Origin of the sequence: Streptomyces sp. NPDC051286 (assembly GCF_044455345.1) — a bacterium.
Lineage (GTDB): Bacteria > Actinomycetota > Actinomycetes > Streptomycetales > Streptomycetaceae > Streptomyces.
This window is the reverse complement of record NZ_JBITER010000030.1, coordinates 1-54474: the sequence shown is the minus strand read 5'-3', so window position 1 is coordinate 54474 and position 54474 is coordinate 1. Positions and strand designations below refer to the sequence as shown.

Annotated in this window: 35 protein-coding genes and 3 pseudogenes; 17 read left to right on the top strand and 21 right to left on the bottom strand. The window is 70.1% G+C overall.

Annotated elements, in window-relative coordinates:
• The 4 genes and pseudogenes from ACIBB8_RS26330 to ACIBB8_RS26315 form a co-directional block, all read right to left on the bottom strand.
• A pseudogene (locus tag ACIBB8_RS26330) lies at positions 1–471 on the bottom strand (hypothetical protein); the annotation flags it as partial.
• A gap of 402 nt (positions 472–873) precedes the next feature.
• The gene (gene prfB, locus ACIBB8_RS26325) at positions 874–1980 is read right to left on the bottom strand and encodes a peptide chain release factor 2 (RefSeq protein ID WP_366692748.1); all 1107 of its coding nucleotides are present in this window, start codon (positions 1978–1980) and stop codon (positions 874–876) included.
• Between the two features lie 78 nt (positions 1981–2058).
• The gene (locus tag ACIBB8_RS26320; protein ID WP_398956107.1) at positions 2059–3297 is read right to left on the bottom strand and encodes a serine/threonine-protein kinase; all 1239 of its coding nucleotides are present in this window, start codon (positions 3295–3297) and stop codon (positions 2059–2061) included.
• A gap of 156 nt (positions 3298–3453) precedes the next feature.
• Positions 3454–5121, bottom strand: a complete 1668-nt coding sequence (locus tag ACIBB8_RS26315; RefSeq protein ID WP_398956105.1) for a serine/threonine-protein kinase — start codon at positions 5119–5121, stop codon at positions 3454–3456.
• 479 nt (positions 5122–5600) lie between these two features.
• Between ACIBB8_RS26315 and ACIBB8_RS26310 the strand changes: the two genes are divergently transcribed.
• The 6 genes and pseudogenes from ACIBB8_RS26310 (at position 5601) to ACIBB8_RS26285 (ending at position 16434) form a co-directional block, all read left to right on the top strand.
• Positions 5601–9419, top strand: a complete 3819-nt coding sequence (locus ACIBB8_RS26310) for an FtsK/SpoIIIE domain-containing protein (RefSeq protein WP_398956103.1) — start codon at positions 5601–5603, stop codon at positions 9417–9419.
• 303 nt (positions 9420–9722) lie between these two features.
• Entirely contained in the window at positions 9723–11090 is a 1368-nt protein-coding gene (locus ACIBB8_RS26305) for an ABC transporter substrate-binding protein (RefSeq protein WP_398956101.1), read from the top strand.
• Positions 11091–11094: 4 nt separating this feature from the next.
• Positions 11095–12480 (top strand): carbohydrate ABC transporter permease, encoded by a 1386-nt coding sequence (locus ACIBB8_RS26300; protein WP_398956099.1) that lies wholly within the window; start codon positions 11095–11097, stop codon positions 12478–12480.
• 97 nt (positions 12481–12577) lie between these two features.
• Complete coding sequence (locus ACIBB8_RS26295; RefSeq protein WP_398956097.1) at positions 12578–13453, top strand: carbohydrate ABC transporter permease; 876 nt, start codon at positions 12578–12580, stop codon at positions 13451–13453.
• A 269-nt stretch (positions 13454–13722) separates the two neighbouring features.
• Positions 13723–14175, top strand: a pseudogene (locus ACIBB8_RS26290) (CDP-glycerol glycerophosphotransferase family protein); the annotation flags it as partial.
• Positions 14176–14232: 57 nt separating this feature from the next.
• Positions 14233–16434: a CDP-glycerol glycerophosphotransferase family protein gene (locus ACIBB8_RS26285; RefSeq protein WP_398956094.1), complete on the top strand. Its 2202-nt coding sequence runs from the start codon at positions 14233–14235 to the stop codon at positions 16432–16434.
• Positions 16435–16573: 139 nt separating this feature from the next.
• Here ACIBB8_RS26285 and ACIBB8_RS26280 read toward each other — a convergent pair whose 3' ends face one another.
• The 6 genes and pseudogenes from ACIBB8_RS26280 to ACIBB8_RS26255 all read right to left on the bottom strand — a co-directional run bounded on the left by ACIBB8_RS26280 (position 16574) and on the right by ACIBB8_RS26255 (position 24857).
• Entirely contained in the window at positions 16574–16948 is a 375-nt protein-coding gene (locus ACIBB8_RS26280) for a hypothetical protein (protein WP_398956092.1), read from the bottom strand.
• A gap of 82 nt (positions 16949–17030) precedes the next feature.
• The gene (locus tag ACIBB8_RS26275) at positions 17031–18548 is read right to left on the bottom strand and encodes a methyltransferase domain-containing protein (protein ID WP_398956090.1); all 1518 of its coding nucleotides are present in this window, start codon (positions 18546–18548) and stop codon (positions 17031–17033) included.
• Between the two features lie 30 nt (positions 18549–18578).
• A complete protein-coding gene (locus ACIBB8_RS26270) occupies positions 18579–19820 on the bottom strand; it encodes a hypothetical protein (protein ID WP_398956088.1) in 1242 nt (413 codons plus the stop codon).
• A gap of 227 nt (positions 19821–20047) precedes the next feature.
• Positions 20048–23590 (bottom strand): CDP-glycerol glycerophosphotransferase family protein, encoded by a 3543-nt coding sequence (locus ACIBB8_RS26265; RefSeq protein ID WP_398956086.1) that lies wholly within the window; start codon positions 23588–23590, stop codon positions 20048–20050.
• Positions 23591–23685: 95 nt separating this feature from the next.
• A pseudogene (locus ACIBB8_RS26260) lies at positions 23686–24068 on the bottom strand (CDP-glycerol glycerophosphotransferase family protein); the annotation flags it as partial.
• Between the two features lie 180 nt (positions 24069–24248).
• Positions 24249–24857, bottom strand: coding sequence for a TetR/AcrR family transcriptional regulator (locus ACIBB8_RS26255; protein ID WP_398956084.1), 609 nt, complete (start codon positions 24855–24857; stop codon positions 24249–24251).
• A 184-nt stretch (positions 24858–25041) separates the two neighbouring features.
• Here ACIBB8_RS26255 and ACIBB8_RS26250 point away from each other — a divergent pair, with 184 nt between their 5' ends.
• Together ACIBB8_RS26250 and ACIBB8_RS26245 are read left to right on the top strand one after the other, a co-directional pair.
• Entirely contained in the window at positions 25042–25956 is a 915-nt protein-coding gene (locus tag ACIBB8_RS26250; protein WP_398956083.1) for an ABC transporter permease, read from the top strand.
• A 4-nt stretch (positions 25957–25960) separates the two neighbouring features.
• Positions 25961–26740: an ABC transporter ATP-binding protein gene (locus ACIBB8_RS26245; RefSeq protein ID WP_398956149.1), complete on the top strand. Its 780-nt coding sequence runs from the start codon at positions 25961–25963 to the stop codon at positions 26738–26740.
• 237 nt (positions 26741–26977) lie between these two features.
• Here ACIBB8_RS26245 and ACIBB8_RS26240 read toward each other — a convergent pair whose 3' ends face one another.
• Positions 26978–31993, bottom strand: a complete 5016-nt coding sequence (locus ACIBB8_RS26240) for an NAD-glutamate dehydrogenase (protein WP_398956081.1) — start codon at positions 31991–31993, stop codon at positions 26978–26980.
• A gap of 381 nt (positions 31994–32374) precedes the next feature.
• Here ACIBB8_RS26240 and ACIBB8_RS26235 point away from each other — a divergent pair, with 381 nt between their 5' ends.
• A complete protein-coding gene (locus ACIBB8_RS26235; protein ID WP_366138180.1) occupies positions 32375–32941 on the top strand; it encodes a DJ-1/PfpI family protein in 567 nt (188 codons plus the stop codon).
• Positions 32942–33026: 85 nt separating this feature from the next.
• Here the strand turns inward: ACIBB8_RS26235 and ACIBB8_RS26230 are convergent, their stop codons facing one another.
• Together ACIBB8_RS26230 and ACIBB8_RS26225 are read right to left on the bottom strand one after the other, a co-directional pair.
• Positions 33027–33698 carry an HAD family hydrolase gene (locus ACIBB8_RS26230; RefSeq protein WP_398956079.1) on the bottom strand — a complete coding sequence of 224 codons (672 nt, stop codon included), beginning with the start codon at positions 33696–33698 and terminating at the stop codon, positions 33027–33029.
• A gap of 33 nt (positions 33699–33731) precedes the next feature.
• Complete coding sequence (locus tag ACIBB8_RS26225; protein WP_358859343.1) at positions 33732–34238, bottom strand: DUF6912 family protein; 507 nt, start codon at positions 34236–34238, stop codon at positions 33732–33734.
• A 290-nt stretch (positions 34239–34528) separates the two neighbouring features.
• On the opposite strand from ACIBB8_RS26225, the gene ACIBB8_RS26220 reads away from it, so the two are divergent.
• Positions 34529–34945 carry an Rv3235 family protein gene (locus ACIBB8_RS26220; RefSeq protein WP_266985013.1) on the top strand — a complete coding sequence of 139 codons (417 nt, stop codon included), beginning with the start codon at positions 34529–34531 and terminating at the stop codon, positions 34943–34945.
• A gap of 284 nt (positions 34946–35229) precedes the next feature.
• Here ACIBB8_RS26220 and secA read toward each other — a convergent pair whose 3' ends face one another.
• Complete coding sequence (gene secA, locus ACIBB8_RS26215; protein WP_398956076.1) at positions 35230–38055, bottom strand: preprotein translocase subunit SecA; 2826 nt, start codon at positions 38053–38055, stop codon at positions 35230–35232.
• 241 nt (positions 38056–38296) lie between these two features.
• On the opposite strand from secA, the gene ACIBB8_RS26210 reads away from it, so the two are divergent.
• A complete protein-coding gene (locus ACIBB8_RS26210; protein WP_398956074.1) occupies positions 38297–38920 on the top strand; it encodes a GNAT family N-acetyltransferase in 624 nt (207 codons plus the stop codon).
• A 34-nt stretch (positions 38921–38954) separates the two neighbouring features.
• Positions 38955–40130: a winged helix-turn-helix domain-containing protein gene (locus ACIBB8_RS26205; RefSeq protein ID WP_398956072.1), complete on the top strand. Its 1176-nt coding sequence runs from the start codon at positions 38955–38957 to the stop codon at positions 40128–40130.
• Positions 40131–40154: 24 nt separating this feature from the next.
• On the opposite strand, the gene ACIBB8_RS26200 is transcribed toward ACIBB8_RS26205, so the two are convergent.
• From ACIBB8_RS26200 to mtnA, 7 genes are all read right to left on the bottom strand, one after another.
• Positions 40155–40907 (bottom strand): response regulator, encoded by a 753-nt coding sequence (locus ACIBB8_RS26200; RefSeq protein ID WP_398956070.1) that lies wholly within the window; start codon positions 40905–40907, stop codon positions 40155–40157.
• Between the two features lie 186 nt (positions 40908–41093).
• On the bottom strand, positions 41094–41783 hold the full coding sequence (hpf, locus tag ACIBB8_RS26195) for a ribosome hibernation-promoting factor, HPF/YfiA family (protein WP_398956068.1): 690 nt from the start codon (positions 41781–41783) through the stop codon (positions 41094–41096).
• Positions 41784–42105: 322 nt separating this feature from the next.
• A complete protein-coding gene (locus ACIBB8_RS26190) occupies positions 42106–42837 on the bottom strand; it encodes a ComF family protein (RefSeq protein ID WP_398956066.1) in 732 nt (243 codons plus the stop codon).
• A 153-nt stretch (positions 42838–42990) separates the two neighbouring features.
• Entirely contained in the window at positions 42991–44808 is a 1818-nt protein-coding gene (locus tag ACIBB8_RS26185; RefSeq protein ID WP_398956147.1) for an LpqB family beta-propeller domain-containing protein, read from the bottom strand.
• A 34-nt stretch (positions 44809–44842) separates the two neighbouring features.
• Complete coding sequence (mtrB, locus tag ACIBB8_RS26180) at positions 44843–46867, bottom strand: MtrAB system histidine kinase MtrB (RefSeq protein WP_398956064.1); 2025 nt, start codon at positions 46865–46867, stop codon at positions 44843–44845.
• Between the two features lies 1 nt (position 46868).
• The gene (gene mtrA / locus ACIBB8_RS26175) at positions 46869–47558 is read right to left on the bottom strand and encodes a two-component system response regulator MtrA (RefSeq protein WP_398956062.1); all 690 of its coding nucleotides are present in this window, start codon (positions 47556–47558) and stop codon (positions 46869–46871) included.
• Positions 47559–47562: 4 nt separating this feature from the next.
• Positions 47563–48705 (bottom strand): S-methyl-5-thioribose-1-phosphate isomerase, encoded by a 1143-nt coding sequence (gene mtnA, locus ACIBB8_RS26170; RefSeq protein ID WP_398956058.1) that lies wholly within the window; start codon positions 48703–48705, stop codon positions 47563–47565.
• Positions 48706–48845: 140 nt separating this feature from the next.
• On the opposite strand from mtnA, the gene ACIBB8_RS26165 reads away from it, so the two are divergent.
• From ACIBB8_RS26165 to ACIBB8_RS26145, 5 genes are read left to right on the top strand one after another with little or no spacing between them, the layout of a single operon-like run.
• The gene (locus ACIBB8_RS26165) at positions 48846–50042 is read left to right on the top strand and encodes a glycerophosphoryl diester phosphodiesterase membrane domain-containing protein (protein WP_398956056.1); all 1197 of its coding nucleotides are present in this window, start codon (positions 48846–48848) and stop codon (positions 50040–50042) included.
• Between the two features lie 4 nt (positions 50043–50046).
• On the top strand, positions 50047–50736 hold the full coding sequence (locus ACIBB8_RS26160; RefSeq protein WP_398956054.1) for a DUF4129 domain-containing protein: 690 nt from the start codon (positions 50047–50049) through the stop codon (positions 50734–50736).
• Positions 50733–51971 (top strand): DUF4350 domain-containing protein, encoded by a 1239-nt coding sequence (locus tag ACIBB8_RS26155; protein ID WP_398956052.1) that lies wholly within the window; start codon positions 50733–50735, stop codon positions 51969–51971. The genes ACIBB8_RS26160 and ACIBB8_RS26155 overlap by 4 nt, the downstream gene beginning before the upstream one ends.
• A complete protein-coding gene (locus ACIBB8_RS26150) occupies positions 51968–52969 on the top strand; it encodes an AAA family ATPase (protein ID WP_398956050.1) in 1002 nt (333 codons plus the stop codon). Before ACIBB8_RS26155 ends, ACIBB8_RS26150 begins: the two co-directional genes overlap by 4 nt.
• Before the next feature lie 10 nt (positions 52970–52979).
• Positions 52980–54290 (top strand): DUF58 domain-containing protein, encoded by a 1311-nt coding sequence (locus ACIBB8_RS26145; RefSeq protein WP_398956145.1) that lies wholly within the window; start codon positions 52980–52982, stop codon positions 54288–54290.
• Positions 54291–54474: the final 184 nt, after the last annotated feature.

Here is a 54474-nt window from a genome sequence, read left to right as displayed (position 1 = left end):
ACCCTGGTTGCCCGCACCACCCTGGTTGCCCGCACCACCCTGGTTGCCCGCACCACCCTGGTTGCCCGCACCACCCTGGTTGCCCGCACCACCCTGGTTGCCCGCACCACCCTGATTGGTGGTGCCCTCGTTGGTGGTGCCGCCCTCGTTGGTGGTGCCCTCGTTGGTGGTGCCGCCCTCGTTGGTGGTGCCCTCGTTGGTGGTGCCGCCCTCGTTGGTGGTGCCCTCGTTGGTGGTGCCCTCGTTGGTGGTGCCGCCCTCGTCGACGCCACCAGGTTCCCCGCCGTTACCACCGTCGGCATCGCCGGCGATGCCGGCCTGGGCGTTGAGGGAGGCGTCACCGGCGTCCACGCCGATCCCGATACCGATACCGACGGCCGAAGCCGCACCGGCAGCGGTGAGCGAGGCACCCGCGGCGATTACCGCACCTGCGGCTATCCGCGCGACGCGGACCCGCGTCTTCTTGGTCATCTGCTGCTACCCCCAGTAGCTGTTCTCGTCAGTGGAGCAGCCATATGCGGGCTCACGGCTCTGCCGGGGGTTACTCACTCGGCCGGGGCCACGTCGTGCCGTAGCCAAGCCGCCCTCCCCGTTCACACCCGTCCCAGACATACGCATGCTGCAGTAGCACCCTGTCCACAGATAAGGACTACGTCAAGCCCGTTCCGTGCAATGTGCACCGCTTTGCGGCGAGTTGACCCTCATTCAGAATCACGACTGTGACGCAGTCACCATGGCACCCACGCAACTCGCAGCCCCAACTCCCCTTCCTGGGGCGGAATTCCGTGATCCGGCGCGGCCGGGCCGGCTACCGAGAACGGCGGCGCCGGAACCCCTGAGGGGCCCGGCACCGCCGTTCGTACGCTTCGGTGGTTACTTCTCGCGCTGCTTCCGCCAGCGGATGCCCGCCTCCAGGAAGCCGTCGATCTCGCCGTTGAAGACCGATTCGGGGTTGCCGATCTCGAACTCCGTGCGCAGGTCCTTGACCATCTGGTACGGGTGCAGGACATACGAACGCATCTGGTTGCCCCAGGAGTTGCCGCCGTCGCCCTTGAGCGCGTCCATCTTGGCCTGCTCCTCCTGGCGGCGGCGCTCAAGGAGCTTCGCCTGGAGGACGTTCATCGCGGACGCCTTGTTCTGGATCTGCGAGCGCTCGTTCTGGCAGGAGACGACGATGCCGGTCGGCAGGTGGGTCAGGCGCACCGCGGAGTCGGTCGTGTTGACGCCCTGGCCACCAGGACCGGAGGAGCGGTACACGTCGACGCGGAGCTCGGACTCGTCGATCTCGATGTGGTCGGTCTGCTCGACGACCGGCAGCACCTCGACGCCCGCGAAGGACGTCTGGCGACGGCCCTGGTTGTCGAAGGGCGAGATCCGGACGAGCCGGTGGGTGCCCTGCTCGACGGAGAGCGTGCCGTAGGCGTACGGAACCTGGACGGCGAAGGTGGTCGACTTGATGCCGGCCTCTTCCGCGTAGGACGTCTCGTAGACCTCGGTCTTGTACCCGTGCCGCTCGGCCCAGCGGATGTACATGCGCTGGAGCTTCTCGGCGAAGTCGGCGGCGTCGACGCCACCGGCCTCGGCACGGATGTTGACCAGCGCCTCACGGGCGTCGTACTCGCCGGAGAGGAGGGTACGGACCTCCATCTCGTCGAGCGCCTTCTTGACGGACTCCAGCTCCCTCTCGGCCTCGGCGAGAGCGTCGGCGTCGCCCTCGTCCTCGGCGAGCTCGAAGAGAACCTCAAGATCGTCGATACGGCCGCGGAGGGCCTCGGTCTTGCGGACCTCGGCCTGGAGGTGCGAAAGCTTGCTGGTGATTTTCTGCGCCGCCTCCGGGTCGTCCCAGAGGGACGGCGCCGCCGCCTGCTCCTCGAGCGCGGCGATGTCCGCCCTCAGCGCTTCGAGGTCCAGGACGGCCTCGATCGACCCCATGGTCGAGGAGAGGGACTTCAGCTCTTCGGAAATATCGACGACTGCCACGGGTCCAGCGTAACGGCTGTCGGCTCGGACCATCCCCGGGCCGTCCATTCCGCGGGGATCCGTGCGGTCACGGCGCGGTTACGGAGCCGCCGGCGCCGAGTTCTTCGTGTCCTGCGGGGTCGCGTCCGCGTCATTGCCGCCGAAGGCCAGCCAGCCGCCCACACCCAGGGCCGCGCACAGCACCAGCGCCACCGCGCCCAGCGTGATGCGGCGCTTGCGGATGGCCGCCGCCTTGTTCCGCGCCGAGCCCGGACGGGGCTGGCCCGGGGCGCGGGGGGCCCGGGCGGTGCCCCGGGGGCCGCCGGAGAGCTCGTCGGGGCCTGGGACGCGCATGCTGGTGTGAGTGTCCCGGTTGGAGTCCGGGGAGGCGCCGGGGACCAGCGGGACCGCGCCACGACGGCGGGGTTCGTCGGGGGCCGGGGTGTACTGCTGCTCGTCGTAGGGCTGCGGTTCCGGTTCGGCACCCGGCTCGTCGACGTCCAGGGGCGGGATGCCGGCCAGGTGCGGGAGCTGCTCACGCAGACGCGCCGCGAGCTCGGAGGCGCGCAGCCGGGAGGCCGGGGCCTTGGCCAGGCACTGCACCAGAAGCTGCCAGAGCTCTTCGGGGATGCCGGGAAGCGGGACCACTGTCTCCGTGACGTGGCGGCGCAGCACCGCGCCGGGGTGGCCGCCGCCGAAGGGCGTGAAGCCCGCGAGGAGCTCGTACAGCACCGTCGCGAGGGCGTAGATGTCCACGGCGGCGCGCGGCGGGAGGCCCTCGACGATCTCGGGGGCCAGATAGTCCGGCGTACCGATGATCTTCGTGGCCTTGGTGCGGCGCGGGGTGTCGATCAGCTTGGCCACGCCGAAGTCGGTGAGCAGCGCGGGGTGCGAGCCGCCGGGGCCGAGCGGTCCCTCCATGTCGAGCAGGATGTTCTCCGGCTTGACGTCGCGGTGGACCACTCCGGCGGCGTGCGCGGCCGCGAGGCCGTCCGCGACGTCCGCGACGATCGCGACCGCTGCCTCGGGGGCGAGCCGGCGCTCGCGGTCGAGGCGGGTGCGCAGATCCGTACCGCGTACCAGGTTCATGACCAGCGCCAGGTCGTTGCCGTCCACGACGAGGTCGTGGACGCCGACGATGTGCGGGTGGTCGAGCCCCAGCAGCGCGGTGCGCTCCTGCACGAAGCGTCCGACCAGCTCCTGATCGGACGCGAGGTCCTCGCGGAGCAGCTTGATGGCGACGGGGCCCTCAGGACCCTCGCCGAGCCACACCGTGCCGGCGCTGCCGCGCCCCAGGATCTGGTGGGCGGTGTACCGGCTGCCGATATTCCGTGCCAAGACTGCTCCCTCAGCGGCTGGCGTTGGACCCCCGGTCGACAAAGTTACGCGGCGATCGGGGTGTTACGTGCCCTGGATGGCGCCAACCTTCACTTCTGCGGGCGAAATCGCTCCGCAGAAGTCGACAAAGCTACGAAGTTGGTGATGCGGGCTCTGTCAGCCGCCACTGCTGCTGCCCAGTTTCGAGAGCCAGTCGGTGACCGAGGAGATCGCGTCGCCGATCGCTTGCCAGTAGCTCTGCCCCTGCCCGATCCAGTCCTGCAGCGGCGTCAGTTCCCAGATCAGCCAGCCCGCGACGAAGAGCAGCACCACCGTGAAGAGGCAGCCCTTGAGACAGCCGAGACCCGGGATCTTCATCGGGTTGGCGCTGCGCTGCCTCGGCTCGCGGGGCTGGCGCGGGGCCGGCTGCTGGGGCGCCGGCTGCTGCGGAGGTGCGTACTGCTGCTGCTGGGGGTGTTGCGGTTGCTGGCGGCGCTGGGGGTACTGCTGGGGCTGCTGCTGCGGGTACTGCTGGCGCTGCGGCTGCTGCGGGTACTGCTGGCGCTGCGGCGACTGCTGGCGGTGCGGTGGAGCCTGCTGCGGCTGCTGGCGCTGCGGCCGACGGCGCAGCGGATCCTGGCTCGGATCGAGGTACTGGACCTGCGTCTGCTCGTTGCGGTCGCGGGCCGCCTGCAGCTGGGACTGCCACGGGTGCGGGCCGTCGGGCTGCGGCGGGCCGTCGGGGCGCTGCGGTACGGGCGGCATGACCGCGGTCGGGTCGGCCTGCCCGCCCTGGCCCTGCCCCTGTCCGTACCCCTGGCCGGGTGAGTGCTGCATGACGCTGGTCGCCGCGTTCGGGTCGTACGCACCCGCGTTGCTCGGCAGTACCTGCGTCGGGTCGGCCGCACCGGGGGTCTCCGGCACGGCTGCGGGCGCCGGGTCGGGGGCGAGCAGGGCGCCCACGCCGTCGGCGGCCGCGATCTGCGCCGAGGTGGCGTGCACACCGATGCCGGCCGCGACGGTACGCAGGCCGCGGGCCAGGTTCTCCGCGCTGGGCCGCCGGTCCGGGTCCTTGCTCAGGCAGCGCTCTATGACCGTCCAGAGCGGCGCCGGGACGGTGGTGGGGCGGCGGGGCTCCTCGCTGAGGTGCCGGTGCAGGACCTCGAGGGCCGTGCCGCCGGAGAACGGCGGGCGCCCGGTGACCACCTCGTACAGCAGGATGCCCGCGCCGTAGATGTCGACGGCGGAGGTCTGCGGGTGGCCCTCGGCCGACTCCGGCGCCACATAGGCGGGTGTGCCGACGAACTCATGGGTCCGGGTCAGGCCCGGGGAATCGGCGAGCCGTGCGATGCCGAAATCGGTCAGCATCGGATGCATCTGGCCGTCGCGCTCGGACAGCAGGACATTCGCCGGCTTCAGGTCGCGGTGGACGACACCGTCGGCATGGCTGGCGGCGAGCGCGTCCGCGATCTGGGCGGTGAGGAGCGAGGCGGCGACCGGGGTGAGCGGGCCGTTCTCGCGGAGATAGCGGTGCAGGTCGGGTCCGTCGACCAGATCCATCACGAGGGCGAGGAGATCGCCCTCGACGACCAGGTCACGGGTGCGCACGATGTTCTCGTGGGTGAGCCGCAGCAGCACGGACCGCTCGCGCAGGAACCGCATCACCACGTCCGCGTCGTTGGCGAGCTCCTCCTTGAGGACCTTGATGGCCACGGTCTCGCCGGGCTGGCCGGCGACGGCCGCCTCGGTGCCTGCGGTCTCCCGCTGGCGGGCGCGCCAGACGGTGCCCGTCGCGCCGCGTCCCAGCGGCTCTTCGAGCAGGTACTTGCTGCCTACCGGCCGCACGTCATGCGCTCCCTGCTGATCGTGGTGCTTACGGCCTCCCGGAGCCCTCCCCGGGAGTTTCCGGCCCACTCTAATGCCGCTCCGAGGGCTTCGAACGGGTCACCGGTCGGTCACCTTCCGGTCGTGGACGCGGTGTGAGCCATCGTGTCTGAAAGAAGACGCCCACACCGGACAGATGGTTGCCGCACACACGTGCGCCTGGCCGGTTTCCGATGGTCGCCCGGCTTCTGTGTCCTGCTCCGGGTACCGCCCCAAGCAGGCATTTTTGGGTCCACAGCCGACCTTTCAAGATCACTTCTAGGTGGCCCCCGGCCACGTTGTCAGCGGCAGGTGCGAGGATGCCTCCAGCACGGAACTGTGGGGTCGGAGCCTCGCGGTACGTGACGACCTGTACCGGACGACGCGTCCGTGCCGGGTGGGGGGAATCACAGGGCGTTTCCCCTGCCGGGCACCCCGCGCAGAAGGGACCGCTGACGGCGATGCAGATCCGGCTGACCGTCCTCGCGCCGCGCAGCGGCCAGACCCCGGCGCGCGCCTGCGACGTGCTCGTCACCGCCCCCGCGGGGACGGCACTCGCCACCGTGGCCTCCAACCTGGCCGCCGCCGTCTCCGGGCCCGACGGCTCGCTCGGCGGCGGAGCGGTGGTGCTGTTCGCCGGCCGCGACCGGCTCGACGCGCAGCGGTGCGCGCTCGGCGAGCCGCCACTGGTCGACGGCGCGGTGCTCTCGCTCCAGGTCCCCGGGGAGGACGAGACGGCGGCCGACGCCGTTCCGGCACAGTTGCACGTGGTCGCGGGGCCCGATGCGGGCGGCGTCCATCTGCTGCACGGCGGACAGATACTGATCGGCCGGTCCGCCGACGCGGACGTCCCGCTCGACGACCCGGATGTGTCCCGGCTGCACTGCGCGGTGACAGTCTCCGAGAACGGCGCGGTCTCGGTCGCCGACCTGGGCTCGACGAACGGCACCTCGCTGGACGGGACGGAGGTCCGCGACCGCCCGGTCCGGCTGAGGCCGGGCGCGCTGCTGCGGCTCGGCGAATCGACGCTCCGGCTGACGCCGGGCTCGCCCACGCCGTCGCTGGCGACTGCGCCGGACGGCGAGGGGCATCTGCGGGTCGCGCGGGCGGCGGGCGGGAACCTCTCGGAGGAACCGGACGGGTACGCCGCCGGTCATGCGTACAGCGCGGGCGCCGCACCCGTGGCGTACGCGGACGGCACACCGGCCGGGTCAGACGACGGGGGCGTACGGGGCAGCGCCCGGCGGGCGTCCGGCCGGCTCCCGGACGACGAGACACCCCGGCGCGGCGGAATAGGGGCCTGGGCGCGCCGGCTGGCGGGGAACAAGGGCGAGCCGGTGCACGAGGCGGCGCCCGACGAGGCGGGGGCGGTGGGCCTGCCGGGCCCGCTGGCGTCGTCCGTACCGCGCCCGCGCTCGTCCTCGGCGGGGACATGGCCCGACCCGGCGGCGGTGCTGCTCACCGCGCTCGGGCCCGGACCCCGGTTGTGGGAGCGCGACGCCGAGCACCCCGAGGCGCTCGTGGTCCGGCTCGGCACCACGGACCGGGCGGAGCTGCCCGCCGTGCCGGTGACCGTGGGACTTCGGGAGGCCGGTTCACTGGGGCTCGCCGGTCCGCGGGAGCGGCTGGCCGGGCTCGCCCGCTCGACGGTGGCACAGCTCGCCGCGCTGCACTCCCCGGCCGACCTGGAGATCGTGCTCATCAGCACGGACCGTGCCCGCAGCACCGACGAGCGCAGGCGCGCGTGGGCCTGGCTCGGCTGGCTGCCCCATCTGCGGCCGATGCACGGACAGGACTGCCGGCTGCTGCTCGCGTACGACCGTGAGCAGGCGACGGCGCGCACGACGGAGCTGGTGCGCCGACTGGACGACGGGCCGCTCGGCACCGACTGGGCCAGCGTCGACCGGAGCACGGTCGCCGAGACCGCCCGGCAGTACAAGGGGTCGTTCACCGTGGTGATCGTCGACGGCGACCCCGGGTCCGCAGTACTGCGCGAGACCACGGCACGGCTGGCCGCCGCGGGTGCGGCGGCCGGGATCCATCTGATCTGTCTGGCCGAGACGCCGGCCGCGTCGCCCACCTCGCCGGTCGCGGCGACATACGAGGCGGCCTGCCATGCGTCGATCGCGTTCCGTGAGTGCGGAGCGGTGGGGATGCTGAGCGGCGACGTGGCAACGGCACTGCGGCTGCTGCGCACGGCGGGCGGACAGGCCGCGGGCCACGGCACGGTGGCCACGGTGGACGCGGTGTCGGCGGCGTGGGCGGAGCGGTTCGGGCGGGCGCTGGCACCCCTGCGGACGGCGGGTCCGGCGACGGCGCCCGGCCGCCCGCCGGCGGCAGCCCTCCCCCGGTCCGCCCGTCTGCTGGACGAACTGGGCCTGGCCAGAGCCACCCCGGCCTCCCTGATGGCCCGCTGGGCCTCGACCTCCGAGACCCAGCCGGGGGCGACGGTGCGTGGGTCGGGGAGCTGGAGCGGCGGTGCCGGTGATCCGGAGGCGGCAGCCGTGGACGCCCGCGGTTCGGGCCGTACGACATACCCGGGCAGCGCGGGCCCTCGCGTGGGGGCACGGCGCACGGTGCCGGTCCCGGGCCCGGCGGGTGCCGGCGCCCAGGGGGCCGATGCGGACCACGGACCGGGGTCGGGGAGCACCGCATATCCCGGCGGCGAGTCGTCTGGCTCGGGCCGCACGCCGTACCCGGGAAGTGAATCCGCCGGTTCCGGCCGCACGCCGTACCCGAACGCTGAGACGTCCGGCACATGGGGCCGCACGCCGTACCCCGGTTCGGCGAACGACACGCACGCAGGCACGTCCCGGCATGCGTTCAGCCGCGACGAGGGCCGTTCGACGGCCGGTTCGGGCCGCACCGCGTACCCGGGTGCGGACACTCCTGGCTCAAACCGCACCCCGTACCCGGGCACCGACAGCCAGGGTTCCGGCCGCACCCCGTACCCAGGGACGGACAGCCAGGGTTCCGGCCGCACCCCGTACCCGGGCACCGACAGCCAGGGTTCCGGCCGCACCCCGTACCCGGACACCGACTTGTCCGGGTCGGGCCGCACCCACCACCCCGCTGCGCCCGCGCCCCGCGTCGGTGCGCAGCGTTACGGCAGCGCGTCCGGCGACGTCGCCGGCTCCCGTGCCGTTCCCGGGGCAGAGCGTGCAACAGCCGCCGGGATGGCCACGGCCGCCACCGCCGCGCCCGGAGCCGCAACCTCGCCGCCTCCCGCCCCCACCGTCGCCTTCGCCGGGCGGCCCGTCGTCGTTCTCGGTGCCGGGACCCGGGGTGCGGTCAGTGTCGATCTGGCCGATGAAGGGCCCCACCTCCTCATCGAGGGCCCGGCCGGCAGTGGACGTACGGAGTTGCTGCGAGCCGTCGCCGCCTCGCTGGCTGCTGCCGCACGTCCCGACCGGCTCGGCATCCTGCTGGTCGACGGAGCCGGTGGTGAGCGCGGCGAAAGCCTGCGCCCCTGCGCGGACCTCCCGCATGCGTTCACCCATTTGGTCGCCTCCGATCCGGTCAGAATGCGCGAGTTCGCCCAGGCCCTGGGTGGCGAGCTGAAGCGGCGGGCCGAGCTGCTCGGGCAGCTCGACTTCAACGACTGGCATGCCCGGCACGACGTGGCGCAGCAGACGGTCGGCCGACGCGCCCCCAGCGCCGCCGAGCAGCGCGGTGACCTGGACCCGGCGATGAGCGGCACGCTCCGGCTGCGGCCCGCCGCCGCGCTGTCCGCGGATCCCGGTCCGTCGCCGCTGCCCCGGCTCGTCGTGCTGGTCGACGACTTCGACGCCCTGGTCGCCCCCGCGCTCGGCAGCCCGGGACGGCCCGCCGCCGGTTCGGTCGTACGGGCGCTGGAGTCCGTCGCCAGGGACGGTGGCCGGCTGGGCGTGCATCTGGTCGCGACGTCCGCCCGCGCCGATCGCACGGAGGACACGGAGCTTGCCCGTGGGGCGCGGCTGCGCGCGGTGCTCGACGCACCCGTCGCCACACCCTCGCCGGAGGATCCGGCACCCGGCCGCGGTCGGCTGGGGCATCCGGACGGGCGGGTGACGCCGTTCCAGGGCGGCCGGGTCACGGGCCGCATTCCGCGCACCGCGACCCTGCGACCCACCGTCGTCCCACTGGAGTGGGAGCGGATGGGCGATCCGCCGACCCGGCGCCCGGTCCGGGAACTGGGCAACGGACCGACGGACCTGGCGCTGCTGGCCAGCGCGCTGGAGAGGGCCGCCCGTTCGGTGAACGCCGAGCGAATAGCTCCGCTCATGCCCTACCAGTCCTGAGAGCCTGTCGGGCGACCTCGCCCCGGTCGCCGGTGCGTCCTCGATCCCTCCCATGGCCTCAAGGGCATGGGAGGGATCGCCTCGACGGGCTTCATCCGCAAGCCCGTACGCCGATCCGAAGACGACTGACTTCACGTCACGAGCCCATCACAATCGATCAGTTGGGACTGAAAGCGGTATTGCGGCGTCCGCGCACCGGGCGTAGGACTGGTGCGCACAGGACGACCTGATGGACGAGCGGCACCGCCGACCGACCGGCGGTCCCACCCGTCCGTTCACGCGCACAGGAGAGACGGGGCAGCGATGCGCACAACGCTTCGGATTCGCAGGGCCGCGATGGTGTTCACCGCCGTCGGTGCACTGGCCCTCACCGGCTGCGGCGACGACGGCGGCAGCGGAAAGGGAAAGACGGGCGGAGGGTCCGGCAGTAACGAGCCGAGTTCCTCGGCCGTCGCACTGCCCAAGCTGGACGGCGAGAAGATCTCGGTCGCGGCCGTCTGGACCGGGCCCGAGCAGGCCAACTTCATGAAGGTCCTCAAGGAGTTCGAGAAGCGCACGGGCTCCACGGTCACCTTCGTCCCGGCGCAGGACCCGATCGTCAACTTCCTCGGTACGAAGATCGCGGGCGGCCAGCCGCCGGACGTCGCAATGATCCCGCAGGTGGGTGCGATCAAGCAGGCTGTGGAGAAGAAGTGGGCCAAGCCGGTCGGCGCCGACGCGAAGGCGCAACTGGAGAAGAACTACGCGAAGGTCTGGCAGGACCTCGGCGCGGTGGACGGCACCCAGTACGGCGTCTACTTCAAGGCCGCCAACAAGTCCCTGATCTGGTACAACGCCAAGGTGTTCGAGAACGCGGGGGCAAGTGAGCCGAAGACCTGGAAGGACTTCATGGCGACGGCCGAGACGGTCTCCGCCTCGGGTGTCACCCCGGTCTCGGTCGGCGGCGCGGACGGCTGGACGCTCACCGACTGGTTCGAGAACGTCTATCTCTCCCAGGCGGGCCCGGAGAAGTACGACCAGCTGGCGCAGCACAAGATCAAGTGGACTGACCCGTCCGTCAAGGACGCGCTGACGACGCTCGCCGAACTCTTCGGCAAGCCGTCCCTGATCGCGGGCGGCGCCGACGGTGCCCTGCAGACGGAGTTCCCGGTCTCGGTCACCCAGACCTTCACCGGCGGTGACCAGCCGAAGGGCGCCATGGTCTTCGAGGGCGACTTCGTCGGCGTCAACATCGCGCAGACCAAGGCGAAGATCGGCACGGACGCCAAGGTGTTCCCGTTCCCGTCGGTCGGCGCCGAGTCGCCCGTGGTGACGGGCGGCGACGCGGCAGTGGCGCTGAAGGACAGCAAGGGTGCTCAGGCCCTGCTGACCTGGCTGGCCTCGGCCGATGCCGCGAAGATCTGGGCCGAGCAGGGCGGGTTCATCTCGCCGAACAAGTCCCTGGACACCGCCGCGTATCCGAACGAGGTGCAGCGCACCATGGCGAAGGCGCTGATCGCGGCCGGTGACGCCGTCCGGTTCGACATGTCCGACCAGGCCCCGCAGTCGTTCGGCGGGACGCCCGGGAAGGGCGAGTGGAAGACGCTCCAGGACTTCCTGAAGAACCCGAAGGACATCGCGGGGACCCAGGCGAAACTGGAGTCCGACGCGGCCAAGGCGTACAAGAGCTGACGGGATGACGACAGCGACAGCGGGGGGCGCCGACGCGGTGTCCCCCGCCGACAAGCGTCCCCCCGGGCGCTCCGGGCGCCCTGATCCCACAAGCCCGCGCCGGAGCGTGACCGGCACCCGGAAGACCATCGCGATGCTCTTCCTGCTGCCCGCGCTGGTACTGCTCGGTGCGCTCGTGGTCTATCCGATCGTGTACTCCGTCTACCGGTCGTTCCTCGACCAGGCGGGTACGGGCTTCGCCGGCCTCGACAACTACAAGGCGCTGTTCACGGATGACACCATCCGCACAGCGGTCAAGAACAACGCGATCTGGGTCGTCTTCGCGCCGACGATCTCCACCGCGCTGGGGCTGATCTTCGCGGTGCTGACCGAGCGGATCCGCTGGGGCACGGCGTTCAAGCTGGTCGTCTTCATGCCGATGGCGATCTCGATGCTGGCGGCGGGCATCATCTTCCGGCTGGTGTACGACCAGGCGCCGGAGCGTGGGGTCGCCAACGCCGTCTGGGTGGGTGTGCACGACACGTTCGCGGAGTCGGCCGGCTATCCGAAGGCGCATCCGCTGCCCGCCCATCCGCTGAAGGCGGGCGGCGGCGGGTCGTTCGTCACGAAGGCGCCGATACGGGCCGGTGTACCCGTGCAATTGCCGCTGGTCGGTGTGGCGCCCGCGAAGATGCCGACGGACGCGAAGCCGGCGAAGGCACCCCCGACGGAGTCCGGGAAGGTCACCGGCACCGCGTGGCTGGACTTCACCAAGGGCGGCGGCGGGAAGCCCAATGTCGTCGACGCCAAGGAACTCGGCCTCAAGGGGCTGAAGATCGAGGCGGTCAAGGACGGCAAGGTGGTCGGCTCGGCGACGGCGGCCGCGGACGGTACGTTCACCCTGCCCGCCTCCACCGAAGGCGCCCTGCTCAGGCTTCCCGCATCGAACTTCAGGGAGCCGTACAACGGTGTCGAGTGGCTCGGCCCGTCCCTGGTGACGCCCGGGATCATCGGGAGTTACGTCTGGATGTGGGCGGGCTTCGCCATGGTGCTGATCGCGGCGGGACTTGCAGGTCTGCCGCGTGAACTCCTCGAAGCGGCGCGGGTGGACGGGGCGAACGAGTGGCAGGTGTTCCGCCGGATCACCGTGCCGATGCTCGCGCCCGTCCTGGCGGTGGTGCTGGTCACTCTGATGATCAACGTGCTGAAGATCTTCGATCTGGTCTTCATCATCGCGCCGGGCTCCTCCCAGGACGACGCGAACGTCCTGGCGCTGCAGCTGTACCGGTCCTCGTTCGGCACGGACGCGGATCTCGGGATCGGCAGCGCCATCGCCGTACTCCTCCTGCTGCTGGTGATCCCGGTGATGATCTTCAATATTCGCCGGATACGGAAGGAGGGGCGCCGATGACAACTCCGTCGACCACAGCCGCCTCCGGCCGGGGGTCCGGGGGTTGCCCCCGGGGAAACCCCAGCAATATTCGCCGGATACGGAAGGAGGGGCGCCGATGACCACCCCTATGGTGAAGGCGACGCAGTCCCTCGGCTCACGGGTCGCGGCCCGCACCGGCGGCGGCGCGATGCGGGTCTTCCTCGTCCTGGTCGGCCTGTTCTGGCTGATGCCGACCATCGGGCTGCTGCTCTCCTCGTTGCGCGGCGCCGACGACATCGCGGCGACCGGCTGGTGGAAGGTCTTCACCGCCCCGTCCGAGCTCACCTTCGACAACTACAGCCGGTTGCTGGACAATTCGACCATCACCCACTCCCTGATGAGTACGGTCGTGATCACCGTGCCCGCGACCGTCCTGGTCGTGGTGATCGGTTCACTGGCCGGATACGCCTTCGCCTGGATGGACTTCCCTGGCCGCGACTGGTGGTTCCTGCTGGTCGTCGGGTTGTTGGTGGTCCCCGTGCAGGTCGCCCTCGTCCCGGTCTCCAAGCTCTTCGGCGAAATCGGGATCTTCGAAACGACCTTCGGCGTGATTCTCTTCCACACCGCCTTCGGGCTGCCGTTCGCGATCTTCCTGCTGCGGAACTTCTTCGCGGAGATCCCGCGTGAACTCCTGGAGGCGGCACGGCTCGACGGGGCCGGCGAGATCCGGCTCTTCACCCGGGTCGTGATGCCACTGGGCGGTCCGGCGATCGCCTCGCTGGGGATCTTCCAGTTCCTCTGGGTGTGGAACGACATGCTGGTCGCCCTGATCTTCGCGGACTCCGACTCCCCGCCGATCACCGTGGCGCTGCAGCAGCAGGTGCGGCAGTTCGGCAACAACATCGATGTGCTGGCGCCCGGCGCCTTCGTCTCGATGGTGATTCCGCTCGCGGTGTTCTTCGCCTTCCAGCGCCAGTTCGTCTCCGGTGTGATGGCGGGCGCGGTCAAGTAACCGCACACCGAACCGACCGCAATCCACCAGCTGTACGTCAACGTGGGGCGGGTCCCGTCACCCCTGACGGGACCCGCCCCACCTGCCACTTCGCGCGAACGCCACGTTCCGCGTAACCCTCTCACCCCATCGGTCGTTAGCGGACCACCCGCCCGCGCCAGCGAACGACCCATGGATGTGTTGTGCCCCGGTTCAGTGTCATCGTGCCCGCGTACCAGGTTCAGGCGTATCTGGACGAGAGCCTGGACTCGGTGCCGACCCAGTCCTTCGTCATCCACAGCAGCAACCGGGAGGCGTACGAGGCGGCCCGCGGCACCCGCTTCGACCTGCACTCCTGCCCGCCGGGCGCGATCGCGCACAGCGAGGACGAGCTGCTCGGCATCTTCGCCACCGGCCACTGGCGCGGCTCCCGCTCCGCGAGGGCGCGGGCGGCCTTCCGGGCACGGTTCTGTCCGTACGACGACGGGCACACGGCGGAGCGAGTGGTGCGCCGGGTCCTCCTGGGCGACACCGACGTGCAGGTGACCGCGGCCCTGCCGGCGGAACAGCGGCCGGTGCCCGTCGTCGTACCGGCGCCCGGCACGGATCCGGGATCGCCGGCCGTCCCCGCTGCCGCCGGTTCCGGGTCCGCTCCGGCGGACCGGCAGGCGGCAGCCGCCGAGCGCGGCCTCGCCCGGGCGCAACGCGGCCTCGCCCGGGCGCAATCCGTCAACGAGACCTGATCGCCGTCTCTCCTCCCCGCTTTGCCCCACTGTGCCAGTGACCGAGAAAGAGCGTGTATGCCCCGGCTGAGTGTCATCATCCCCGTCCGTCGCGCCCGCGGACATCTGCGCGAGTGCCTGGAGTCGGTGCTCTCGCAGTCGTTCACGGATATCGAGGTGATCGGTGTCGACGACGGGGCGCCGGACGGCTCGGGACTGCTGCTCGACGAGTTCGCCGCCCGGGACGACCGGGTGCAGGCCGTCCACCTCCCGGCGGACGAGGGTGCGGGCGCCGCCGGTCGGCGCAACGCCGGGGCGGAGCGGGCGCTCGGCGACTACTTCCTCTTCCTGGAGGGCAACTTCGTCCTGTTGCCCGGCGCGTTGCAGGCCGTCGCCGACCGGCTCGATGCCACGGGCGACCCGGACCTGCTGCTGTTCGGCCACCACAAGCGGCCGTTCCGCGGCCGCCCCCAGCCGACCCGGTCGCTGGAGTTGCTGCGCGAACTGCCCGCGGGCCGGCTCACCCTCGCCGAGCATTCCGGGCTTCTCGACATCGCCCCGGTCTCCTGGAACCGGGCTGTGCGCCGCAGCCTCCACGAGTCACAGAAGCTGGCCTTCGGACCGGGACAGCACGGAGAGCGGATGTACGCGCTCCAGACGCTGGCCGCCTCCGCATCGGTCGCCGTTCTGCCGCTCGCCTGTGTCGAACACCGCCGGCAGCGCTATCTGCCGGACCTCGCCGACGAGTCGGAGCCGACGGACGGCACGACACCGCTCCAGCTCGTGGAGGCGTACGCCGGGCTGATGACGTTCCTCGGGGACCGGCCGGTGCTGCACCCGCTGCGCGCCCTGCTTTTCGACCGGGCCGCCCAGGAACTCCTCGGCGGGTATCCGTCGGTGAAGCGGCGGCGCAGGCGGTACGTACGGTCCGTGGCCGCGTTCCACCGTATGCACCGGCCCGACGGGCACCGGTTCCCCGGCGGCGCCAAGGGACTGCGGCCGCGGCTGATCGGCGCCGGCCGGTACGTGGCGCTCGGCGCCCTCGACACCGTGCTCGCCCTGCGCCGGGGTGCGCGCTCCGCACCCGCCGCACTCCGCGCGCGGGCCAAGCGCACGCTGTCCGCGCGCTACTACTGGTGGCAGCGCAGACGCCCGCTCGACCGCGGGCTCGCCGTCTACGCCGCGTACTGGAACCGCGGCGTCAGCTGCAATCCGGAAGCGATCTTCCGCAAGGCCCAGGAGCTGGCTCCCGGAGTGCGCGGGGTGTGGGTGGTGTCGAAGAACCAGGTGGACGCGGTGCCGCCCGGCATCGACCACGTGGTGCCGGGGACCCGCCGCTACTGGGCGCTGCTGGCCCGCGCCACGTACTTCTTCAACAACGTCAACTTCCCCGACCACCTGGTCAAACGCCCCGGCCAGATCCATGTCATGACCCATCACGGCACCCCACTGAAAATCATGGGCCTGGACCAGATGGAGTATCCGGCGGCGGCGCAGGGCCTGAACTTCGACCGGCTGCTCCAGCGGGTCGACCGGTGGGACTGGAGCGTCTCCGCCAACCCGCACTCCACGGAGGTGTGGGCCCGTGCCTACCCGGGCGCCGCGCGCTCGCTGGAATCCGGCTACCCGCGCAATGACGTCCTGACGACCGCCACGGGCGCACAGATCGCGAAGATCCGGGCCGGGCTCGGTATCCGGCCCGGGCAGCGCGCCGTGCTGTACGCGCCGACGCACCGCGACTACGAGGCGTCGTTCACCAGCCGGATCGATCTGGAACGGCTCACCGATGCGCTCGGCCCGGACACCGTGATCATGGTCCGCGCGCACTACTTCTACGAGGGTGCGGGGCTGCCGGACCGTCCGACGCTCCTCGATGTCTGCGACCATCCGCGGATCGAGGAACTGTGCCTGGCGGCCGACGCGCTGGTGACGGACTACTCGTCGGTGATGTTCGACTACGCGGCACTGGACCGCCCGATCGTGGTGCACGCCCCGGACTGGGAGACGTACCGCACGGTCCGCGGGGTCTGCTTCGACCTGCTGTCCGGGGCACCGGGCGACACCCCCGGGGCGGTCTCCACCAGTACGGAGGAGCTGGCCCGGATCTTCCTCGACGGCAGCTGGGACAGCGCGGAGAACGGGGCACTACGGGCGGCGTTCCGGGCGCGGTTCTGTCCGTACGACGACGGGCACGCGGCGGAGCGGGTGGTGCGGGCGGTGCTGCTGCAGGAACCGACGGCGCCCGGCGGGCGTGTGCCATCGATCGCCGGACGGGCTTGATCGCCCCGCACGACGAGGGGGTCCTTCCCGTGCCCTCAACCTGCCAATTGACCCCATCAAGAAATGATCTTGGTGGGGTCAATTGTCACGTTGAGGGCACGGGGGAGATCGATGGCGCACCCGGCCCCGGGGATGCGCCTCAGCGTTGTTGGCCCGCCATGACCGTGGCGAGGCCGATGATGACAAGCAGCGAGCCACCCCAGGTCCACATCGAGGTCCGCTCGTGCAGCACCGTCGACCCGGCCATCACGATCAGTAGGTAGCCGAGCGCGTTGAACGGGTACGCGATGCTGAGCGGCACCTTGGCCAGTGTCGCCATCCAGGCGAGCGCGGAGACCGCGAAGACGACCAGCCCGAGGATGACCCACGGGCTGGTCGCGGCGCGGATCGCGAGCGACCCCCCGTCGCGCCCGGCCGTCGCCGCGGCACCCTTCATACCGTGTTTGAGCATGATCTGGCCGCCCGCCGACGCGAACACGGCGAACAGGAGCAGCGTCAGACTGGGCAGGGTCAAGGTCTTGCTCCTGACTGCGGGGGCGGGCGGCGGCCCGGGAGCGCGTGAGGGGGCGGGCACGGAGGCGGCGGGAGCCGCGGTCTCAGACCCCGATCCGGTCGGCAGGGACGTACGGTCGGTTGAGAATGTCCTGAACATCGACGTGCTCTCCAGCGATGATCGTCTCGGCCGCATGCGGGGTGAGCAGTGCGACGTGCTGATAGCCGAACAGCGTCGGCCGGATCCGGGTCAGCAGCTTCGAGAGCCCGCTGAGGATCGGAGGGAGGGGGCCGCGGCCGCCGAGCAGGGACCAGAAGGGCGCCCCGGTGGAGGCGATGTCGAGGACGTCGTAGCCCGCGTTCCGGACGGTGCGGCGCAGGCTCGCCCGGGTGAAGAAACGCAGATGCGTTTCGTCGAGGATGCCGCGCCGGTCGTAGTCGAAGATCCCGAGCGCGACCCGTAGCCGTGAGTACCAGTGGCTGAAGTTCGGCACGGAGAGCAGCACCTGGCCGCCCGGCCGCAGCACGGTGGCCACCTCGGAGAGGACACGCTCGGGGCGGGAGAGGTGCTCGATGACATCGCCGGCGACCACATAGTCGAAGTCGACGCCGATCTCGGCGGGCAGCCCCTCCTCCAGGTTGGCGAGATGGAAGTGTGTGCACTTCTCGCGGACCCCTGGCACCTCGATGTAGTCGACGCCGGTCACTTCGTGGCCGAGGGCTTCGAGGCGCTGGGCGAACAGCCCGCCGGAACAGCCGAGATCGAGGACCCGGCCGGGCGGGAGGGCCCGCATCTTCTCCAGGATGACGGCGTGCGAGGAGCCGTCGCCCTCCTTGAAGGCGTACTCGACTGGCTTGGGGATCCAGGCGCAGGTGCCGAATCCCTTGACGGCGAGACGGTATTCGAGGACGTCCTTGATGACATCCTTCGCGTACTTCATGCCGTTGACGTAGCAGATCTCGTCGCCGTAGTACGTCGGTACGGGGATCTCCTTGATCCGCATTCCTTCGTTGAGCAGCTGGACGATGATCTGCGTGTCGAAGTCGAATGCGTCGGTGTTCCGGCCGATCGGCAGTTTTTTGAGTGCCGCGACACTGTAGGCGCGGTAGCCGGAGTGGAATTCGGTGAGCTGCGAGCCGAGGAGCCCGTTCTCCAGCCGGGTGAGAATGCGGTTGCCGAGCCATTTATACATCGGCATGCCGCCCTTGAGGGCGCTGCCGGACTTCATCATCCGCGATCCGAACACGGCTTCGCATTCGCCGCGTTCAATGGGGTCGACCATGTCGGGAAGCAATTCGGGGGCGTACTGTCCGTCGGCGTGCAACAGCACGATGATGTCGAGGCCGTGTTCGGCGGCCAGCGCGTATCCGGCCTTCTGGTTCCCGCCGTATCCGAGGTTCTTGGTGTGCCGCATCACGACGGTTCGGGGCATCCCCTCCGCCTGGGACCAGCGGCATCCTGCGGTGAAGGTCGCGTCATGGCTCGCGTCGTCGAGAATGAGGACCTCGGAGATCCGGGACCGGAAATCCTCCGGAATGCGGTCGAGGGTGTTCTCCAGCGTCGTCTCGGCGTTGTACGCGACCACCAGGATGCCGATCCTGGGGCTGGTGCTTTCCTTCACGAAAGGTTCTCCAGTTGTGCTCGGGTGTGGTCAGTTGCCGGCGGAACCGGACGGCTGTGAGGCACGGGGCGCCGTGACCGACACCCGTTCGACGGAGGTCGGCGAGGGCGCGGCCGGCGGGGCGGCGAGGATCTTGCGGACGCCGAAGACCAGTCCGATCGCGAGGACGAACCACCCGGCGGCGCCGAGCTGCAGCACCGTTTCGCTCCAGCGCACGGCGGAGCGTCCCCGGTAGCCGAGGACGGCCGTCCAGCCGAGCAGGCAGTTGTACGCGAGTCCCTCCCAGAGCCCGATGACGAACATCGCGGCTGCCGCCCAGGTCAGGTACTGGAGGCCGGAGGCGGTGGAGAGGAGGAGCAGCAGGCCCATCGTCACGGCGACGACGACGGGCAGCTGAGCGGGCCGCACCCAGGCCAGCCAGAGGCCGACGGCCACGCAGATCAGCACGAAGAGGAAGTGGCCCTCGCCGCGGATGAAGGCGATGAACGACTCCGGCAGACCCAGCGCATCGGCGAACCGGACGAGCCCCCAGAGGCGGTAGCTGCCGCCCGCGTACTCCAGGACGTTCTCCTTGAGATTCTCCGGCACGGTCACCAGGACCGGCCCCCAGACGAGGGCGACCAGGGCGGTGAACCCCGCGGTGAAACGGACGAACACCGGCCGCCCGCCGCGCAGCGCGACGACGAACAGCGCGGGGACCACCACGACAGGGATGAACTTGACGCTGATGGAGAGCGCGGCGGCCACCCCCGCGGCCAGCGGCGCCTTACGGTCGGCCAGCAGATACCCGGCGGCGAGGGCGAAGGTGACGGCGACCGCGTCGGTGTTGCCGTGGTACCCGGAGGTGGCGATCAGTACGGGGCTGAGGGCCACGCCCGCTCCGCAGGCGACCGCGGTACGGAGAGAGCCGCGCCGCCGGACGATTTCGAACACGACGAGCGTGCAGAAGAAGTCGGCGATCGAGGCAGGTGATCGGATCAGAGTCCCGAACGGAATTCCGAGTTCGGCGAGTTCGTGCAATCCGAGAAGCATCCATCCGGCCAGCGGCGGATGGTTGTAGACGGGCAGGCCGGGCAGCGGCTGCTCATAAATACGAATGGGGCCGTAAACGGTGATGGCCTTTGCGAAACCTTGAAAGATGCGCACGTCGGCGGGGCCCGGTTTGGCTGCCGCGATCAGCATTCTGACGAGCAGCCCGATGGCTGCGGTGACGAGCACGAAAGCTCTTGCGCGTCGTACGCTCCAGGTGTCGCACCACGTTCGGATACCCATGAAAACAGAACATAGCAACCGGAGACCGCTATACAGCACACCGATCAACACACTTAAGCGGGACGGGAGTCGATTACCTGCTCAACAGCACCCGCACCGGATAGCGCGAATCACTCGAACGGCCCATGCAGCCTGCATTCCCGCGAGCCCGTTCGCGTTCACCGCCGAGCCCGATGCCGGTCCGCCCGGTGTACGGGGGCCGGCACCCGGGAACACCGCCGCGCCGCCTACAGCATCCGGTCGACCACCCGCTGCGCCGCGTGCCCGTCGTCGAGATCGCAGAAGTCCCGCCGAAACGCCTCATACGCCTGCGCGTGTCCCTTGGTGGCCCGGACCGGATCACGCAGCGCCTCGACGAGGTCGGCGGAGTCGGGGATCAGGGGACCGGGGGCGCGGTTCTCGAAGTCGAAACAGAAGCCGCGCAGGGTGTCGCGGTAGTGGGCCAGGTCGTACGTGTGGAACAGCATCGGGCGTCCGGTCTGAGCGAAGTCGAACATCAGCGAGGAGTAGTCGGTGACCAGCGCGTCGCTGATCAGCATCAGCTCGCCGACGTCCCCGTAGCGCGAGACGTCCCGCACGAAGCCGCTTCCGGTGTCCGGGAGCCGGTCGGTGACCAGATAGTGGCGGCGCACCAACAGCACGCTGTCGGAGCCGAGTTCCCGTTCGGCGGCCGCCAGATCGAGCTGAAGGTCCAGGGCATACCTGCCGCCGCCCTGCGGCCGGTCCTCGCGCCAGGTCGGCGCGTACAGCACGACCCGCCTGCCCGGGGGGATCCCCAGCCGCTCCCGCACCGAGGCGGCCACCTTGGTGCGGTCCGAGGCGTGGAAGAGGTCGTTCCGGGGGTAGCCGCACTCCAGCACGTCCCCCCGGTAGCCGAAGGAGCGCCGCAGGACAGGGGTGGAGAAGCTGTTCGGGGAGACGAGGACGCTCCACTGACGGGCCCGCTGTTCAATGGTGCCGATGTAGGCGGCGTTGGCCTGGGCGGTGCCCGCGAGGTCGAGGCCGATGCGCTTGAGGGGGGTGCCGTGCCAGGTCTGCACGACGGTCTGGCCGTCGCGCCGTTCGAACCAGTCGGGCAGCTGGGTGTTGGTGACGATGTGGCGGCTGCGGGCCAGCGCCTCGTGCCAGGCGGCGGAGCCGTGGACGACGGCGGTGGCGCCCGCCGGGATGCGGGCCTGCTGATCACGGACGACCCACAGCTGCTCGAATTCGGTCGTGCGGTCGGCCAGTTCCTCGTGGATCGCCCGCGGTGAGTCGGAGTACTGGCGGCCGTCGAAGCTGCTGTAGAGCACGGCCTCGCGCAGGGGTGCCGCCCTGCGCTGCCGTCCGTACGCCTCGCGCAGCAGCCGCTTGCCGCGGACGCCGCGTTCTGCGGCGGTGAGCACCGACGCGCAGTTGATGAGCAGCTGGTCGTGGTAGCGCCGCTCGATGACGTACCGACGCCCCGCAAGGGATCGCGTGGCGGGGAGGGTGCGGTGGGCGGCGGCCGGGATGCGCAGCGGCAGGTCGGGCACGTCGTCGGTGGCGCCCTTCTCGCGCAGGAGGAGGTACCAGTGGCCCTCGCCCAGCGGCAGTGCCCCGCCGGGTGCCTCGACGGCGTCCGGCCGCAGCTCGGCCAGGAACCGGCGCGCCTCGACGGGTCCGGAGAGGGCCACCGGGAACACGGCCTCCTCCCGGTGTCCGCTGTGCCGGGCGACCAGCTCGACGGGGCGGTCCGGGTCGTCGGGGAAGGTGCCCTCCAGGAGCAGCAGGCCGTCCTCGGTCCAGCTCGCCAGCTCGCAGACGGGCTGTACGGGCCGGTCGCTGATCAGCAGATTGCCGCGGGAGCCGGCGGTGAGAGCGAGCTCCCGCCTGCCGCCGTCCGCGCCGCGCGCGACCGGGTAGCGGCCGGGCATGACGGGTCCCGGCACATCGATCGGTGTCCGGCGGCCGTCCGGTCCGACGAGGTGGAGGCTGTAAGAGACGGTGCCCGCGCCCGTCGGCGGCCGGGCGTCGGTCAACGCGCCGAGCGGGATCTCGGCGGTGAAGCGCCGCCAGCCCGCCGCCGACGGCACAGCGCCCTCGTGGACCGCCGCCGGGCAGTCGAAGGAGGTGCCGGAGGGCCGGTGGGTGAGGCCGATCCGCAACGGGCCCGTGCCGAGGCGGTCGCGGATCATGCCGTCGATCACCACGGTGCGTGTCCCGTCGCCCGCGTCACCCTCCCGGTGCGTCTCGAACCGGGCGTCGATCCGCTCGGCGTGCAGCACCAGCTTGCCGCCCTCGAAGGCGGGCACGATCCGGTGGTCGCCGTCCGGCCGGTGCACGGGCGGTGGCGCCGCCGCCTCGCCGGTGGAGACGTCGGAGCGGCGCAGCATCCCGTGCCCGGCGATGCCGATTTCGAGCCGCCAGGTGAGCCGTTCGACAGGGCCGCCGGGATCGATCCGGAGCCTGGCCGGGTCGACGACCGTCTCGAAGCCGGACCGGTCGTAGTCGTGCAGGCTCTGCCGGGAGCGTGCGGTGGCCTCCGGCTCGTCGACGGTACGCAGCCGCAACGGCACCAGATGCCGTCGGCCGGCCCGCAGCCAGCCGGCCCGGAACTCGCTGCGCCGCGAGGCGGCGGGCAGGTTGCGGATGTAGGCGTACCCCTTGAGGTGCAGCTTTCCGCCCTTCCAGTGCGCCTCGCGCAGCCGGGCGGTGAGCGGCAGGTCCCGGTCGCCGACGCGCAGCACCGACCGTGGCACGGGCCGCGTCAGTCCCGGGTACGAGGCGCTGCGGCGCCGCACGCCCCGTACGGCGAACGCGCCGGGTTCGGCCTTGTCGTGGGCGAGCAGCGCCAGCAGTTCGTCGGTGCGCCGTTCGCGTACGAGGTACCACATCAGGCGCAGGCGCAGCGGCAGCCCGTCGAGGACGGTGGGGTCGACCTGGTCGGTGAACTCGTTGGCGTACGTGAGGAAGGCGCGGCGGTACTCGTCGTCGCCGTCGGGCAGCGCCTCCATGAAGTACCAGAGGTCGTTGGCGAGGACATGCGCCTCGTAGTGCCGCTTGTCGGTGGCGCTGCGGTGCTCGTCGAGGAAGGTGGCGACGCCCAGTACGTGGGAGGCTCGGTCCTGGATGCCGCGGACGACGGCGCGGCGGGTGGTGATCGAGCCCGCCCGGTCGCGCCAGTGGTAGACGGGGTCCTTGACGACGTCGACGGTGCGGGCCAGGAAGTGGGCGGGGAGGACGACGGGGATGTCCTCGTAGAGCGCGCCGACCGGGAAGGCGAAGGCGTGCTCGTTCCAGAAGGACCGGCGGAAGACCTTGTTGCAGGCGATCCGGTCGGCGGCCAGGTCCCAGTCGCGGGAGATGTGGGTGCGCAGCCGGGTGCTCGCCATGGGTTTGCGGAAGTTGGGCGACTGCTGGAGCTTGCCGGAGGCGCGCAGCCGGAGCACATTGCCGGACGCGAGGTCGGAGCCGGTCTCGTCGAGTGTGCTGACGAGGAGTTCGTACGCGCGGGGCGGGAGAGTGTCATCGCTGTCCACGAAGGCGAGGTAGCTGCTGCCCGGGTCGCAGTTGCGGACACCGGTGTTGCGGGCGTGCCCGAGTCCGCCGTTCTTCTGGCTCACCAGCCGGAAGCGGCTGTCCTGCGCGGCGAATGCGGTGGCCAGAGCGGCACTGTCGTCGGTGGACCCGTCGTCGACCATCACCACCTCCAGATCGGCCATGGTCTGCTCCGCGAGGGACTTCAGGCAGTCCGTCAGATAGAGCTCGACGTTGTGGACGGGGACGACGACACTGAGCCGTGGTGGCATGTTGAGCACGTCCGTTCATCGGGGGCCTGGTTGTCCGTATGGCTCAACCCCGTGAACGCCCGGGGGTCACCGGTTACGGCCTCGAACGTGTGACATTAGGCGCCGTCCAGGAACAGTCGTCGCACCACGCGTTCGGCGGCGCGCCCGTGGTCGCACGGACAGAACCGCTCCCGGAACGCGGCCCGGAGCGCGGTGGTCTCTGCCGACCGCCACTCCCCGACCTGAACACCTCGCGCAGCTCGTCCTCGGCGGTGACGACGGCGCCCGGGGTGTGGGCGTAGCTGACGATCGGGCAGTTCAGGCAGGTGAAGTTGAACATCAGGGACGAGTAATCGGTGATCAACACGTCCGAGGCGAGGCAGAGTTCCTCGACGGACGGGTGCCCGCTCACATCGATCACACGGGCGCCGTGCAGCTGCGCGGAGCGGCCGTAGAAGTAGTGGGCGCACACCAGCACCACTTGATCCGGACCGAGTTCGCACCGCCTACCGCACTGTTGTACCCATCGACCCACCGCGACTACCGCAAGGGCTTCGCCCCCCGCCTCGACCTGGAACGTCTCGCCCCTGCGAGATCTTCCGCAGGGACTTCTGCGACCTGGACGACGGCGGGGCGGCGGCCAGGGTCGTGGACCGGCTGCTGGCGGCGGAGGGGGCGGTCAGTTCTTCTTGAGGGCGGCGACCGCCGAGGCGGCGAGATCGTCCAGGTACCCCTTGGGCAGCTCGCCGCGGACGACCGCGAGCCGCCAGTAGAGCGGTCCGACGATCAGGTCCAGCGCGCGGTCCGGGTCGCTTCCCTCGGGCAGCTCGCCGCGGGCGACGGCGTCCCGGACGACCACGGCGGCGATGCCCTGCTGCGGGTCCAGCAGGGCCGCTTTGATCGTGTCCGAGATCTCCGGGTTGCGTGCCGCCTCGACCAGCAGATCCGGGATGACCTGCGAGGCGACGGGGTGACGCAGGGCGTAGGAGGCCAGTTGCAGGACGGCGCGGACGTCCCCGTACAGCGAACCGGTGGCCGGAGCCGGCATGCCCTGGACCGCGACGGCGGAGACCAGGTCGAGAACCAGCGCCAGCTTGGACTTCCAGCGGCGGTAGACGGCGGTCTTGCCGACGCCCGCGCGCCGGGCGATGCCCTCGATCGACATCCGGGCGAAGCCGACCGCCGCCAGTTCCTCGAAGACGGCGCTGCGAATGGCATCGGTGACGTCCTCGCGCAGCACAGCGGCTCCGGCGGGGACGCGACGGCGGGTTCCCGGGTCGGTGGTCATGGCCAGAATGATAGTCCGTAACGACGAAACGGTTGCGTTGCGACGTTCACGCACCCTACTCTCGACGTAGCGACGATACGGTTCCGTTCCGGCGATCGCGCTTGTTCCTGCCCTCCCGTCGAAAGCGACCGTGGTGAGCCAGACAACAGCCTCAGCGGCCCCGCCGGCCGCATTTGCCCAGGCGGTGACCGATGCGGTCCCCGCCCACGCGCTCCACCCGGTGTACGACCCGGGCGAGCTCGCGGCGCTCGCGGCCCGGCACGGGCTGACCGTGAGCGGCGCCCGGCCGACCCTGGGCGCCTACATCCGGCAGCTGTGGGGGCGCAGGCACTTCATCACGGCATTCGCCACCGCCAAGCTCACCGCCCAGTACAGCCAGGCGAAGCTCGGCCAGATCTGGCAGATCATGACCCCGCTGCTCAACGCGACGGTCTACTACTTCATCTTCGGCGTCCTGATGAACACGAAGAGCAACGTCGAGGACTTCGTGCCGTTCCTCGTCACGGGCGTCTTCATCTGGACCTTCACCAGCAACTCGATCACTGCGGGCACCCGCGCGATCAGCGGCAACCTCGGCCTCGTACGGGCCCTGCACTTCCCGCGCGCCTCGCTGCCGATCGCCCTGGCCCTGCAGCAGCTCCAGCAGCTGCTGTTCTCGCTGGGCGCGCTGGTGCTGATCCTCATCGGGGTCGGGCAGTTCCCGCGGCCGTCCTGGCTGCTGGCCATTCCGGCACTCTTCCTGCAGGCCGTGTTCAACACCGGCGTCTCGATGGTGGTGGCGCGGCTGGCCGCCCGGACCCCGGACATCGCCCAGTTGATGCCGTTCATCCTGCGCACCTGGATGTACGCCTCCGGCGTCATGTGGAGCATGGACGCGCTGCTCAAGGGAGACCGGGTCCCGCACTTCGTGAAGCTCGCGCTGGAGTGCAATCCGGCCGCCGTCTTCATCGACCTGATGCGGTTCGCCCTGATCGACAGTTTCAGCGGGTCCCAGCTGCCCCCGCATGCATGGGCCGTCGCCGCGGGCTGGGCGCTCGTGTGCGGGGTCGGCGGCTTCGTGTACTTCTGGAAGGCCGAGGAGCTGTACGGACGTGGCTGAGAACATGACTGGCACCGCCGAGCGGGTCCCGACCGTCGTCGTCGACGACGTCCACATCACGTACAAGGTCAATGGCGCCCGTACCGGAAGGGGCAGCGCCACCTCCGCCCTCAGCCGGATCGCCTCGCGGCGACAGGTCCCCGGAGTGCGTGAGGTGCACGCCGTGAAGGGCGTCAGCTTCGCCGCGTACAAGGGCGAGGCGATCGGCCTGATCGGCTCCAACGGCTCCGGGAAGTCGACGCTGCTGAAGGCGATCGCGGGACTGCTGCCGCCGTCGAAGGGCCGGGTTCACACCCAGGGCCAGCCGTCGCTGCTCGGGGTCAACGCGGCCCTGATGAGCGATCTGACCGGCGAACGGAACGTCATCCTCGGCGGACTCGCGATGGGCATGACCCGCGAGGAGATCCGCGAGCGCTACGAGCAGATCGTCAACTTCTCCGGCATCAACGAGAAGGGCGATTTCATCACCCTCCCGATGCGGACGTATTCCTCGGGCATGGGTGCCCGGCTGCGCTTCTCCATCGCCGCCGCCAAGAGCCATGACGTCCTGCTGATCGACGAGGCGCTGTCCACGGGCGACGCCAAGTTCCAGCGGCGCAGCAAGGAGCGCATCATCGAGCTGCGCAAGGAGGCGGGGACGGTCTTCCTGGTCAGCCACAGCAACAAGTCGATCACCGAGACCTGCGACCGTGCGATCTGGCTGGAGGCGGGGATGCTGCGGATGGACGGTCCGGCGAAGGACGTCGTCGCCGCGTACGAGAAGTTCACCACCGCCAAGAAGTAACGGCCTCCCCCGCGACAGGGAGTGGGCTCCCGGCGCCCGGCGACTGCGCCGGCGGCATTGTCGTCGGTCACCGACGCTCCGCGTCGACTCCGTCCTCCGTCTTGCCACCGAAGCCACTTGACGCCGCTCACTGATCCACTCCCTGTCGCGGGGGAGGCCGTAGGCGGACCCGAACCGAAGGGGGGCGCCCCGGGCCGAAAGCCCGGGGCGCCCCCCTTCCGTACAAGCGCCGCCCGATCAGCCGTGCGTACGCAGCAGCGTCCGCATCGTCCGCATGGCCACCGACAGGTTCGCCAGGTCGAACGCGTCCGACCCCTGGATCTCATCCAGTGTGGAGCGCGAACGCGTCAGGATCGCTGCGTTCTTCTCCTCCCACGCCTCGAACCGCTCCGGCGGCGTCGACGTCCCGTTGACCACGCTCAGCACGTCCGCGGTGAGCGCGGCATGCGCGGCGTACAGGTCCTCACGGATGGAGGCACGGGCCATGGACTGCCAGCGGTCGCTCCGCGGCAGCTCGATGATCCGGTCCATCAGCTGGGTGATGCCCAGCCGGTCCGCGAGGTCGTAGTAGACCTCGGCGACGGCGAGCGGGTCCTTGCCGACGCGCTCCGCGATCGCCACGATGTCGAGCGCCGGGAAGGCGGAGGAGAACCCGGCGACGCGCTGCGCCAGCTCGTCCGGGACGCCCGCCTCGGTGAGCTCGTCCAGGATCGACTGGTACCACTCCTCGTCGGCGCCCTTCAGCATCTTGGGCAGCTCGGCCCAGACCTGGTCGACGCCGTCCTTGAAGAAGCCGATCGTCCCGGCGATCTCCAGCGGCTGCGGCCGGTTGCCGAGCAGCCAGCGCGAGCCGCGCTCGACGAGCCGGCGCGAGTGCAGCCTGATCCGGGTCTGCACATCGGCGGCGACCTTGTTGTCGAGCGCCTCGACGGCGTCCCACACCTGGCCCAGCCCGAAGATCTCGCGTGCTGCGGCCTGCGCCCGCACGATCTCCTCGATAGATGCGCCGGTCTCTTCCCGCAGCCGATGCAGGAAGGTCGAACCACCGGTGTTCACCGTGTCGTTGACCAGAACCGTGGTGATGATCTCGCGACGCAGCGCGTGTCCGTCGACCGCCTCGGGGAACTGCGCGCGCAGCTGATCCGGGAAGTAGGCGTACAGCAGCTTCTGCAGGTACGGGTCGTCCGGCAGGCTGGTCCGGATCAGCTCGTCGGATGCGGTGATCTTCGTGTAGGCCAGCAGTACGGCGAGCTCGGGCTGGGTGAGCCCCTTGCCGCTGTTCAGCAGCTCCCGGATCTGCCGGTCGGTGGGCAGGAACTCCAGCGCACGGTCCAGGTGCCCGTCGCGGCCCAGGCGGCGCATGAAGCGCTGCTGGGCGTGGAGCAGGGAGGCGGACTGGGTGACGGAGTTGGCGAGCGCGGTGTTCTGCGCGTAGTTGTTGCGCAGCACCAGACGGCCGATCTCGTCGGTCATGTCCGCAAGCAGCTTGTTGCGCTGCTTGACGGTCATGTCGCCGTCCCGGACCAGCCCGTTGAGCAGGATCTTGATGTTCACCTCGTGGTCGGAGGTGTCCACACCGGCGCTGTTGTCGATCGCGTCGGTGTTGATCCGGCCGCCGCCCCGGGCGAACTCGATCCGGCCGAGCTGCGTCGCGCCGAGGTTGCCGCCCTCGCCGACGACCTTGGCCCGCAGGTCCTCACCGTTGACGCGAATCGCGTCGTTGGCCTTGTCGCCGACGTCCGCGTTCGACTCGGCCGACGACTTGATGTACGTACCGATGCCGCCGTTCCACACCAGGTCGACGGGCGCCTTGAGGATGGTCTGCATCAGGTCGGCGGGCGTCATCTTGGTGACCCCCGACTCGATGCCGAGCGCCTCGCGGACGTGCGCGTTGACCGGGATCGACTTCGCGGTACGGGGGTGGATGCCACCGCCCGCGGAGAGCAGGTCCTTGCTGTAGTCGGCCCAGGAGCTGCGCGGCAGCTCGAAGAGGCGGCGCCGCTCGGCGTACGAGGTGGCGGCGTCCGGGGTCGGGTCGAGGAAGATGTGCCGGTGGTCGAACGCGGCGACGAGCCGGATGTGCTCGGAGAGCAGCATGCCGTTGCCGAACACGTCACCGGACATGTCACCGACGCCGACGACCGTGAAGTCCTCGGTCTGGGTGTCGTGGCCGAGCTCGCGGAAGTGCCGCTTCACGGACTCCCAGGCGCCGCGGGCGGTGATGCCCATGCCCTTGTGGTCGTAACCGGCGGAACCACCGGAGGCGAACGCGTCGCCGAGCCAGAAGCCGTACCCGACGGCGACCTCGTTGGCGATGTCGGAGAAGCTCGCCGTGCCCTTGTCGGCGGCGACGACGAGGTACGTGTCGTCCTCGTCGTGGCGCACGACGTCGACGGGCGGGACGACCTCGCCGGCCACCAGGTTGTCGGTGATGTCGAGCAGCGCCGAGATGAATGTCCGGTACGAGGCGATGCCCTCGGCCATCCAGGCGTCACGGTCGACGGCCGGGTCCGGCAACTGCTTGGCGACGAAGCCGCCCTTGGCGCCGACCGGCACGATGACGGTGTTCTTCACCATCTGCGCCTTGACCAGGCCGAGGATCTCCGTACGGAAGTCCTCCCGCCGGTCCGACCAGCGCAGACCACCGCGGGCGACCTTGCCGAAGCGCAGGTGGACACCCTCGACGCGCGGCGAGTACACCCAGATCTCGAACGCCGGGCGGGGCGCCGGAAGGTCCGGGATGGCCTGTGGGTCGAACTTCATCGAGACGTACGCGTGCGGCTTGCCGCCGTCCGCCGTCTGGAAGAAGTTCGTGCGCAGGGTCGCCTTGATGACGGTGAGGAAGGACCGCAGGATCCGGTCCTCGTCGAGCGAGGCAACCTGGTCGAGCGCCCCGTCGAGCTCTTCGAGGAGACCGTCGGTCAGCTCCGTGCCGGCGCTCTGCCGGCCGGGCGACATCCGGGCCTCGAAGAGGGAGATCAGCAGCCGGGTGGTGTGGACGTTGTTACGGAGGGTGTCCTCCATGTAGTCCTGGCTGAAGGTCGAACCGGCCTGCCGCAGGTACTTCGCGTAGGCGCGCAGCACCATCGCCTGCCGCCAGTTCAGGCCAGCGCCGAGCACCAGGGAGTTGAAGCCGTCGTTCTCGGCCTGCCCGGTCCACACCGCGGCGAACGCGTCCTGGAATCGGTCGCGGGCGTCGTCGGCGAGGTAGGTGCCGCTGCCGTTGACCTGCGGCATCCGCAGCCCGAAGTCGTAGATCCAGGCGTGCGTACGGTCTGCGCAGCGCAGCTCGTACGGACGCTCGTCGACGACCTCGACCCCGAGCCGCTGGAGCGCGGGGAGAACGGCGGAGAGGGAAACCTGCTCACCCGTCCGGTAGATCTTGAAGCGGCGCTCACCGGGGCCGGCGCCGACCGGCTCGTACAGGCTGAGCGCGAAGTCCTTCTCGTCCTTCTTCAGCGCTTCGAGGTGGACCAGGTCGGCGACGGCGGCACGCGGCGTGTGGTCGGCCTTGTAGCCCTCGGGGAACGAGTGACCGTAGTGGCGCAGCAGCTCGGCGGCGCGCTCCTCACCGCACTCGGCGGTCAGCGCCTCCTGGAAGCCGTCGGCCCAGGAACGGGCGGCCTCGACGAGACGCGCCTCGATGCGGTCGACCTCGGCGCCGGTCAGGTCGGGCAGCTCGGTGCCGGGCGCGACACGCACGACGAAGTGCAGCCGGGAAAGGATCGACTCGGTGTTCCAGGCGGTGAAGTCGACGCTGGTGCCGGCGAGTTCCTCCTTCAGGATGTCGATCAGCCGCAGCCGCACACCGGTGGTGTAGCGGTCGCGCGGCAGGTAGACGATCGCGGAGTAGTAGCGCCCGTACTCGTCCTGGCGGAGGTAGAGGCGCAGCCGGCGCCGCTCCTGGAGGTACAGCACGGACGTCACGATGGAGCGCAGCTGGTCGACGGAGGTCTGGAAGAGCTCGTCGCGCGGGTACGTCTCCAGGATCTGCAGCAGATCGCGTCCGTCGTGGCTGTTGGGCGAGAAGCCCGCACCCTCCAGCACCTCGGCGACCTTGCGGCGGATGACGGGCACCCGGCGCACGGACTCGGTGTAGGCGGCGGACGAGAACAGTCCGAGGAAGCGGCGCTCACCGATGACATTGCCGTCGGTGTCGAACTTCTTCACGCCGACGTAGTCGAGGTAGCTGGGGCGGTGCACGGTCGACCGGCTGTTCGCCTTGGTGAGGATCAGCAGCTTGTGCTCGCGGGCCTTGGCGCGGGCGTCGGCGGGCAGCCGCTCGAAGGACGGGCTGACCGGGTGCGCCTCGTCCTCGCTGTGGTGCGGGTCGGAGCGCAGGATGCCGAGGCCGGTGCCCGGGACGGCGGCCAGTGCGTCGCTGTCCTTCAGCTCGTACTCGCGGTAGCCGAGGAAGGTGAAGTGGTCGGCGGAGAGCCAGCGCAGCAGCTCCCGGGCCTCGTTCACCTCTTCGTCGGCGAGCTCGTCGAGCGGCTCGCCGGGCAGGTCGTCGGCGATGCGCAGCGCGGCGTCGCGCATCTTGTCCCAGTCCTCGACGGTCTCCCGTACGTCGGACAGCACGCGGAGCAGGTCCAGGGAGATCTGCTTCAGGTCGGAGCGGTCGGTCTCGCGGTCGATCTCGACGTGGATCCAGGACTCGACGAGCGCGTCGTGCGGCAGCGCGTGCGTGGTCCCCTTCGCGCCGTTGGCGCCCTTGCGGCCCTGCTGACCGGCAGTGAGGCCGTTGCCCTCGGCGAGGACCTCGATGAGCTTGCCGGTGACATCGCGACGGACGACGACCTGCGGGTGGATCACGACATGGATGCCGCGCCCCTGCCGGGACAGCTCATTGGTGACGGAGTCGACCAGGAACGGCATGTCGTCGGTGACGACCTCGACGACGGAGTGGCTGCACGTCCAGCCGTTCTCCTCGACGGTCGGGGTGTGCACCCGGACGTTCGCGGTGCCCTGCGGGCGGTTCTCCGCGAGCCGGTAGTGAGAGGAGGCAGCACCGAAGACATCGACCGGGTCGCGGCCGACGAGGTCCTCCGGAGCGGTGTGCAGGTAGTAGCGCTGGAGGTACGAGAGCAGCACGTCCGGGCCCGGACGCTTGCCCTGCCCGGCCCCGGTGCCCTCAACGTGCACCCGGGGGGTACCGCCCGGGCCGCCGACACCACCGCCCGGACTGTTGTCAGCTACCCGTGCCGCCCGTGCGAGCAGCTCGGCCTTGGCTTCGTCCAGCTTGGTCTGCATGTCCTCTGGCTCCTGTCGCGCGCCGTTGCGTGACGTAGGTGAAAAAAGCGACGTACCGCCACGACACGGGGTTTCCGGCCTGAGACGACGCTATGCCGCTACGAGAGATACCCGGGACCATAGCGGCCATTTTCGGCAGCGGGTCCGGGACGAGGGGATCAGTGATCGCCCGGGCACGGTGGCACTCCGGGCGCAGGCCGGGGGCTTCGCTGCCCCCGAGGCGTATCGCGCTGATCACGGGTCCAGGCTATCTCGCCCGTACCCGGAACCGTCATGAGCCGTATGTGTACAAAAGAAGGTCCCGAACTTTGACACTCTGGACAGCGCGCAACGGGCAGATGCACGCTTGACGCAGACGTCCGCGCGAGGGGAGCCCGCACCATGGCACCGAAGGTCCTGATCGTCACCGGCGACGCCGCCGAGTCCCTGGAAGTCCTGTACCCGTACCAGCGGCTGCGCGAGGAGGGGTACGACGTCCATATCGCGGCCCCCGCCCGCAAGACGCTCCGCTTCGTCGTCCACGACTTCGAGCCCGGCTTCGACACGTACACCGAGAAGCCCGGCTACACCTGGCCGGCCGACCTGGCGTTCTCCGAGGTCGACGCCGGAGACTACGCCGCCCTGGTCATCCCGGGCGGACGCGCCCCCGAGTACCTGCGCAACGACGCCGAGCTCCGCAAGATCCTCAAGGCCTTCTTCGACTCGGACAGGCCGGTCGCCCAGATCTGTCACGGCCCTCTGCTGACGGCGGCGATCGGCGAACTGGGCGGCCGCCGCGTCACGGCCTACCCCGCACTGGAACTCGACATGCAGGCGGCGGGTGCCACCTTCGAGGACCACGAAGCGGTGGTGGACGGCACCCTGATCTCGTCCCGCGCCTGGCCGGACCACTCGGCGTGGATGCGCGAGTTCCTGAAGGTCCTGCGCACGAAGGCCCCGGCGAACTGAAGCCCCGGCGGGCTGAGGCCTCGCCGAGCCGGAACGTCGCCGAAGAACCCCACTCAGCCTCCCGCCGGACCCCTCCGGGCGCCCCTCAGCCGGTCATCTGCTCGGCAATCTCCACAGCCTCGGCCAGACTGTCCACCACCGGCACGCCGGCCGCCTCCAGGCTGGCCCGGCTGTGCGACCCCCCGGTATAGAGCACCGCCCCCGCACCGATATGCGCCGCGGCCAGCGCGTCGTCCACCGCGTCGCCGATGACCACCGTGCGCTCGGGCGATATCCCGTCCAGAGCGGCAAGGTGCCGCTCCATGTGCTGCGCCTTGCTGCCGCCGGACGGCCCGGTGCGGCCGTCGACCCGCGTGAAGTGCCGCTCGATCCCGTACCCCCGGACCACCGGCACCAGCTGCTCGTGGACATACATGCTCAGGAGCGACTGGCTGCGCCCGGCGAGCTGCCACTGCGCCAGCAGCTCCGCGGCCCCCGCGGTCAGCCCGCAGGCGACCCGCTGCTCGGTGTAGTACCGGTGGAAGATCCCGTCCATCCGCTCCCACTCGGCCTCGGTGGGCAGCCGGCCCATCAGCCGCTCGTAGAAGCGGGGGATCGGGATGCAGTACATCTCCCGGTACTGCTCCAGCGTGAGCGGTTCCAGGCCGACCTCGGCGAACGCGGCATTCGTCGCGCCGACGACTGCCTCGTTGTCGTCGAGCAGCGTGCCGTTCCAGTCCCAGACCAGATGCGTGCGGTGCTTCCCGTGTGTCCCCATGAAGAGAAAGTACCTGCCGGGTACGACAACGGGTCAGCCGATCAGGTTGGGAATCTCCTGCACCCCGAACCAGAGCAGTTCGTGGTCCTCGGCGCCGTCCACGGTGAACTGCGCGTCGTCGTCCCCGAGGTCCGCCGCGCCGAGCACCGCGGCGGCCGCCGCCACGTCCTTCTCCGCGTCGTCAGCGTCGACATGCACAGCGGCCGCCTTCTTCAGCGCCACCGCAGACGCGATCCGCACCTCACCGAGCGACGACGGATCGAGGCTGTGGTCGGGGTCGGCGACGGCTTCCCCGTCCGGTACGTCGACGGCGACGACCACGCGCCTGCGCACGGCACCCGGGTCCCCGGCGATCATCCGCAAGGAGGCGGACGCGGCCCGGTTGAGCGCCGCGTACTCCAGCTCCTCGATGTCGTCGGAGACGTACCACTCGCGGAGCGCGGGAGTGACTGCGTACGCGGTCAGCGGACCGGGGCCGACCTCGCCCGCCCGGTGCGCCGCTGCGAGACCGGAGAGGGTCAGGGGGACGTACACGCGCATGGCTGGCCGCTTTCGTAGTCGGAAGACGCTCTCAGGATACGTGCGACGTCCCCCATCGGGGTTACGGGTACGACCGCCGGCCCGTCCACCCCGCGCGCACAATTCACCCCTCACACCGCCCCCACGCACCTTGCGACACCGCGCCCGTCACCCGGATAGGTGAACCTCTGGGGCCGCACCCGGCGCCCCGACGGTGCTTGCGGCCGCGTACGCCACCGCCGTAGAAGATCCCCAGCAGAAGTTACTGCCCGGTAGACAACCGGGCCTCGGATCAACGGGGGCAATGAACGATGAGCGTGAACAGGACACGGCCCGCCGGACGTCACGACCAGCGCAGGCCCGAAGCCGTACCGGCGCAGCGTCGCCGGACAGCGCAGCGAATGCGCCCGCACCACTGGTTCGCGGAACGCCTCCTTGCGGTTCTCAGCGGCCAGCGACCGGTCCACTGGATGCTCGGCCACACGATCGGCGAGGCCTACGACCAACTGGCCGAACTCGCCCCGGCAACCCCGCTCAGGGCCCGCGGGGCCCGCCCGGTGGTACGCCGCTGCCACGGCGCCCAGCCCGCACCGGGAGTGGTGGAAGCGTGCGCGAGCATCGCGGCGGGCGAAGAGGTACGCGCCATGGCCTTCCGGCTGGAACAGGGCCCGGACCTGCGCTGGCGCTGCGCCGCGGTAGAGCTGGGCGGCACCAAGTCCGGCAGCTGAGGGGAGACCTCGGCACCCGCCACTCGCGGCACAGCGCGACCCCCACTGCGGTCCCCGAGCCCGTCCGGCGCTTCACGCCCCAGGACAGGCCCCGGCCCCCGCGGAGGGGCTTGCACCAGCGGGCCCTTCCGGCCCGTCCCGCCCATGAGGGCAGAACGGCCGCCGGGCGACCCCGGCGCCCCAGCCCGCCCCCGCACACGGCTGGGGCCGGACACCCCTCGGTGCCCGGCCCCAGCCGCCGTACAAGGCAAACTCACGCCCGCAGGACGCAGGCGCAGCCGCATCTACTTCTTGCGGCGCCGCCCCCCGCCACCGCTCTTCTGCGCCTTGCGCCGCTCCGCCCGGGTGAGCCCGTCCGACTCCGCCCCGGCCCCACCGTCACCGTTGGCGAAGTCGCCCTCGACGACACCGCCCTCCCCGTCCACCGTGGGGGCGGAGAAGTGCAGCCGGTCCGGCCGCTGCGGAGCGTCGAGCCCCTTGGCGCGGATCTCCGGGCGCGCCGCAGCCGGAACCGTGGCGTCCTCCTTGGCCAGCGAGGTCCGCTCGGCCGCATCCTGCACCGGAACCTCCTCGACCTGCTGTTCGACCTGGACCTCCAGGTTGAACAGGTAGCCGACGGACTCCTCCTTGATGCCCTCCATCATGGCGTTGAACATGTCGAAGCCCTCGCGCTGGTACTCGACCAGCGGGTCCTTCTGCGCCATGGCCCGGAGGCCGATGCCCTCCTGGAGGTAGTCCATCTCGTAGAGGTGCTCACGCCACTTGCGGTCCAGTACGGACAGCACGACGCGCCGCTCCAGCTCACGCATGATGTCCGAGCCGAGCTGCTTCTCGCGCTCGTCGTACTGCTCGTGGATGTCGTCCTTGATGGACTCCGCGATGAACTCGGCGGTGATGCCGGCCCGGTCCCCGGTCGCGTCCTCCAGCTCTTCGACGGTGACCTTCACCGGGTAGAGCTGCTTGAACGCGCCCCACAGCCGGTCGAGGTCCCACTCCTCGGCGAAGCCTTCGGCGGTCTCCTGCCGGATGTAGTCGTCGATGGTGTCGTCCATGAAGTGGCGGATCTGCTCCTGCAGGTCCTCGCCCTCCAGGACGCGACGACGCTCGCCGTAGATGACCTCGCGCTGCCGGTTGAGCACCTCGTCGTACTTCAGGACGTTCTTACGCGTCTCGAAGTTCTGCTGCTCGACCTGCGACTGCGCCGACGCGATCGCCCGCGTCACCATCTTGTTCTCGATCGGCACATCGTCCGGCACGTTCGCCATCGACATCACGCGCTCGACCATCTGCGCCTTGAACAGCCGCATCAGGTCGTCGCCGAGCGACAGGTAGAAGCGGGACTCGCCCGGGTCGCCCTGACGGCCGGAACGACCGCGCAGCTGGTTGTCGATACGCCGCGACTCGTGCCGCTCCGTACCGAGGACGTACAGCCCGCCGAGCCCCTTGACCTCTTCGAACTCCGCCCTGACGGCCTCCTCGGCCTTCTCCAGCGCGGCGGGCAGTGCGGCCGCCCACTCCTCGACGTGCTCGACGGGGTCGAGACCGCGCTGGCGCAGCTCCGCCTCGGCGAGGTCGTCGGGGTTGCCGCCGAGCTTGATGTCCGTACCGCGGCCGGCCATGTTCGTCGCCACCGTGACCGCGCCCTTGCGGCCGGCCTGGGCAACGATCGTCGCCTCACGGTCGTGCTGCTTGGCGTTGAGGACCTCGTGCTGCACACCGCGCTTGGAGAGCTGCTGCGAGAGGTACTCGGACTTCTCGACCGAGGTGGTGCCGACCAGGATCGGCTGGCCCTTCTCGTGCTTCTCGGCGATGTCGTCGACGACCGCGGCGAACTTCGCGACCTCGGTCCGGTAGATCAGGTCCGACTGGTCGGCGCGGACCATCGGCCGGTTCGTCGGGATCGGCACGACGCCGAGCTTGTAGATCTGGTGGAACTCGGCGGCCTCGGTCATCGCCGTACCGGTCATGCCGGACAGCTTGCTGTAGAGGCGGAAGAAGTTCTGCAGGGTGATCGTGGCAAGGGTCTGGTTCTCGTCCTTGATGTCCACCCCTTCCTTCGCCTCGATCGCCTGGTGCATGCCCTCGTTGTAGCGGCGGCCGGCGAGGATACGGCCGGTGTGCTCGTCGACGATCATGACTTCGCCGTCGATGACGACGTAGTCCTTGTCCTTCTTGAAGAGTTCCTTGGCCTTGATGGCGTTGTTGAGGTATCCGACGAGCGGGGTGTTCACCGACTCGTAGAGATTGTCGATGCCGAGCCAGTCCTCGACCTTCGCGACACCGGGCTCGTGGATCGCGACGGTCCGCTTCTTCTCGTCGACCTCGTAGTCGCCGGTCTCCTCGATGCCCTTGAGCGGATTGCCCGCCTCGCCCTTCTTGAGGCGCGTGACCAGCTTGGCGAAGTCGCCGTACCACTTGGTCGCCTGATCGGCCGGGCCGGAGATGATCAGCGGCGTACGGGCCTCGTCGACGAGGATCGAGTCGACCTCGTCGACCACCGCGAAGTTGTGGCCGCGCTGGACGAGCTCGTCCGCGGACCACGCCATGTTGTCGCGAAGGTAGTCGAAGCCGAACTCGTTGTTCGTGCCGTACGTGATGTCGCAGGCGTACTGCTCACGTCGCTGCGCCGGCGTCATGTTCGCGAGGATGCAGCCGACGGTCAGGCCCAGGAACTTGTGGACCCGGCCCATCATCTCGGAGTCGCGCTCGGCCAGATAGTCATTGACCGTGATCAGGTGCACGCCCTTGCCGGAGAGCGCGTTGAGATACGCGGGCAGGGTGCCGACGAGGGTCTTGCCCTCACCGGTCTTCATCTCGGCCACATAGCCGAGGTGCAGCGCCGCGCCACCCATCATCTGGACGTCGTAGTGGCGCTGTCCGAGTACTCGCTTGGCGGCCTCACGGACCGTCGCGAATGCCTCGGGGAGCAGGTCGTCCAGGCTCTCGCCGTCCGCGTACCGTTCCTTGTACTCGTCGGTGAGGGCCCGCAGCTCGGCGTCGGAGAGGTTGACGAAGTCCTCTTCGATGGAGCTGACCTGGTCCGCGATGCGGTGCAGTTTGCGCAGGATCTTGCCTTCGCCTGCACGCATGAGCTTGTTGAAGACGGACACTGAGGCTGGTCTCCTTGCCGGTCGGGCCTGGCACTGGGTCGTGTGATGGACGCTGGCACGGGCACGGCAGGTGAGCCCCACCGCAACGGCCATCGTAAGCGAGGACCCCGCCGCGCCGGGAGGGCTGCCGCCGCGTTGAGCCCGCTGTGCCCTCACGAGTCAACGGATGGAGGACTCGGAAGGTGCCGGGAAGCGCGAAAACTGGTCGCATCACCGTGGGCACCCTCACCAGAATCCGTACATGGAGCCGATCACTCTCACCACCGAACGTCTGCTGCTGCGCCCCTTTCGCCGGAGCGACGCGGACGAGGTGTACGCCGCCTGTCAGGACCCGGACATCCAGCGCTGGACGGTCGTCCCCTCCCCGTACAGCCGGGCCGACGCCGAACTCTTCACGGAGAACCTGTCCCCCGGCGGCTGGCAGGACGACTCCATGTACAACTTCGCGGTGGTGCGGCGCGACAGCGGGGTTCTGACCGGTGCACTCGGCATCGACCGGCGCACGCTGCCGGGCACGTACGAGGTGGGGTTCTGGACGGCGAGGGAGCACCGTGGTCTCGGCTATACGACGGAGGCGGTACGGGCTGCCGCTCACTGGACATTCACCGCGCTCGGCGGGGACCGGCTGGAGTGGCGGGCCGAGGTCGGCAATACGCCCTCGCGGGCCGTGGCGCAGCGGGCGGGCTTCCGCCTGGAGGGCGATCAGCGCTCGGGTCTGCTGAACAAGGGCGTGCGGCGGGACACCTGGGTCGGTGCACTGCTCCCGTCCGATCTGGGCCTGCCGGGCGTCCACCCGTATCTGCCGGCGAAGTCCCCCGCCGGCGTCCCCGCCTCCGGCCGCACGGACCGGTCCACCGCTCCGTGAACGAATGTCAGTGCGGCCCTCTAGGGTTCGGTCCATGACGCCTGTGCCGCCTCCCGCTGCCGAACTCTCCGCCGACCAGGCGCGCAGGATCGCCTTGCGCGCCCAGGGCCTCCTCGGGGCACCGGACCGCCGGGCGGGGGTGCCGGGCGTGCTGCGGCACCTCGGCGCCGTACAGCTCGACACGATCTCGGTGCTGGCCCGTTCGCACGAGCTGATTCCGTACGCGCGCCTCGGCGCCGTCGGCCGCCGCACGATCGAGGACGCGTACTGGTCGGGTGGCCGCACCTTCGAGTACTGGTCGCACGCGGCGTGCATCCTGCCGGTCGAGGAGTGGCCGCACTTCGCGTTCCGCCGCCGCTCCTACCGCGCGCGCCCGCAGTGGAACCAGGATCTGCCCGACGGGGCGTACGACACGGTGATCAAGCAGCTGCGCGCCGAGGGACCGCTGACGGCGACGGAGCTGGGCGGGGCGAAGAACGGCGGGGAGTGGTGGGACTGGTCGGCGTCGAAGGTCGCCGTCGAGCGGGCCCTGATGTACGGCGAAGTGGTGTGCACCGAGCGGCGCGGCTGGAAGCGGGTGTACGACCTCGCGGAGCGTGCGCTGCCCGATGCCGTGCTGCACGACGATCTGGACGACACGGAATGTCTGCGCCGGCTGGTCGCGCTCGCCGGGCAGTCCCTGGGAGTCGGCACCCGTACGGACATCGCCGACTACCACCGGCTGAAGGCCGAGCAGTTCGACGCGGTGGTGGCGGACTCCGGGCTGGTGCCGGTGACGGTGGAGGGCTGGGCGAAGCCCGCCTGGGCCGACCCGGCGGCACTGGCTGCGGAGCCGCGCGGGCGGCACCGTACGACGCTGCTGTCGCCGTTCGACTCACTGATCTGGGAGCGGGCGCGGACGGAGCGGATCTTCGGCTTCACCCACCGCCTGGAGGCGTACGTCCCCAGGCCCAGGCGGATTCATGGCTATTTCGCGATGCCGCTGCTGGCGGGCGGAAAGCTCCAGGGCCGGGTCGATCCGGCGCGCGAGGGCACGACTCTGGTCGCTCGGCAGGTGTCCCTGGCAGGCAGGCAGGCCGTGGCACCGATGGCCGTGGCGCTCGTGGAGGCGGCGGCCTGGGTCGGCTGCACGGCGGTCCGGGTGGAACGAGTGGACGCACCGGAGCTGCGCGAGGCGCTCAGCCAGGAAGTCGCCCGCGCCCTCGGCTGACCCGGCTGTAGCGGAGCACCGGATTCACCTGATCTCCAGGATCTTCTCCCGCATGGCATAGACCACTGCTTCCATCCTGGAGTGCAGCTGCAGCTTCTCCAGAATGTTGCGGACGTGGTTCTTCACGGTGTTCTCGGAAATGAACAGTTCCTTCGCGATATCGCGATTGTTCATGCCCGTGGCAACCAGTTTGAGGACTTCGAGCTCCCGGTCGGTGAGCCGCGGCGCCGGCACCAGCCTGCGCTCGTCGGTCCGCTGGATCATCGACTTGAATTCGGTGAGCAATTTGGACGCCATGGACGGGCTGATCTGGGACTGCCCGTCGGCCACCGCGCGGATCGCCGTGGCCACCTCGCCGGTGGAGATCTCCTTGAGGAGATAGCCGGTGGCGCCCGCCTTGATCGCGTCGTAGAGGTCGGCCTCCTCGTCACTGATCGTCAGCATGATGATCTTCGCGCTGGGGGCTACCTCCTTGATGGAGGTGCAGGCCTCGATGCCGCCGCGCTTGGGCATCCGTACGTCCATCAGCACGATGTCGGGCAGCAGGTCGGCCGCCTTGTCGACGGCCTCCGCCCCGTCACCCGCCTCGCCGACGACCTGGATGTCCTCCTCCTGGGCGAGGACGATCTCCAGACCTCTGCGGAAGAGTGCATGGTCATCCACCACCAGGACGCGGATCGGCTCCTTGCGGGAACTCTCCGCGTCCGCGCCGGAGTCGGCACAGGCAGTGTCGTCGGCATCATTCGCATCGCGCACGGGCCCGAAGGTGTCCGCCATCGTTCCTCCCCCTGAAGGCCACGGCCTGAAGTTCACGAGCTGTCCGCCAACGGCACCTCACAGAGCACCGTTTGGCTTGGGACGTCATGATTCCATGCCTGGACGTCAGAGCGGTGGTTCTGTGGTCCCACTCGGGTGCCCCTGGTGGCGTGATTACGCCCCCAGGGGCACCACCGATGCGTGGCGTCAGCCGCCGAGCGCACCGCCCGCGCCGCCCGCCTCGTCAGCGGCCAGCGGGTCGGTCCTCAGATGAATGACACCGTAGTCGTAGGCGTGCCGTCGGTAGACGACACTGGGTTCCTTCGTCTCGGCATCGACGAACAGATAGAAGTCGTGCCCGACCAGCTCCATCTCGTAGAGCGCCTGATCGAGCAGCATCGGTGCCGCGATGTGCGTCTTCTCGCGCATCACCAGCGGCCCTTCGCCCTGCACCTCGAGCGAGCCGATCCTGGTGGTGGGTACGGACTGTGCCGCGCCCTCGCCGGCCAGGCCACCCTCGCTGTTGAACGACGCCGCACCCGGCACGGTCTCGGCGACTTCGGCAGCGGGAATCCGGCCGTTGCCCCGGCGGCTGTAGCGCTTGTCGTGCTGCTTGCGCAGCCGCGCCTCCAGCTTGCCGGTGGCCAGGTCCAGCGCTGCGTAGGGGTCGGCTGCGGCCGCTTCCGCACGAATGACCGGTCCCCGCGAGCGAAGCGTGATCTCCACCCGGTCGGAACGGTCGGCCTGACGGGGGTTTGGCTCCTTGGACACCTCGACGTCGAGGCTGATCACCTTGCCGTCGAACTTCTGGATCTTGTCCAGCTTCAGCTTCTCGGCCACGTGCTTGCGGAACCGCTCGGGCACCTCGGTCTTGCGGCCCTTGACGACGATGTCCACGCAGAACTCCGTTCCCGGATCGCTCCGCTCCGCGGCGGAGCATCTCCCTTTTGCACCAGGCTCCGGTGATCGCCGGAGCCGCGGACTCGGTGGCTTCGACCTCCTCCTCCCCCATCCGGGAGGCCTCCACCCCACCGACTTTTCAGCTTCTGGGCTACCGGTGAGTTACCTGCCCGAAACCTTGGGGTGCATTCGTCGAGGTCCGGCATTCACCATTCCTCACCACCGAACATAGCCTGCTCGGCCGGATGTCGGCACCCGCTACCCGCACGTACCTCCGTTCAGGGGTCTTTACCCACTCACTACCTGCAACGATGAAAGTTCATCGGCAGTTCCGGTTTATTTCGAAGGCGGACGGAGATGCTGCAACAACGGCCGCCTGCCGCATTCCGGGACCCTTGTCTTCGCGCAGGCCCGCCGCGTCGAGCGCGCGTGCCGCCTCGGCCAGCGAGGCCCCGGTCGTCAGAAGGTCGTCCACGAGCACCACCCGTTCGGCCGCAAGCAGCCGCTCACCACCGGCCACCACCTCCAGCGCGCCCGCCAGATTCTCCTGCCGCTGCCGGGCGCCGAGCCCCGATTGATCGGCCACCGGCCGCCGTTGCCGCAGTACTGATGCCACCTGCGCCCGCACACCATCGCGCCGCAGCTCGCCCGCTGCCGACAGCGCGATCCTGCGCGTCGGATCGTGCCCGCGCGCCGCCACCGCCCGCCGCGCCGACGGCACCGGCACGAGCAGCAGGGGTCCCGGCCGACCACTCACCTGCCCCGTCCCGGCCCTTACCGCCCCCGCCAGCGCCCTGCCGAGCTCCCGCGACAGTCCTAGTACGCCACGCTCCTTATGGGCCAGGAGCGTGGCCCGTACCGCGTTCTCGTATGCCGCGGCGGCATGCACCATCGGCAGCCCGGCCGGCTCCGGTGCCGGCCTCACCCGTCGCGGCGCCGCTCCGTGAAGCGCCGCCCGGCAGTCCTCGCACAGCTCGGCCCGCGGTCCGCCGCAGCCACTGCAGGCCACAGGCAGGACCAGACCGGCGATCTCCCGCCACCACCCCCGCATGACTCCACTGTGCGCCCGCAGCACGAACCCGGCCACCCCTGTGGAAAACGCAGCCGTCCCGAACGGGAGGGAGCGTCCGTCACCGTCACCACGCGATCAGGGTTGGTCCCGGGCACCCGGCACCGTTGGCCCGGGGACTCCCCGGGCCGGGGCTCAGCCCGGATAGACCAGCGACGAGCCCTTCTTGAGCACCGTCTGCCAGTTGTCCCCCGGTGACAGCTTCACTATCCCGTCGTCCTCGGTGTCCGCCATCAGCGGCAGCTGCTCGTCGTCCGCCGCCGCGACCGACGACACCTGATTCGCCCCGGGCAGCACACCCGACGGCGGTGCCGAACCGTCCGCCTGGACATAGCGCACCTGCTGTACGCCGCCCTGCTCCTTGCCGACCACCACGAGGCGGCTCCGGCCCGACCAGGACATCGCGGTCACGTCCGCCAGCTGCGGCGCGGCCTTCCGCAGCTCCACGACGGAGACGTCCTGCCGGGGGCCTGGATCCCCCTGGCGCTCGATCCGGCCGATCTTCAACGTGGTGTGGCCGTCCTCGGTCAGCAGCAGCGCGATCCGGACACCGTCCGCCGACAGCCGCAGCGCCTCGATCCGTGCGCCGCCCAGGTCCGGCACCCTGACGTTCGACGGCTCGCCCGTACCGCCGGCCAGCCGCAGCAGCCGACGATCATCCGGATTCCGGTCCGCCACCCAGAGATCACCCCGCCCGTCCCAACTGGGCGCCGACAACCGGTCCTCCGACTTCTTCGCCTTGCTGGTCACGGCAGGCTCGGGAAGCTCGCCCGCCGAAACGACGGAGGCGACGTACAGAGACGCGCTGTCCTGTGAGACCGCCGCCGCCAGCTGCTCGTCGCGGGCCACGCCGACCGTGCTCATCCGCACCGGTCCGTCACCGAGCGGGCCGGCCACCGGTTCCGGATCACCGCTGCCCTTGGTGCTCCCCGGGATGCGCTGGACATGCCCGTTGTCATCGACGAAGTACTGGCTGTCGGGGCCACCCGAGGAACCGTCCGGAGCGAACTCCTCCGCCTGGCCCGAGCCCAGGACACAGAGCGACGAACCGTCAGACCGCTGCAGCTCGACCTGCTCGACCCGTGCGGACGTCAGATCGCGCACGGTGTACATCACTTGAGAGGCCATCATGCGGCAGGCGCGCTGCCCGACGCCGTCCACCTTCTTGTTGAGCGGAACCTTCAGTACGTTGCGGTCGTCGGGCGCCAGCGCGGTGACGCCCTTACGCAGGACCGTACCGGTGGGGAAGCGGGAATCGACCACCGGCCGCAGCCAGTTGGTCGGTCCCTCGACGAGACTGCGGATCGTCTGTGTCACGGTGTCCATCCCCGTGATCGGATCCGTCCGGTTGCGCACATAGACAGGGTCGGCGACCAGCGTCGACTGATCTGCCGCGGGCCCGGTGGCGAAGTAGTACTTGTTGACGGAGCGGTAGAGCCGCTTGAAGTCGGACTGGCCGAGCAGCAGGCCGTCCGGCACGAAGTCGATGCGCCACTCCTTGCTGCCGTTCTGCTGCACCAGGTGCAGGCTCCGGTTGAAGCCCGTCGGCACGACGGGCTGGTAGGCGCTCTGCGCGTCCACCGTCGCCACCTTCTCGCCGGTCAGCGTGAAGGTGAGCTCCGTACTGCTGCGGTCGCTGTCGCGGACCGGGCGCGGGCTCCGGTTCGGCGCCTTGGAGAGCACCGTGGTGAACGCGCTCGGCTTCCAGGTGCGCGACGCCTCCTTCGTCAGGTACTTCCGGGTCGTCCGGAAGCCTGGGTCGTCACTGGTCATGGACTCCAGGAAGCCGTCGACCACCTCAGCCGGAGTGGCGTTTTCGCGGGGCGCCACCGCGTACACCTGTACCTGGGAGTCGCCGGGCTGCGAGGCGTCGACCGCCTTGATGTCCCCGGTGACGGGCATCGAGCCGCACGCGGACAGCAGCACGACGCCGCATCCCAGCAGAGCGATCATCCCCACCGCACGTCCACGGCCGCCCTCACGACGGTCAGCGCCCACGAGTCGTGTCCTCCCGATCCGGGTCCTGCGCAGCAGAGTCGATGGTGTCGCCCGGCCGGTCCTCGGCGGGGCGGGCGACCACACGGGCACCATTGCCCGGCAGGGCGGCCGGATTCACCGACGTCGGCGCCGTCCGGGGAGCCGCGGGGGCGCGCGCGGGTACAGGCAGTGGCGAACGGTCCGCGCCGCCCGGCTGGGTCGGCACCGCCGTGAGCCGGTGCTCGCTCCCGGTCGTACCGACGTCAGCGGTCAGCTCCCGGTTCTCCCGGTTGCGTCGCGAGTCCTCGGGCTCCAGCGGTATCGGGGAGCCGCGCAGCGGCTCGTCCGCCGTACGCGGCAGCGTCAGCCGGAACTGTGAACCGCCGCCCGGCTCGCCCCATGCCTGCAGCCAGCCGCCGTGCAGCCGGGCGTCCTCGACAGCGATCGACAGTCCGAGGCCGGTGCCACCGGTCGTCCGTGCGCGCGCCGGGTCGGCGCGCCAGAACCGGTTGAAGACCCGGGTCGCCTCGCCGGGCTTGAGTCCCACGCCGTAGTCCCGGACGGCGACGGCGACCGCGCCTCCGGCCACCCCCATCCGCACCACGACGTCCCGGCCCTCACCGTGCTCGACGGCGTTGACGACAAGATTGCGCAGCACGCGCTCGACCCGCCGCGCGTCGGCCTCCGCGATCACCGGCAGCTCGTCGCCGACCACCCGGATCCGGGTGCCCTTGCGGTCGGCGAGCGGCTCGGCGCCGCCGATCACGCGCCGGACGACCTGCCGCAGGTCGATCGGTTCGGCCTCCAGCGCGGCGGCACCCGCGTCGAACCGGCTGATCTCCAGCAGGTCGGAGAGCAGCGACTCGAACCGGTCGAGCTGATCGCCGAGCAGTTCAGCGGAGCGCGCGGTCACCGGATCGAAGTCGACGCGTGCCTCATGGATGACATCGGCGGCCATCCGTACGGTCGTGAGCGGCGTCCGCAGCTCGTGCGAGACGTCCGAGACGAAGCGTCGCTGCATCCGGGAGAGCTCCTCCAGCTGCTGGATCTTCAGCTGAAGGTTCTGGGCCATCTTGTTGAAGGCCTCACCGAGCCGGGCGATGTCGTCCTCGCCGGTGACCTTCATGCGCTCCTGGAGCCTGCCCGCGGAGAGCCGCTCGGCGATCCCCGCAGCCATCCGTACGGGGGTGACGACCTGCCGCACCACGAACCAGGCGATGGCGCCGAGCAGCACGACCACGAACAGTCCAGCGGTCGCCAGCGTGCCCTTGACCAGGGTCAGGGACTTTTCCTCCTGCGTCAGCGGGAAGAGGTAGTAGAGCTGGTACGGGTTGTGGTCGATGTCGTAGAGACGCTTGCCGACGACAAGCCCGGGCTGCGACTCCTGCCCGTTCGCATACCGGATGAGGGAGTACGTCTGGAACGCGCCGGGCCCCTTGTCTACCGCCTCCCGCAGGCTCTGCGGAATGCTGGCCGCTTCGACACTGCCCGAGCCGCGCGGCGCACGGCTGCCCTCGTCGGCGCTGAGCGCCATCACGTTGAAGGCGTTCTTGCCGCCGCTGGCGAGCTGGTCGACGAGCTCCGTCCGCCACGAGTTGTTGGCGGTCGAACCGTCCCCGGCGTCACCGTCCTGCCCACCGGGGGTGAGCGGAGCATTCGCCTTGTCCTGGGCCGCCGCGAAACCGCCGGCGGCCTGCGTCTGGGCAGCCTTGCCCTTCGCGTCGAGCAGGCCGTTGCGGACCTGCCCGATCACGACCAGGCCGAGCAGCAGCACGACACCGAGAGACATGAGCAGCGTGCCCGCGACGACCCGCAGCTGCAGGTTGCGCCGCCACAGCCGGACGGCGGGCAGCAGCGGACGCCGCACCCAGCGCATCAGCAGTCGCGGCACAGGACCGCCGGGCGCCCGGTCGTGGAACAACCGGCCGCCCTGCAGAAGACGTCCGAACGCGGACGTCCTGCGTCCGGAACCGGTAGCCCGCCCCGTACGGACTCCCGGCTCCCCGGGCTTCGGGGCAGCGCTACCCAGGGACACGTCAGCTCGGTCCGGCCTTGTAGCCGACGCCTCGGACGGTCACCACGATCTCCGGCCGTTCCGGATCCTTCTCGACCTTGGAACGCAGCCGCTGGACATGCACATTCACCAGCCGGGTGTCGGCGGCGTGGCGGTATCCCCACACCTGCTCGAGCAGCACCTCACGGGTGAAGACCTGCCACGGCTTGCGGGCGAGCGCGACCAGCAGGTCGAACTCCAGCGGAGTCAGGGCGATCGACTGCCCGTCCCGCTTCACCGAGTGACCGGCCACATCGATGGCCAGGTCTCCGATGGTCAGCTGTTCCGGTGCCGGCTCCTCGGACCTGCGCAGACGTGCCCTGATCCGGGCAACCAACTCCTTCGGTTTGAACGGCTTGACGATGTAGTCGTCGGCCCCTGACTCCAGGCCCACCACCACATCAACGGTGTCACTCTTGGCGGTGAGCATGACAATCGGCACACCCGACTCGGCCCTGATCAACCTGCAGACCTCGATGCCGTCCCGTCCGGGCAGCATGAGATCGAGCAGGACCAGGTCCGGCTTGGCCTCTCGAAATGCGGCAAGTGCCTTGTCGCCGTCCGCTACGAACGACGGCTCAAACCCTTCACCACGCAGCACAATCCCGAGCATCTCGGCCAGTGCGGTGTCGTCGTCGACGACAAGGACGCGTCCCTTCATAATCGACATCATCCCATTAGCTAATCGTTACCTGCGATGATCTGGCACACAGCTCTGCCAGCCCGACCCCCGTGACCGGGGAAACTGTGCCCTCCTCCGTGACGATCACCGTGATCAGTTCCGGCGGCGTGATGTCGAATGCGGGGTTGTATGCCTGGGCTCCCAGCGGTGCGACAGTCAGTCCGCCCGCTTCCCCACCCACCCCACCCTGGGGCAATGTGAGCTCCGTCACTTCCCTCCCGGGGCGCTGCTCCACGATGACCGATGCCCCGTCCGGGGTCTGCAGATCCACGGTCGTGGTCGGCGCCACCACAATGAACGGCACGTGGTGGTATTTGGCAAGCACCGCCAGCGGATAACTGCCGACCTTGTTCGCCACGGACCCGTCCGCAGCAATGCGATCGGCCCCAATGAGCACGGCATCCACCTCCCCCGCGGCAAAAAGCGAACCTGCGGCATTGTCCGTGAGCAAGCTGTACGCCATCCCATGGCGCCCCGCCTCGTACGCGGTCAGCCGGGCCCCCTGAAGCAGCGGCCGCGTCTCGTCCACCCAGAGCCGTCGCAGCTGTCCGGCCCGGTGCGCCCCGAGCGCCACAGCAAAGGCCGTGCCCTCACCGCCCGAGACGAGCGCCCCCGAATTGCAGTGGGTCAGAAGCTGATGCCCGCCGCCGGGCAGCAGCTCTTCGAGGAGCCCGAGCCCGTACTGCGCCATGCGCCGACTGGCCTCGGCATCCTCCCGGTGCAGCGCCTCGGCCTCCGCCAAGGCCACCGCGGCCGCCCGCTGCGCGTCCTCGCCCTTATCCAGCGCTGCCCAGTAGGCCTGCGCCGCACGCCGCACGCCGTACCCGAGGTTCACCGCGGTGGGCCGCGCCCGCGCCAACAGCCCAGAAGCCTCTGCCATGTCGTCACCCCGGGCCGCGGCCAGAGCGACCCCGTAGGCCCCCGCAATGCCCAGCAGCGGCGCCCCGCGCACGGCCAGCGTCTGAATGGCCCACACCAGTGACGGCACATCCGTACACAGCAGCTCGACCTCATCCGCGGGCAACCGCGTCTGGTCGAGAAGCGCCACTGCGGGGCCTTCCGGGGGCTCGGCCCAGCGGATGGAGGGAAGCGCGGAAGGCTCGATGCCCACCGGCGATTGCGCGTCCTGATCAGCCATCCGCCCAGTCTGCACCGTGAGCCGCCCCCACATGAAGGTAAGACGGTGATGGAGCACCTGGCCCGTACCGGAGCAACGCGTGGCACGATGGCTGCCAACCTGCCGCCCCGATGAGCGGACAGGACCGTGAAGGAGCGAGAATGAACGACACTCCGGGCTGGGCCTCGCCCGGATCCGCCCCCTCCGACGGCCAGGAGGCGGGCGTCCCCCGGCCGTCCGAGCCCATCGACGGCAGCGGCCCTGCGGGAAACTGGTCTTCCACGCAACCACCGGCAGGGCAGTGGTCCCCACCGGGCCCCTCCGGCCCCGGCGCACCGCCACCCGACCCCGGCTGGGGCGGCAGGCCGCAGGCAGTCGGCTGGGCTCAGCCTCCCGCCGCCGCGAAGCCCGGAGTCATCCCGCTCCGCCCACTCGGCGTCGGAGAGATCCTCGACGGTGCGGTGTCCACGATGCGCGCCCACTGGCGCACGGTTCTCGGCATCACCCTCACTGTCTCCGTCATCGCCCAGGTCACGATCATCCTCGTGCAGCGCTATCTGCTGCCAGAACCCGCCTCGATCGACCCGAACGCAACCGGCGCGGAGGCACTCCGCCAGGCCGCCGACTCCATGCAGTCGAGCCTGATCTACAGCGCGCCGTCGACGCTCGTCACCCTGATCGCGACGCTCTTCACCACCTCCGTGCTCACCATCGTGATCAGCCGTTCCGTGGTGGGCCGTTCCGTCACGCTCTCCGAAGCGTGGACCGAGGCCCGACCCCGCCTCCTTCAGTTGCTCGGCCTGACCCTGCTCCTGACCCTGATGACCGTCGCCATCATGGCGGTGGGCGTGCTCCCGGGCGTGCTGATCGGCTCCGCCGCCGGCGTCGCTCTCGCCCTCCTCGGATTCCTGGCAGCCACCGCCGTCATCATCTGGCTGATGGTCCGCTTCTGCCTCGCCCCGCCGGCACTGATGCTGGAGCGGCAGTCGATCACCGTCTCGATGCGCCGCTCCGCGAAACTGGTGCGGGGCGCCTGGTGGCGGACGTTCGGCATCCTGATCCTCACCTCGCTGCTGACACTCATCGTGACCCTGATCATCGCGATCCCGTTCGGCATCATCGCGATCGTCGTGGACGGCAACGGGATGGGAGCGTTCCTCACTGGGAAGCCCACCGACTTCGGCTGGCCATTCCTGATCATCTCCGGTATCGGCGAGGTGATCATCTCGACGATCACCTACCCGCTCTCCGCCGGTGTGATGGCCCTGCTCTACGTGGACCAGCGCATCCGTCGCGAGGCACTCGATCTCGAACTCGCCCGGGCCGCAGGCCTGCCCGGCTACGACTCCAGGAGCTGATGCTGTGTCGGGGGCGGGGGGCGCGACAACAGCACGACTGCTGATCCACGCGAGCAGCGACATACCGGTGGACACTCCACGCGTGCCCGCCCGCGAGGCGGCGAGGCACGAACTGTCCAAACCGATGTACCACGAGAGCGACCCGAACCTCCTCCAACGCGGTCTCGACCGCCTCTGGGCGTGGCTCGGCGATCTCTTCTCCGCAGCCTCGAACACCGCACCCGGCGGACCGCTCGGGCTGATCGTCCTCTCACTGGTCGTCATCGCTCTGGCCGCCGCCCTCTGGTGGCGGCTGGGCACCCCGCAACGCACCGCCCGCCCCACCGACGCCCTGTTCGACGAGAGCCCCCGCAGCGCCGCCGAACACCGGACCGCCGCCGAGGCACACGCTGCCGCCCACCGCTGGGACGAGGCCGTCCAGGAACGCATGCGCGCCATCGTCCGCTCGCTGGAGGAGCGCGCCCTGCTCGACCCCCGCCCCGGCCGCACCGCGGACGAAGCCGCCACCGAGGCAGGCCACTCGCTGCCGGCGCACGCGCTGCCCCTCCGCGCCTCCGCCCGGGAGTTCGACGCCATCACGTACGGCGGCCGGAACACCGACAGGCAGGCGTATCTGACGGTGCGAGACCTCGACCTCGACCTCGAAAACGCCAAGCCGCTGCTGACCGCCCCGGCCCAGGGAGCGGCCGAATGACCGCGCCCACTGCCACCTCCACCGCGCCCCCCACCTCGATCTCCCCCACCCCGCGCCAGGTCTGGACCCGCACCCGCGGCCCGGTGCTCGCTCTTCTCCTTCTCATAGCAGCCGGAATCGTCCTGGCCACCGCACACTCCGGTGCCCAGCACGGCCGGCTCGACCCCCGCTCGGCCGATCAGCACGGAAGCCTGGCCGTCGCCGAACTCCTCAAAGACCGCGGCGTCTCCGTACGGGTGGCCACCACACTCGAGGAGGCCACCACAGCGGTCGGCCCGGACACGACCCTGCTCGTCACCACCCCCGATCTGCTGACGCCGGGCCAGCAGAGCGAGCTCCACGCGGCGACCGTCGACTCGGCCGGCCACACTGTCCTCCTCGCGCCAGGTCCCCCGTCCGTGGACACACTGGTCCCCGGGGTCCGCACGACGTCCACGGGACCGGTTGCCCCTCGTGCACCGCAGTGCCTGCTGACCGCAGCCCACAGCGCGGGAACCGCCGACACGGGAGGCTTCCGCTACACCGCGGACGGCCTCGAAACCCTCGCCTGCTACCCCAGCGGGGGTCTCCCCACCCTGCTCGTGGTCCAGGAGCAGGCCTCCGGCGACACCATCGTGCTCGGCTCCGCGGACTTCCTCTACAACAGCCGTCTCGACAGCCAGGGCAACGCCTCTCTGGCCCTGCAACTTCTCGGGTCCCGCCCACATCTGGTCTGGTACCTCCCCTCGCTCGCTGATCCCTCCGCCACCGGGCACGGCGGAGACAGTGACAACAGCACAGGCCATGACGACGCCGACAACGACCGCAGCTTCGCCGACCTGATCCCGCCGGGCTGGCTGTGGGGAACCCTGCAACTCGCGGTCGCCGCCGTGCTCGCCGCCATCTGGCGCGCCCGTCGTCTGGGCCCCCTGGTCACCGAACGGCTGCCCGTGGCCATTCGCGCCTCCGAATCCACCGAGGGCCGCGCCCGCCTCTACCGCAAGGCGAACGCCCGCGACCGGGCCGCCTCCTCGTTGCGCTCCGCCACCCGCACCCGCATCGCCCCGCTCCTCGGGGTCTCACCCCGCAATGCTCACTCCCCCGCGGTGCTCCTTCCCGCCGTCTCCGCACGCCTCAGCACTATCGAAGGCGGCCTCGACGCCGTGCTGTTCGGCACGGCGCCGACCGATGACGCCGCCCTTGTCCGTCTGGCAGACCAACTCGACACCCTCGAAAGAGAGGTACGCACTTCATGAGCGCCCCGCCCCCAGTGCCCGCCGGGACAACCGAGACCGTCGGGAACGACGACGCAGCCCGCGCATCCCTGGAAGCCCTGCGCTCCGAGATCGCCAAGGCCGTGGTCGGCCAGGACCCCGCCGTCACCGGCCTCGTCGTCGCGCTGCTCTGCAGAGGCCACGTCCTCCTGGAAGGCGTACCCGGTGTGGCCAAGACCCTCTTGGTCCGCGCCCTCGCCGCCTCACTCGAGCTCGGTACCAAGCGCGTCCAGTTCACCCCCGACCTGATGCCGAGCGACGTCACCGGCTCTCTGGTCTACGACGCCCGTACAGCTGAGTTCTCCTTCCAGCCAGGCCCGGTCTTCACCAACCTCCTCCTGGCCGACGAGATCAACCGCACTCCTCCGAAGACGCAGTCATCGCTTCTGGAAGCGATGGAGGAGCGCCAGGTCACCGTCGACGGAACCCCCCGCCTCTTGCCGGACCCCTTCCTGGTTGCGGCCACTCAGAATCCCGTCGAGTACGAGGGCACGTACCCCCTCCCCGAGGCCCAGCTGGATCGCTTCCTCCTCAAGCTGACGGTGCCACTGCCGTCCCGCGACGAGGAGATCAACGTCCTGACCCGCCATGCCGACGGCTTCAACCCCCGCGACCTGGTCTCAGCAGGCGTCCGCCCCGTCGCAGGCCCTGCAGACCTGGAATCCGCCCGCGCCGCGGTCGCCAAGACCACAGTTTCCCCCGAGATCGCCGGCTATGTCGTCGACATCTGTCGTGCCACGCGTGAATCCCCCTCGCTCTCCCTCGGGGTCTCCCCCCGAGGTGCTACCGCCTTGCTCTCCACGGCCCGCGCCTGGGCCTGGTTGACCGGCCGTGACTACGTCATTCCGGACGACGTGAAAGCCCTGGCACTCCCCACGCTCCGCCATCGCATCCACCTGCGCCCCGAGGCGGAGATGGAAGGAGTCACCCCTGACTCCGTCATCACCGCAGTCCTCGCCCACGTCCCCGTACCCCGATGAGGCAGTGACCGTGGCCCTCACCGGACGAACAGCGCTACTCGCCGCCTTGGGGTCACTCCCTGTAGGCATCCTTGCCCCGAGCTGGACGGGCATGCTCGCAGTCAATGCCCCGCTCTCTCTAGCGATTCTGTGCGACTACGCCCTGGCCGCGCCAGTGCGAACGCTCCAGTTCACCCGATCCGGTGACACAACCGTTCGACTCGGCGATGGTGCGGACGTGCAACTGACCGTAACCAACGCGTCGCGTCGACGCCTGCGCGCGCATCTCCGCGATGCCTGGCCGCCCAGCAGCTGGCTCACAGGTACGGAACAGGCGGCGTCCCGCCACAGGCTGGACATCCCGGCAGGTGAACGCCGCCGCCTCACGACACGCCTGCGTCCCACTCGCCGCGGCGACCGCCGAGCCGAACGCATCACCGTACGCTCGTACGGGCCACTGGGCCTGGCGGCCCGGCAGGGAAGTCATCAGGTTCCGTGGACGGTGCGCGTACTGCCGCCGTTCACCAGCCGCAAGCACTTGCCGTCCCGCCTCGCCAGGCTCCGTGAACTGGACGGACGCACCAGCGTCCTCACCCGCGGCGAAGGCACGGAGTTCGACAGCCTCCGCGCCTATGTCCCCGGCGACGACACCCGTTCCATCGACTGGCGGGCAACGGCACGGCAATCGGCCGTCGCAGTCCGTACATGGCGCCCCGAGCGGGACCGGCACATCCTCATCGTTCTTGATACCGGCCGCACCTCGGCAGGCCGAGTCGGTGATGTGCCCCGCCTCGATGCTGCAATGGACGCGACGCTTCTCCTCACCGCCCTCGCTACACGCGCCGGCGACCGTGTGGACCTGCTCGCGTATGACCGCCGGATCCGCACCCAGGTCCAGGGACGCGCCGCAGGTGAAGTCTTGTCGGCCATGGTCACTGCAATGGCACCGCTCGAACCTGAACTGGTGGAAACGGACGCCCGAGGACTCGGCGCCGCTGCCCTGGCAAGCGCCCCTCGTCGCTCTCTGCTCGTACTCCTCACCAGCCTGGACGCGGCTCCCATCGAGGAGGGTCTGCTCCCCGTCCTCCCCCAGCTGACTCAGCGCCACACGGTGCTGGTGGCCGCCGTGGCCGACCCGCACATTGAGCAGATGGCCGGGGCCCGGGGCACAGTGGACGCGGTCTACGAGGCGGCAGCGGCGGCCCAGGCCAAAGCTCAGCGGCAGCGCACTGCAGAGCAGCTCCAGCGCCATGGCGTGGTGGTCGTCGACGCCACCCCGGACGGTCTGGCCCCGGCTCTTGCCGATGCCTACCTGGCCCTCAAGGGAAGCGGCCGGCTCTGATCCAACACTCCGTGCCAACCACACGACGCACTCACCCTGAGGAGCCGTGGTTGTCACCTGTCCGTGAACGCAGAAAAGCCCCGCACCAAAGGTGCGGGGCTTTCCCGGAATAATTGTTCGGCGGCGTCCTACTCTCCCACAGGGTCCCCCCTGCAGTACCATCGGCGCTGAAAGGCTTAGCTTC

Coding starts and splice junctions, on each gene's coding strand:
- ACIBB8_RS26225 (WP_358859343.1), bottom strand. CDS start 34,238: ATGCGCGTGTACGTCCCCCTGACCCTCTCCGGTCTCGCAGCGGCGCAC.
- ACIBB8_RS26200 (WP_398956070.1), bottom strand. CDS start 40,907: ATGGCGGACACCTTCGGGCCCGTGCGCGATGCGAATGATGCCGACGAC.
- ACIBB8_RS26185 (WP_398956147.1), bottom strand. CDS start 44,808: ATGATCGCTCTGCTGGGATGCGGCGTCGTGCTGCTGTCCGCGTGCGGC.
- ACIBB8_RS26210 (WP_398956074.1), top strand. CDS start 38,297: ATGGAGCCGATCACTCTCACCACCGAACGTCTGCTGCTGCGCCCCTTT.
- ACIBB8_RS26300 (WP_398956099.1), top strand. CDS start 11,095: ATGACGACAGCGACAGCGGGGGGCGCCGACGCGGTGTCCCCCGCCGAC.
- ACIBB8_RS26270 (WP_398956088.1), bottom strand. CDS start 19,820: ATGGGTATCCGAACGTGGTGCGACACCTGGAGCGTACGACGCGCAAGA.
- ACIBB8_RS26295 (WP_398956097.1), top strand. CDS start 12,578: ATGACCACCCCTATGGTGAAGGCGACGCAGTCCCTCGGCTCACGGGTC.
- mtrA (WP_398956062.1), bottom strand. CDS start 47,558: ATGATGTCGATTATGAAGGGACGCGTCCTTGTCGTCGACGACGACACC.
- ACIBB8_RS26285 (WP_398956094.1), top strand. CDS start 14,233: ATGCCCCGGCTGAGTGTCATCATCCCCGTCCGTCGCGCCCGCGGACAT.
- ACIBB8_RS26155 (WP_398956052.1), top strand. CDS start 50,733: ATGACCGCGCCCACTGCCACCTCCACCGCGCCCCCCACCTCGATCTCC.
- ACIBB8_RS26220 (WP_266985013.1), top strand. CDS start 34,529: ATGAGCGTGAACAGGACACGGCCCGCCGGACGTCACGACCAGCGCAGG.
- ACIBB8_RS26165 (WP_398956056.1), top strand. CDS start 48,846: ATGAACGACACTCCGGGCTGGGCCTCGCCCGGATCCGCCCCCTCCGAC.
- ACIBB8_RS26265 (WP_398956086.1), bottom strand. CDS start 23,590: ATGCCACCACGGCTCAGTGTCGTCGTCCCCGTCCACAACGTCGAGCTC.
- ACIBB8_RS26230 (WP_398956079.1), bottom strand. CDS start 33,698: ATGGGGACACACGGGAAGCACCGCACGCATCTGGTCTGGGACTGGAAC.
- ACIBB8_RS26310 (WP_398956103.1), top strand. CDS start 5,601: ATGCAGATCCGGCTGACCGTCCTCGCGCCGCGCAGCGGCCAGACCCCG.
- ACIBB8_RS26190 (WP_398956066.1), bottom strand. CDS start 42,837: ATGCGGGGGTGGTGGCGGGAGATCGCCGGTCTGGTCCTGCCTGTGGCC.
- ACIBB8_RS26235 (WP_366138180.1), top strand. CDS start 32,375: ATGGCACCGAAGGTCCTGATCGTCACCGGCGACGCCGCCGAGTCCCTG.
- ACIBB8_RS26240 (WP_398956081.1), bottom strand. CDS start 31,993: ATGCAGACCAAGCTGGACGAAGCCAAGGCCGAGCTGCTCGCACGGGCG.
- mtnA (WP_398956058.1), bottom strand. CDS start 48,705: ATGGCTGATCAGGACGCGCAATCGCCGGTGGGCATCGAGCCTTCCGCG.
- ACIBB8_RS26205 (WP_398956072.1), top strand. CDS start 38,955: ATGACGCCTGTGCCGCCTCCCGCTGCCGAACTCTCCGCCGACCAGGCG.
- ACIBB8_RS26150 (WP_398956050.1), top strand. CDS start 51,968: ATGAGCGCCCCGCCCCCAGTGCCCGCCGGGACAACCGAGACCGTCGGG.
- ACIBB8_RS26255 (WP_398956084.1), bottom strand. CDS start 24,857: ATGACCACCGACCCGGGAACCCGCCGTCGCGTCCCCGCCGGAGCCGCT.
- ACIBB8_RS26305 (WP_398956101.1), top strand. CDS start 9,723: ATGCGCACAACGCTTCGGATTCGCAGGGCCGCGATGGTGTTCACCGCC.
- ACIBB8_RS26245 (WP_398956149.1), top strand. CDS start 25,961: ATGACTGGCACCGCCGAGCGGGTCCCGACCGTCGTCGTCGACGACGTC.